Source organism: Diplocloster agilis (assembly GCF_019042275.1).
Taxonomy (GTDB): Bacteria; Bacillota; Clostridia; order Lachnospirales; family Lachnospiraceae; genus Diplocloster; species Diplocloster agilis.
The window spans coordinates 1-49,220 of record NZ_JAHQCW010000042.1 but is presented as its reverse complement, the minus strand read 5'-3'; the positions used below and the strand labels follow the sequence as shown (position 1 = coordinate 49,220).

General features: G+C 51.1%; 41 protein-coding genes, 1 pseudogene and 1 riboswitch. Of the genes and pseudogenes, 6 read left to right on the top strand and 36 right to left on the bottom strand.

Going from position 1 to position 49,220, the window contains the following annotated elements:
* Positions 1-272 precede the first annotated feature (272 nt).
* The 5 genes from phoU to KTH89_RS19920 form a co-directional block, all read right to left on the bottom strand.
* Positions 273-923, bottom strand: a complete 651-nt coding sequence (gene phoU / locus KTH89_RS19940; protein ID WP_238722862.1) for a phosphate signaling complex protein PhoU — start codon at positions 921-923, stop codon at positions 273-275.
* 15 nt (positions 924-938) lie between these two features.
* A complete protein-coding gene (gene pstB, locus KTH89_RS19935; protein ID WP_158347291.1) occupies positions 939-1,697 on the bottom strand; it encodes a phosphate ABC transporter ATP-binding protein PstB in 759 nt (252 codons plus the stop codon).
* A gap of 148 nt (positions 1,698-1,845) precedes the next feature.
* Positions 1,846-2,718: a phosphate ABC transporter permease PstA gene (pstA, locus tag KTH89_RS19930; protein ID WP_158347290.1), complete on the bottom strand. Its 873-nt coding sequence runs from the start codon at positions 2,716-2,718 to the stop codon at positions 1,846-1,848.
* Positions 2,705-3,649 carry a phosphate ABC transporter permease subunit PstC gene (pstC, locus tag KTH89_RS19925; RefSeq protein ID WP_158347289.1) on the bottom strand — a complete coding sequence of 315 codons (945 nt, stop codon included), beginning with the start codon at positions 3,647-3,649 and terminating at the stop codon, positions 2,705-2,707. Before pstC ends, pstA begins: the two co-directional genes overlap by 14 nt.
* Before the next feature lie 94 nt (positions 3,650-3,743).
* Positions 3,744-4,676 carry a phosphate ABC transporter substrate-binding protein gene (locus KTH89_RS19920; protein WP_238722861.1) on the bottom strand — a complete coding sequence of 311 codons (933 nt, stop codon included), beginning with the start codon at positions 4,674-4,676 and terminating at the stop codon, positions 3,744-3,746.
* A 287-nt stretch (positions 4,677-4,963) separates the two neighbouring features.
* On the opposite strand from KTH89_RS19920, the gene KTH89_RS19915 reads away from it, so the two are divergent.
* From KTH89_RS19915 to KTH89_RS19905, 3 genes are all read left to right on the top strand, one after another.
* Positions 4,964-5,386 (top strand): Hsp20/alpha crystallin family protein, encoded by a 423-nt coding sequence (locus KTH89_RS19915; RefSeq protein WP_238722860.1) that lies wholly within the window; start codon positions 4,964-4,966, stop codon positions 5,384-5,386.
* A gap of 168 nt (positions 5,387-5,554) precedes the next feature.
* The gene (locus KTH89_RS19910) at positions 5,555-7,006 is read left to right on the top strand and encodes an extracellular solute-binding protein (protein ID WP_238722859.1); all 1,452 of its coding nucleotides are present in this window, start codon (positions 5,555-5,557) and stop codon (positions 7,004-7,006) included.
* A gap of 38 nt (positions 7,007-7,044) precedes the next feature.
* Complete coding sequence (locus KTH89_RS19905) at positions 7,045-10,053, top strand: EAL domain-containing protein (protein WP_238722858.1); 3,009 nt, start codon at positions 7,045-7,047, stop codon at positions 10,051-10,053.
* Here KTH89_RS19905 and KTH89_RS19900 read toward each other — a convergent pair.
* The 3 genes from KTH89_RS19900 to cls all read right to left on the bottom strand — a co-directional run bounded on the left by KTH89_RS19900 (position 10,047) and on the right by cls (position 14,074).
* On the bottom strand, positions 10,047-11,780 hold the full coding sequence (locus tag KTH89_RS19900; RefSeq protein WP_238722857.1) for an ATP-binding protein: 1,734 nt from the start codon (positions 11,778-11,780) through the stop codon (positions 10,047-10,049). The genes KTH89_RS19905 and KTH89_RS19900 overlap by 7 nt on opposite strands.
* Positions 11,777-12,484: a winged helix-turn-helix domain-containing protein gene (locus KTH89_RS19895; RefSeq protein ID WP_158347283.1), complete on the bottom strand. Its 708-nt coding sequence runs from the start codon at positions 12,482-12,484 to the stop codon at positions 11,777-11,779. Before KTH89_RS19895 ends, KTH89_RS19900 begins: the two co-directional genes overlap by 4 nt.
* Positions 12,485-12,595: 111 nt before the next feature.
* On the bottom strand, positions 12,596-14,074 hold the full coding sequence (gene cls / locus KTH89_RS19890) for a cardiolipin synthase (RefSeq protein ID WP_158347282.1): 1,479 nt from the start codon (positions 14,072-14,074) through the stop codon (positions 12,596-12,598).
* A gap of 205 nt (positions 14,075-14,279) precedes the next feature.
* Here cls and KTH89_RS19885 point away from each other — a divergent pair, with 205 nt between their 5' ends.
* On the top strand, positions 14,280-14,750 hold the full coding sequence (locus tag KTH89_RS19885; protein WP_158347281.1) for a hypothetical protein: 471 nt from the start codon (positions 14,280-14,282) through the stop codon (positions 14,748-14,750).
* Between the two features lie 138 nt (positions 14,751-14,888).
* On the opposite strand, the gene KTH89_RS19880 is transcribed toward KTH89_RS19885, so the two are convergent.
* From KTH89_RS19880 to KTH89_RS19870, 3 genes are all read right to left on the bottom strand, one after another.
* Positions 14,889-15,338, bottom strand: a complete 450-nt coding sequence (locus KTH89_RS19880; RefSeq protein ID WP_158347280.1) for a DUF1934 domain-containing protein — start codon at positions 15,336-15,338, stop codon at positions 14,889-14,891.
* A 9-nt stretch (positions 15,339-15,347) separates the two neighbouring features.
* On the bottom strand, positions 15,348-16,187 hold the full coding sequence (gene murI, locus KTH89_RS19875; RefSeq protein ID WP_158347279.1) for a glutamate racemase: 840 nt from the start codon (positions 16,185-16,187) through the stop codon (positions 15,348-15,350).
* Positions 16,188-17,247: 1,060 nt separating this feature from the next.
* Positions 17,248-17,991 (bottom strand): YwmB family TATA-box binding protein, encoded by a 744-nt coding sequence (locus KTH89_RS19870; RefSeq protein ID WP_238722856.1) that lies wholly within the window; start codon positions 17,989-17,991, stop codon positions 17,248-17,250.
* Positions 17,992-18,073: 82 nt separating this feature from the next.
* On the opposite strand from KTH89_RS19870, the pseudogene KTH89_RS25145 reads away from it, so the two are divergent.
* Both KTH89_RS25145 and KTH89_RS19860 read left to right on the top strand, forming a co-directional pair.
* Positions 18,074-18,172 (top strand): annotated as a pseudogene (locus KTH89_RS25145) (TIGR04076 family protein); the annotation flags it as partial.
* A 211-nt stretch (positions 18,173-18,383) separates the two neighbouring features.
* Positions 18,384-20,570: a GGDEF domain-containing protein gene (locus tag KTH89_RS19860; protein WP_238722855.1), complete on the top strand. Its 2,187-nt coding sequence runs from the start codon at positions 18,384-18,386 to the stop codon at positions 20,568-20,570.
* Positions 20,571-20,795: 225 nt separating this feature from the next.
* Here KTH89_RS19860 and atpC read toward each other — a convergent pair whose 3' ends face one another.
* The 25 genes from atpC to KTH89_RS19735 form a co-directional block, all read right to left on the bottom strand.
* Positions 20,796-21,212, bottom strand: coding sequence for an ATP synthase F1 subunit epsilon (gene atpC / locus KTH89_RS19855; protein ID WP_158347276.1), 417 nt, complete (start codon positions 21,210-21,212; stop codon positions 20,796-20,798).
* Between the two features lie 4 nt (positions 21,213-21,216).
* Positions 21,217-22,623: a F0F1 ATP synthase subunit beta gene (gene atpD, locus KTH89_RS19850; RefSeq protein WP_158347275.1), complete on the bottom strand. Its 1,407-nt coding sequence runs from the start codon at positions 22,621-22,623 to the stop codon at positions 21,217-21,219.
* A 30-nt stretch (positions 22,624-22,653) separates the two neighbouring features.
* Positions 22,654-23,511: an ATP synthase F1 subunit gamma gene (gene atpG, locus KTH89_RS19845; RefSeq protein WP_238722854.1), complete on the bottom strand. Its 858-nt coding sequence runs from the start codon at positions 23,509-23,511 to the stop codon at positions 22,654-22,656.
* 15 nt (positions 23,512-23,526) lie between these two features.
* A complete protein-coding gene (gene atpA, locus KTH89_RS19840) occupies positions 23,527-25,035 on the bottom strand; it encodes a F0F1 ATP synthase subunit alpha (protein ID WP_158347273.1) in 1,509 nt (502 codons plus the stop codon).
* A gap of 50 nt (positions 25,036-25,085) precedes the next feature.
* Entirely contained in the window at positions 25,086-25,634 is a 549-nt protein-coding gene (atpH, locus tag KTH89_RS19835; RefSeq protein WP_238722853.1) for an ATP synthase F1 subunit delta, read from the bottom strand.
* Positions 25,622-26,137 (bottom strand): F0F1 ATP synthase subunit B, encoded by a 516-nt coding sequence (atpF, locus tag KTH89_RS19830; RefSeq protein WP_158347271.1) that lies wholly within the window; start codon positions 26,135-26,137, stop codon positions 25,622-25,624. Before atpF ends, atpH begins: the two co-directional genes overlap by 13 nt.
* A 105-nt stretch (positions 26,138-26,242) precedes the next feature.
* A complete protein-coding gene (atpE, locus tag KTH89_RS19825) occupies positions 26,243-26,497 on the bottom strand; it encodes an ATP synthase F0 subunit C (protein ID WP_158347270.1) in 255 nt (84 codons plus the stop codon).
* Between the two features lie 27 nt (positions 26,498-26,524).
* The gene (atpB, locus tag KTH89_RS19820; protein ID WP_238722852.1) at positions 26,525-27,265 is read right to left on the bottom strand and encodes a F0F1 ATP synthase subunit A; all 741 of its coding nucleotides are present in this window, start codon (positions 27,263-27,265) and stop codon (positions 26,525-26,527) included.
* Positions 27,266-27,709: a hypothetical protein gene (locus tag KTH89_RS19815; RefSeq protein WP_238722851.1), complete on the bottom strand. Its 444-nt coding sequence runs from the start codon at positions 27,707-27,709 to the stop codon at positions 27,266-27,268. It abuts the gene before it with no gap.
* A complete protein-coding gene (locus KTH89_RS19810) occupies positions 27,706-27,939 on the bottom strand; it encodes an AtpZ/AtpI family protein (protein WP_238722850.1) in 234 nt (77 codons plus the stop codon). Before KTH89_RS19810 ends, KTH89_RS19815 begins: the two co-directional genes overlap by 4 nt.
* Before the next feature lie 247 nt (positions 27,940-28,186).
* Positions 28,187-29,239: a type IV pilus twitching motility protein PilT gene (locus KTH89_RS19805; RefSeq protein ID WP_158347268.1), complete on the bottom strand. Its 1,053-nt coding sequence runs from the start codon at positions 29,237-29,239 to the stop codon at positions 28,187-28,189.
* A gap of 102 nt (positions 29,240-29,341) precedes the next feature.
* Complete coding sequence (locus tag KTH89_RS19800; RefSeq protein ID WP_158347267.1) at positions 29,342-31,003, bottom strand: GspE/PulE family protein; 1,662 nt, start codon at positions 31,001-31,003, stop codon at positions 29,342-29,344.
* A gap of 22 nt (positions 31,004-31,025) precedes the next feature.
* Positions 31,026-31,787, bottom strand: coding sequence for a type II secretion system protein GspM (locus KTH89_RS19795; RefSeq protein WP_238722849.1), 762 nt, complete (start codon positions 31,785-31,787; stop codon positions 31,026-31,028).
* Between the two features lie 10 nt (positions 31,788-31,797).
* Entirely contained in the window at positions 31,798-32,361 is a 564-nt protein-coding gene (locus KTH89_RS19790; RefSeq protein ID WP_238722848.1) for a hypothetical protein, read from the bottom strand.
* A 30-nt stretch (positions 32,362-32,391) separates the two neighbouring features.
* Complete coding sequence (gene pilM / locus KTH89_RS19785; protein ID WP_238722847.1) at positions 32,392-33,321, bottom strand: type IV pilus biogenesis protein PilM; 930 nt, start codon at positions 33,319-33,321, stop codon at positions 32,392-32,394.
* Positions 33,322-33,337: 16 nt separating this feature from the next.
* Positions 33,338-34,540, bottom strand: coding sequence for a type II secretion system F family protein (locus KTH89_RS19780; protein ID WP_158347263.1), 1,203 nt, complete (start codon positions 34,538-34,540; stop codon positions 33,338-33,340).
* Between the two features lie 30 nt (positions 34,541-34,570).
* Complete coding sequence (locus tag KTH89_RS19775; protein WP_238722846.1) at positions 34,571-35,359, bottom strand: prepilin peptidase; 789 nt, start codon at positions 35,357-35,359, stop codon at positions 34,571-34,573.
* A gap of 41 nt (positions 35,360-35,400) precedes the next feature.
* The gene (locus KTH89_RS19770) at positions 35,401-35,874 is read right to left on the bottom strand and encodes a prepilin-type N-terminal cleavage/methylation domain-containing protein (protein WP_238722845.1); all 474 of its coding nucleotides are present in this window, start codon (positions 35,872-35,874) and stop codon (positions 35,401-35,403) included.
* Between the two features lie 164 nt (positions 35,875-36,038).
* A complete protein-coding gene (locus KTH89_RS19765; protein ID WP_238722844.1) occupies positions 36,039-36,500 on the bottom strand; it encodes a type II secretion system protein in 462 nt (153 codons plus the stop codon).
* Positions 36,501-36,554: 54 nt separating this feature from the next.
* Positions 36,555-37,010 carry a prepilin-type N-terminal cleavage/methylation domain-containing protein gene (locus KTH89_RS19760; protein ID WP_238722843.1) on the bottom strand — a complete coding sequence of 152 codons (456 nt, stop codon included), beginning with the start codon at positions 37,008-37,010 and terminating at the stop codon, positions 36,555-36,557.
* Between the two features lie 20 nt (positions 37,011-37,030).
* Positions 37,031-37,519 carry a prepilin-type N-terminal cleavage/methylation domain-containing protein gene (locus tag KTH89_RS19755; RefSeq protein ID WP_238722842.1) on the bottom strand — a complete coding sequence of 163 codons (489 nt, stop codon included), beginning with the start codon at positions 37,517-37,519 and terminating at the stop codon, positions 37,031-37,033.
* A 169-nt stretch (positions 37,520-37,688) separates the two neighbouring features.
* Complete coding sequence (locus KTH89_RS19750; RefSeq protein ID WP_158347257.1) at positions 37,689-38,276, bottom strand: pilus assembly FimT family protein; 588 nt, start codon at positions 38,274-38,276, stop codon at positions 37,689-37,691.
* Positions 38,277-38,322: 46 nt separating this feature from the next.
* On the bottom strand, positions 38,323-38,619 hold the full coding sequence (locus KTH89_RS19745; RefSeq protein ID WP_238722841.1) for a prepilin-type N-terminal cleavage/methylation domain-containing protein: 297 nt from the start codon (positions 38,617-38,619) through the stop codon (positions 38,323-38,325).
* 2 nt (positions 38,620-38,621) lie between these two features.
* Positions 38,622-39,227 carry a hypothetical protein gene (locus tag KTH89_RS19740; protein ID WP_238722840.1) on the bottom strand — a complete coding sequence of 202 codons (606 nt, stop codon included), beginning with the start codon at positions 39,225-39,227 and terminating at the stop codon, positions 38,622-38,624.
* A complete protein-coding gene (locus tag KTH89_RS19735; RefSeq protein WP_238722839.1) occupies positions 39,220-48,246 on the bottom strand; it encodes a type II secretion system protein in 9,027 nt (3,008 codons plus the stop codon). Before KTH89_RS19735 ends, KTH89_RS19740 begins: the two co-directional genes overlap by 8 nt.
* Before the next feature lie 180 nt (positions 48,247-48,426).
* A riboswitch (cyclic di-GMP riboswitch) is annotated at positions 48,427-48,513 on the bottom strand.
* Between the last annotated feature and the right edge of the window lie 707 nt (positions 48,514-49,220).

The following is a 49,220-nucleotide window of genomic DNA, read 5'->3' as shown; positions in this document are numbered from 1 at the left end:
GGATGCACGGCGGACTTCACGTCCGACGGGCAAGAGCCTCTGAACCGGGAACACCTCATGTGTTCCTGGTGAATAGGCTCGGTTCCTGAATCCGGCTTTCCGATTTCACTTAGCGTATTCCAGCGCAAGCCCTTCGCGCCCCCGGGGAGATACAAAAGAACCCGGCCGCCCGGGGAGACACAAAGGCGCCCCCGGACGCAGACATCCGGCCGTCCGTTGAGCCGGGACTCCCACAGGCCGCCCTTACGACTGCCCGCTCCGGCCCCCTTCACTCAAATATCTAGGTCTCCGGTAACGATAAATCCGGTCCATTTCGCTACGTTGGTGGAGTGGTCGGCCATACGCTCTACGTATTTGATAATCATCAGAAAATCCGCGTACTGGCGGATCTGGTTGGGGTTGTGCTTCATGGCGGTGCACAGTTCTTCTTTTATTTTTTCGAAGTATTCATCGACTACATCGTCATGCTCCACTACTTCCAGGGCTTTTTGTTCGTCTTCTTCGATGAAGCTGTCGATGGTCTGTTTTACCATGTGCTTCATTTCCATAATCATCTCTTCGATGTGGTCGGGCAGGGGGATGTCGGGGCCGGCGGCGATGCTCAAGATGTATTCCGAGATATCGCTGCAGTGATCGGCAATCCGCTCCAGGTCGGAGATGATTCGCATGAAGGAGGTGATTCTGCGCAGGTCGGTGGCAACCGGCTGCTGTTTTGCCACGATGTGGATGCACTGCTGCTCGATGCTTCGCTCCAGGTCGTCGGCAAAGTCGTCTTTTTCGATGATTTCTTGGGCCAGGTCTTTGTCCATGTTCTGGAGGGCGGTTACCATGTCGTCGATGGAATTTTCCAGAAATGCCCCCATCTTGATGACGTCATTGTTTAAATCTTTTAATTCTTCTAAATATACAACTCTGGTGGTCATGTCTGTTCTCTCCTATCAACCGAAACGTCCGGTAATATAGTTTTCTGTTTCTTTTTCCCGGGGATTGTTGAAGATCTGCCGGGTTTCGCCGTACTCGATGACGTCTCCCAACAGGAAAAACGCCGTCATGTCGGAGACACGGCTGGCCTGCTGCATGTTGTGGGTTACTACGGCTACCGTGTATTTTTCTTTTAGTTCTACCATCAGGTCTTCGATCTTTAACGTGGATATAGGGTCCAGGGCTGAGGTGGGCTCATCCATGAGCAGGACCTCCGGCTCCACGGCCAGGGCTCTTGCGATACACAGACGCTGCTGCTGGCCTCCTGAGAGTCCTAATGCTGATTTTTTTAGCCGGTCTTTGACTTCGTCAAATATGGCTGCACCGCGCAGGCTTCTTTCCACTATTTCGTCCAGATCCGCCTTGGACTTGATCCCATGAATCCGGGGACCGTACGCGATATTGTCGTAGATGCTCATGGGAAATGGATTCGGCTGCTGGAATACCATTCCTACCTTTTTTCTCAGAAGCGTGGTGTCGACTTTGCCGTCATAGATATTTTCACCGTCCAGAAGGACTTCCCCTTCTATCTTTACGCCGTCCACCAGATCGTTCATCCGGTTTAAAGTTTTTAAAAATGTGGATTTGCCGCATCCGCTTGGCCCGATAAATGCAGTGATGGCGTTGGACTTGATGTCCATATCAATATCTTTCAGGGCATGATTCTGCCCGTAATATAAATTTAATTTGTGTATACTGATTTTCGTGTTCTCCATACTTTCCTCCAGGTGTTGACCATTTCCTCCAGTGTCGCACTTGCTGCGACTTTATCCAGGTATGGTGTTGACCATTTCCTTCAGTGTCGCACTTGCTGCGACTTTATCCAGGTATGGTGTTGACCATTTCCTCCGGTGTCGCACTTTCTTACCGGCTATTTACATCGAAACGTTTTGACAGATATTTTGTCAGTATATTGATGCCCAGTACGATAATAAGAAGTACCAGCGCGATTCCGAAGGCCTCCCCATACTGCGCATTGTTCATACACAGATACAGTTGGATGGTCAGTGTCCCCCCGGATTCTGTGATCTTTCCCAGCCACTCTCCGGCCTTGGGCAGCAGGAAACTGCTTCCGGCGGTGAATAATAACGCGGCGGACTCGCCTACGATTCTTCCGATCGCCAGAATAATTCCGGTTACGATCCCGGGCATGGAGGAAGGAAGGAGTATGGTCCGAATCATATACCATTTTGTGGCGCCGATTCCCAGGGAACCGCTCCGGTAGGATTCCGGCACAGTCTTTAAGGCCTCCTGGGTATTTCTGGTAATCAGCGGCAATACCATAATGGTCAGGGTCAGGGCCCCGGTCAGGATGGAGTAGCCTAGTTTCAGGGTGGTGCCGAAAAATACCATGCCAAAGAGTCCGAATATAATGGAAGGAATTCCGGATAAGGTCTCCGTCGTGAATTCGATCAGCCTTACGATCCGGCCGGGTTTCGCGTATTCATTCAGATATACCGCCGAACCCACTCCGATGGGGGTGGCGATCAGCAGCGTGATAACGATAATATACAGCGTGTTCACAATATTTCCCGCGATACCGAAGGTTCCCTTGGTGGGACTTTGTACCGTGGTCAGGAATTTCCAGTTAATCTGGCCGATACCTTTGACAAATACATATCCTACGATCCCGACCAGCAGAAGAATGGACACGGAAGCGCACATATAGATGATTCCGGTCAGGATATAGTCTGACACGCGTACACGTTTTCTGCAGATGCTGTTACTCACGTTCACACGCCCCCTTCTTCAATATTCTGGTCAGAGCGATATTAATCAGCATAATAAAGGCAAACAGTACCAGACCGATGGTAAACAATACTTGCCGGTGTTCCCCGGCGGCATAGCCCATCTCCGCCACGATAGCCGTAGTAAGAAACCGTACGGAGTTAAAGGGCAGAGGAAAATTCACGGAGCTGCCGGATACCAGCGTGATCGCCATGGCTTCCCCGATCGCTCTGCCGACGCCCAGTACGACGGCCGTTATGATACCTGATTTCGCAGTGGGCAGAATTACTTTAAAGATCGTTTGTATCTTGGACGCTCCCATGGCCAGGGAAGCTGCCTTTAAGTGGTCCGGCACGGACCGCAGCGCGGATTCGCTTATATTGATCACCGTGGGCAGGATCATGATTGCCAGTACCAGCACGGCTGATAACAGATTCGCGCCTCCGGTAAACTGATGGGTCTCGGAACCCTTGAAAACAGCCAGTTCCCATTTATACATCAACGGATTCAGAATCAGAATCCCCAGCAGTCCATAGATCACGGAAGGGATTCCGGCCAGCAGTTCCACCGCAGGCTTTACAATGGCGGCCAGTCTCTTCGGCGCTACTTCCGCCAGAAACACCGCTGTCATTACACCGATGGGAACTCCCAGCAGGATCGCCATGGCCGTTCCCAGGATCGAGGTCAGGATAATATAGAGAATCCCGAATTTGGGATCAGACGCCGTAGGTGCCCACTCGGAACCGAATAGGATATCGGTGAGCCCGATCTTATGCAGCGCCGGCGTACCATTCATAATCATATATAAAGTGATGGAAAAAACGGCCAGTACAGCGAAGAATGCGCAGATGGTAAATACCACCTGTGCAATCTTTTCTATCGTTTTTTTTGTTTTATAGCTTCCGATAATAGAAAAGCTACCCGTTTTTTGTTCTGTCATATTTCCTCCAGAGCCGCATTTACTGCGGCTCAATTCAGGTATGCGCTTCGCGCGTTCCTCCAGAGCCGCATTTACTGCGGCTCGATTTCAGATCTTAGTCAACGGAAATCAGTCCAACAGATTCAACTAACGCTTTTCCTTCCTCTGATTTCAGGTATTCGAACAGGGACTGTACCAGCGGGCTTTGATCGGCGATTGCGCCCTTGGTAGCCATTACGAAAGGTCTGCTCAGGAAATAGCTGCCGTCCTTGATCGTCTCGACCGTAGGTTCTACCCCTTCCAGGGCCACTGCTTTTACCTTGTCATCCAGTACGTCCAGGGAGATATAGCCGATCGCGCCCGGGGTGGAGGCTACTTTGGCCACTACCGCGCCTGTGCTGTCCAGCTCGTTGGAGTACGCACATTTTTCTTCAATTCCGAGAATTTCTTCAAAGGCGCCTCTGGTGCCGGACCCGGCTTCTCTGCCCACTACTACGATCGGCTGGTCAGCGCCGCCCACGTCTTTCCAGTTCTTGACTGTTCCGGTGTACACATCGCTCAGCTGCTGTTTGGTCAGCCCGGTGACCGCATTGGCCGGATCCACAACCACAGCGATTCCGTCGATCGCTACGATGTTCTCTTCCGCGCCTGAGGTTTTTTCCTCATCCTTCAGATTTCTGGATGAATTGCCGATGTCTACGGTGCCGGCCAGAACTGCCTCGATACCGGCGGAAGATCCTGTGAATTCAGGAGTAATGGTTACGTTGGGATGGGCCTGATTAAAGGCCTCCGCCAGGGCGTTTGCAAATTTTTCCATAGAAGTGGAACCTGACATGGTGATCGTTCCGGACAGTTCGTCCGCAGCGTCTCCCGACTGTGTGGCGTTGGCATCCGCAGGTGTGGTCTCTGCAGTGGCTGCCGGAGCCTTTGTTGCCGCGTCCGGTGTGGCAGCTGCCTGTCCGGCGTCATTTGCTGCCGGTTCCGATCCGCAGGCTGTCAGGCCTAACATCATGATTCCTGTCAATAAAGCCGCAATTGTCTTTTTCATTACACATATCCTCCTCAAGATATTGTTTGTCTGATTTGTTTTATTTTTGTTCTCTACGGTATCTAAATTTAACCGCTCCCCATTAAATCTGTATTTTCCTTTTGTAAAATCTGTGTAAAATCACGTTTTGTTAGCACTCTAGTTTAATGAGTGCTAAATTTCACACTTTTATCACAATTGTGTCACAATTTAAACACAATTCAGAGATACTATATAATCGTAAAGAAAAAACAGTTATGTAAACTCTTTAGCAAGCAGTTTACACCATCATAAAAGGAGGAATTCATATGTTAAACTTAATGCCCTTTAGTCACAGAGAAGATAACTTATTCAACTATCTGGACAATCTGGAGAAGAATTTCTTCGGAGATATGGACCAGAACCTTTCCCAGTTCCGTACGGATATTCTCGATGACGGCGATCACTATACAATGAAAGCGGATCTTCCGGGATTTGCAAAAGAGGATATTCACATTGACTTAAACGACAACACCCTGACGATCCATGCGGAACACAACGAGGAAAATGAGACGAAACAAGATAACTATGTAAGACGGGAGCGCAGATACGGCTCCTTCTCCAGAAGCTTTGATGTAACCAATATTAACACTTCCGACATCGACGCTTCCTATACCAACGGTGTTCTGGAACTGAAGCTGCCCAAGCTGGAAGTTACCGTACCTGAACCCCGCAAGATCGAAGTTAAATAACTCTTTTTCCTGATCAGCCTGGCCGGAACTAAACCGGTCAGGCTTATTTTATTCATAGAAAAGTGTGTCCCTTCCTATTAAAATGAATTCCTATGAAAATGAATTGAAAAAATATCCGCACCTGATATAATAGAACTAACATCTAAAAACAGGATAAGGGGATTCTCAATGAAAATACGTAAAATAACGGCTGTTTTACTGGCAGGCCTGGTCATGGCGCTGGGTTTAAGCTCATGCGGCAGCAACTCCAAATCGGAAACACCTACCAGCGTTATCGTCTGGCATTATTATAATGGAGCGCAGCAGCAGATTTTTGATGAACTGGTACAGGAATTTAATGAAACGGTCGGCGCGGAACAGAATATCGTGGTGGATTCCCAGAATCAGGGGACCATATCCGAATTGACAGATAAAGTATTAAAAGCGATCCACGGAGAAATCGGCGCGGACGAAGTGCCCGATGTGTTTGCAGCGTATGCGGATACCGCCTATGAGATTGACCAGCTGGATATGGCGGCGGATCTTTCTTCATATCTGTCTCAGGAAGAGATGGATCAATATGTGGCATCCTATCTGGAAGAAGGCCGGTTCAGCGACGACGGGGATCTCAAAATCTTTCCTGTGGCCAAATCCACAGAACTTCTCATGTTAAACAATACCGCATGGCAGGAATTCAGCAGCGCGACCGGAATCGATGCCTCCTCCCTCAGCACCTGGGAAGGCATTGCCAAAGCCGCGGAGGAATATTATAACTGGACGGACGCCCAGACCCCGGATGTGCCGGATGACGGAAAAGTTTTCTTCGGCCGTGATGCGTTCGCCAATTACATCATCATTGGCAGCAAGCAGCTGGGAACGGAACTGTTCCAGGTCTCCGGCGGCAAAGTGAACCTTCAGGTAAATGCGGAAGTGATGCGGAAACTGTGGGACAATTTTTATGTTCCTTATATTAACGGCTATTACGGCGCTTACGGACGATTCCGCAGCGATGATATGAAGACCGGGGATCTGGTGGCTATGGTATGCGCATCCAGCGGCGCCACCTATTTTCCGGCCGAAGTCACTTCCGAAGACGGCACCTCTTATCCGATCGAGGGCAGCGTTTATCCTCTGCCTAATTTCGAAGGAACCGATAACGCTATGGCGGTTCAACAGGGAGCCGGCATGGTGGTGACCAAATCCAATGAGATAAAAGAAAAAGCCGCCGTCACATTCTTAAAATGGTTTACCGCTCCGGAACAGAATGTCCGGTTCGCCATGAGTTCCGGTTACCTGCCGGTTACTTACGAAGGCAACAGCCAGTCCGCCATCGATCAGGCGATCAAGGAAAGCGGACAGCCGGTCTCCGACATTGTCCGTTCCAGTCTGGATATCGGAGTCACCATGACACAGGATTACACCTTCTATACCAGCAAGGCGTTTAAAAATGGCTTTGACGCCAGGAATATCGTGGAGTATTCCATGATGGATCAGGCCAATGCGGACTTAGAACAGATACAGAACCTGATGAGCCAGGGCTCCTCCCGCGCGGACGCCGTAGCCCGATACAACACAGATGAAAACTTTGAAAACTGGCTTAATTCCTTTGAAACCGCCCTCAATCAGGCTATCGACAAATAAGTCACACTTTAAATTCAACAGCAAAGGGGGATGCCTGAATGAAGCAAAACACTCACAAAAAACAGGGTCATACGATTTTCACTCAGCTGATCCTCCTGTTAGTGGCTGTGCTGTTGATTCAATTGGGAATATATTTTGTGGTTTTTCTGGGTGGAAACATACTGGGAGAAACCAGGGCCAACGCATTTGATATTTTAAACGAGAAGACTTCCGGACGGAAAGTATATCTGGAGAATGAAATGATCCAGCGCTGGTCCAAGACAGAAGCCTGCGCCGGTGAAGTAGGTAAAATTATTCGCGGCCAGGCCCAGCAGTACGGCATTACCGAAGAGGCGGTTTTAAAAGATTCCGAACGGTGCCAGACTGTTCTGGCCCAGTCCGCTTCGAACATGATCAGTATGCTTCGCAGCAACTCGGTAACGGGAGCATTTCTGATTCTGAACGCTCCCACAGAGGACGGGACGTCCGCCTCCTATCCCGGTTTCTATGTCCGGGACTATGATCCGGCCACTTATTCGCCTTCCAATGCCGATCTGTTATTGGAAAGAGGCCTGCCTTCCATAGCCCAGTCGATGAATATCCCTATGGACAGCTTCTGGAGTTCGTCTTTCACTTTTCAAGATCCCTCGGATGACAGCGCCCGTTTCTTTTACGCCCCGCTGGAAGCGGCTGAGGACGTACCCGCCGAAAACCGGGACAGCCGTTATTTTGCCTACTGGAGCAGCGCGTTTCACATGTCGGATATGGACCGGAACATTATCACCTATTCCATACCGCTTCTCTCCGAACAGGGTGAAGTATTGGCGGTTCTGGGCGTGGATATCACATTGGATTATCTGGCCAGCCAGCTAAAATACGATGAACTGGCCTCCGGCAAAGCCGGGGCTTATCTGCTTGGCATTACCCGCGATGGGGGCCTGACCTATGAGCCTGTGGTTTCCAGCGGTCCCGTCTATCAGGCATACTTTAGCAATGCCTCCGTTATAACGACCGTGCCCTATGATTATAACAATATCGTGAAGCTGGACGCCAAATCCAAGACGGATCTGACTATCTATGCCTCCGCACAGCCTTTAAAGCTCTACGATGTCAATACGCCGTTTGTCCAAAACCAATGGGTTCTGATCGGTATCCTGGATGACAGCAACCTGCTGTCCTTCTCCTACCGGGTTCAGGGGCTTTTCCTGGCAGCCCTGCTGCTGGCGTCTGCCATCGGTATCGTGATGATCTTCATCGCCGCCAAGGCCACCACCTCACCGATCACCAACCTGATCGAGGATCTCCGGCAGAGCGATCCCACAAAACCCATACGTCTAAATCGCGTAAAGTTAAACGAGATCGATACCCTCACCACAGTCATAGAGGATCTGAGCAGCCGCGCGGCGGAAGCCGCTGCCCGGACTTCCAAGATTATCAACATGGCCAATCTTCCTGTGGGCGTCTATGAGTATTATGAAAAAGAAGAGCTGGTGTTCTGCAGCCGCACGTTATTTTTGGTGCTGGGCTGGGAGGATGTTCCTGAAAATGATACTTACATCCTGCTGTCCGAGTTCCGCAAGCGCATGGAAAATACTCTGGCCAAACCCTACGACGCCGATAAGGATATTTACCATCTGCAGAAACAGGATTCGGATGTCTATGTGCGCTTGTTCTACAAGACCGAAGGAGAATTGTTCTTAGGGGCTTTTATGGACGTTACCCGGAATATCAAGGCTCAGCAGCAGCTGGCCTATGAGCGCGACTATGATATACTGACGAACATCTATAACCGCCGTGCTCTGGACGGGCGCATTGAGGCGCTGTTCCGGGATCACAAAGACGAGCTAAAAGTTGCCGCTCTCATTATGTTTGATCTGGATAACTTAAAATTTGTCAATGACTCCTACGGACATGATTCAGGCGACCGGTACATTAAGACGTTTGCCGACCGGTTAAACTGTTTCAGCAAATACAAAAATACCTTAATCGGCCGCCGTTCCGGCGATGAGTTCAATGTTTTTCTCTATGGCTATGAGACCAGGGAAGAAATCAAAGCCTGTATCGACGAGGCCTGGTCCGAGTTATCTGAGACTTATATCGATATGCCCGACGGCGTAACCTTACGGGTCCGCGCTTCCGGAGGAATGGCGTGGTATCCCGATGACTCCGACAATTATTCGGAACTGCTGCGTCTGTCTGATTTCGCCATGTATCACATCAAACATACGGTGAAAGGCATGATCTATGAATTCGAAGCGGAATCCTACAAAGAAAAATCCATTCTGATCTGGGGACAGGATGACTTGAACCGTTTCCTGGAGAACCGGCTGGTGCGCTATGCTTTCCAGCCGATCATTTCCGCCGTCACCGGAGAGGTGTACGGCTATGAGATGCTGATGCGCCCGCTGATCGAGCCGCTGGCAAACCTGGAGACCTTATTCCGGCTGGCAAAATCGCAGTCCAAACTATATCAGATGGAACAGCTCACATGGTTCGAAGCTCTGGAAGCCTTCACCCACCAGATCCGGATCGGAAATATCGGCAGTGAGGAACATATTTTCATCAATTCCATCGGCAATCAGATTCTTACGCAGACAGATCTGGAATATCTCACCGCCCAGTATAAAAATCTGCTGCCGCGGATTATTATGGAGCTGACGGAGAGCGAAGAGTTTGGCTCCGAAATTATCCACGCGAAGCAAAAGATCGTCAGCCAATGGGGCGCGCAGATTGCCATCGATGATTTTGGAACAGGATTTAACAGTGAAACCGTGCTCATCCACGTGAATCCCGACCTGGTGAAGGTGGATATCTCCATCATCCACGACATCGATCACGACGATGACCGCCATGCCCTTCTGACGAATCTGATCTCTTACGCCAAAGACCGGAATATTAAAGTATTGGCAGAGGGCGTGGAGACGAAGGCAGAGCTTCTGACACTTATTGAATGTGGCGTGGATTATCTGCAGGGCTTCTATATTGCGAAGGCAGATTTTGATATTCCACGGATTCCCGAGCAAGTAATCCGGGAGATCCGGGAGAAAAATAAACCTGTTAGTCAATAAGGCAGCGTCACCGTAAATATGGTCCCTTCGTTGGGCCTGCTGACCACCTGAATGTTTCCGTTATACATTTCCACGATATGCTTTACGATCGAAAGTCCAAGGCCGGTGCCGCCCTGTTTGCGGGAACGGCCTTTATCTATGCGGTAAAAGCGTTCAAAAATCCTGGGAAGCGCCTCCTCCTTAATACCGATCCCGGTGTCGGAGACCTCCAGATGCAGTTCCTTGTCACTGCTGTAACAGCTGATCTGAACCTGGCCTACCTCCGTATTTTTGATGGCGTTATCCACCAGATTGATCAACAGCTGTTTGATCCGGTTCCGGTTACAGGGATAAGGCTTTACGTAAGCCTGCGGGTGGAAGACCAGCTGGGTATGCTCGCTTTTCTTAGGTTCCAGCAATTCGATTACTTCTCCGATCACCTGATTGACCTCGCAGAATTCGATTTGATAATCCTTTTTTGATTCAATCTCCGAGAGCAGCAGGATGTCCTGGATCAGAAGGTAGAGACGCTCGGATTCGATGTCAATGATATCCAGGAATTTCATGGCGATCTTTTCGTTATGAATGGCGCCGTTTTTTAAGGTGTCCACAAAACCGCGGATGGAAGTCAGCGGCGTTTTCAGCTCATGAGTCACATTGGAGACAAAGTCGCTGCGCATGTTCTCCAGCTTTTTGATCTCCGTGATGTCCTCAAGAATCAGCAGGACCCCTAGGTTCTTATCCTCCAGCTCGTGCAGCGGCGTTCCCATCACACGGATATACCGTTCCTGCCCGTTGTTGATCCTTCCCTCCTGCACAAAGCTGTCCCCTCTCTTGCGCACGCCGTCCACCACATCAAAAACCAGCGAATTCCGAATAACGCTGTAAAGGGCCTGCCCTGTCAGGTTTCTCGTACCGGTCCCCGTAAGCTTCACCAGGCCGTCGTTATAGAACAGGATTGTATTCAGATCATCGATGGCGGCCACCGCGCTGTCCATACTGCACAGCATGGCTTCCAGCTCCCGGTTCCGGCGTTCCAGACGGTCCACATGTATCCGAAGTGTCTGGGACATCTCATTGAACGTATAGGCCAGGCGGCCGATCTCCCCGTTCTGCTGGGTGTGGATCTTCCCCCCGTAATTACCGCCGGCGATTTCTTCCGCCGCTTTTGTCACCTCATCCAGCGGGCGGATCAGATACCGGCTGAAGCAGTCCGCCATAAGCAGGGCCATGATACAGATAAATACCAGCGCAGCCAGCACAGTCCGAAGCAGTTCCGCCGTCAGGCTGTTCAGCTCGGCCATAGGCACGGATACCCGCAAAACTCCCTGGAAGTCCGGCGTATGAACGGGCACGGCGGTGTAGAAAGTCTGCGCCCGCATGGTTTCGGAATAACGCCTGGCGCTGGCGGTCACCCCTTTTAGCGCCTCCTGCACCTCTTCCCGGTTATCATGGTTCTCGAGGCTCCCCAAGGCTTCGGAGTCCGCGGCTACCGTACCGTCCTGCTGAATCAGTGTAATCCGTACCCCGTATTCCCCGCCATAGGCGTCTGCGAATTCCTGGTAATCCATATGCTCATATTTTTCCTGAACGGAAAAGATCTCCGCCAGCATTCGAGCCTGGCTCTCGTACTGCACAGCACTCTGGTCCTCGATAAAATGATATCCCTTCAACCAAAACACCCCGACAGCAGCGGTCAGGGTTACAAGGATCAGGATCAGATATGTGATCAATATTTTTCGTCTCATACGCTCCCCCGGGCGAATTTGTATCCGACGCCCCGCACGGTTATAATATATTGCGGATGATTGTCATCCTTTTCAATCTTCTTTCTCAGATTCCGGATGTGGACATCCACCGTCCGGGTCTCGCCCAGATAGTCATATCCCCATATTTTTTCCAGAAGCATATCTCTTGAAAGCACCCGCCCACGGTTTCTGACCAACAGATACAAAAGCTCGAACTCTTTCAGCGACAGCTCCACAGGCTTCCCGTCAACGGAAACCACGCGGCTGCTCTTATTGATCACGATTTGATCCACCACCAGCACTTCTTCCTCCTGGGAAGACCGGGTAAGCTCTCCGCCGCTTCTTCTTAAAACAGCCTTAATTCGCGCCAGCAGCTCATGGACGCCGAAGGGTTTTCCCAGATAATCGTCCGCTCCAAGTTCCAGGCCGATCACCTTGCTGATCTCATCGCTCTTGGCCGTCAGCATGATCACCGGCAGCCGGCGCTTCACCGGATCGCTTCGGATCTGCTTCAGCACTTCGATTCCATCGATTCCAGGCAGCATCAGATCCAGCAATACCAGATCCACCTGTTCCCTGTTCAGCACTTCCAGCGCCTCTTCCCCGGTTTCAGCCTTTCGCACTTCATATCCGCCGGCTTCCAGGTTGTATGCGATTAGTTCCAGGATATGTTCTTCGTCATCGACTGCCAGGATCGTTTTCATCGTCCCACCTGCCCCCGTTCTTTATCACTGCCATACTTTTATATACCATATCATCCGGTTGTAAAATTTTCATAGTCCTTATGTTAAATCTATGTTAAGTCCCGGACTTTCTTACAACAGCGGGGATAACAGCCTGCTGAACTGCTCTTTGATACGGATCAGCAGGGAACGGCTGGCATACACATAAGGAGTGACATGCGTACACCGCTTTAGATCGTTCAGGAAAATCTGCTCCAGCTTATAGGTCGTATCCTGGTTGTAGATCGTAGCGTTCACCTCAAAGTTCAGCTTAAAGCTTCGGATATCCATATTAGCCGTACCCACGCAGCTGACCAGCCCGTCCACCGTCAGGGTTTTGGCATGCAGAAAACCGTCGTCGTACGTATAGCATTTCGCGCCTGCCTCCAGCAGATCTTCTATATAGGAATACGTACACCAGTATACAAATGGATGATCCGGTTTGCAGGGGATCATAACCCGCACGTCCACCCCGGATGAGGCGGCGATCTTCAAAGCGTCCAGCACCGATTCATCCGGTATAAAATAAGGCGTCTGGATATAGATATGATTCTGGGCCATATGGATCAGCCTCAGGTAATTATCCCTGACATTCGGCACCTTTGAATCCGGCCCGCTGGATATGATCTGAATCGCGTTTCTACCCTTTACCATATCCTCCGGTTCCACAAAATATTTATCCTGGACAAACAAATTTTGTTTGGTGGCGTAATTCCAGTCCAGAATAAAACGGATATGGAGGGAGAGCACCGCCGAGCCGCTGATTTTCAAATGAGTATCCCGCCAATAGCCGAATTTTTTCTTGTTCAGGCCCAGATACTCCCGGCCGATATTAAATCCTCCTACGAACGCGGTCTTTCCGTCTATAATAATAATCTTCCTGTGATTCCGGTAATTCATACGCAGCTGAAAATTCTTCAGAATGGCGGGAAAGAACTCTCCCGTCATGATCCCCTTCGACCGGATCCGCTTCCAGTCCGAAGACTTCATCGTCCTGCATCCCATACTGTCGTAGAGGATCCGCACCTCGACCCCTTCTTTTACCTTCTGCTCCAGCAGCTCTTCGATCGGCTTCCACATCTCATCATTCTTAATAATATAATACTGAAGATGCACGTAATGCCGGGCCTTCCGAATCTCCTCCAGCACCGCCTGTAATTTGTCATTTCCGTCCGTGTAAATAGAAACCTCATTATCCGTGGTATATACCGCGTGGGATGCCTCCAGATTATACAGGATCAGGTTGGAAAAGCGGCTCATTTCCTCATTTTCCGGTTCAAACTCATTTTTATAAATGGTTTCTTCCTGCTTACGGATGGCATAGTTCATCTCGTCTTCGATTTCTTTCATCTTGAACATATGCTTTTTATGCAAATCCTGCCCCAGAACCAGATAAAGCAGAAATCCCAGTATCGGTATAAAATATAGCACCAGCAGCCATGCCCAGACCGTCATCGGTTCACGCCGCTGGAAAAACACAATCAATATGGCCAGGATAATGTTAATGTAAATCAGATTGCTCATAATCCAATCCCAGCCGGTAACCACATAACCCCACGCTGTCTCTAGCATAGTGGAATCCTCCTTTTCGTATATGATACCACAAACATCCTATTTTGTAGATGTTTTTTTCTGTTTTTCACCGGGGAGGGCCGGCCCCATTATTTTTTTCATTTTGCGGTTGGGAATGCTTGCGTACGGCGCAAATCAATGCTACAATATTACTTGCGCGGGAAGACAAGCGATATGAAATTGTCAGGAAAGTAGGAGGTATACCGTGAATACGTTAACGATTGTTTTGTTAGTGATACTTGGAGTGCTGATTGTCGCAGTTGTTGCACTATATTTCTTTGGCAAAAGAGCCCAGAAAAAACAGGCGGCCCAAAAAGAACAGATGGACGCCATGGCTCAGAATGTCAGCATGTTGATTATTGATAAGAAACGAATGCGGATGAAGGAATCCGGGCTGCCCCAGATGGTGATTGACCAGACGCCAAAGTGGCTGCGCCGTTCCAAACTTCCGATTGTTAAAGCGAAGGTGGGGCCTAAGGTCATGTCCCTGGTCTGTGAGGAATCCATCTTTGAACTGGTTCCTGTAAAGAAGGAAGTAAAAGCTGTTGTCAGCGGTATCTACATAACCAGTGTGCGTGGAATCCGCGGCCCGCTGGAAGCGCCGAAGAAAAAACAGGGCTTCTTTAAACGGATGAGAAACAAAGCCAAGAATTATGTGGATAAGAATACAAAATAAGAATTAAAAAAATATATACCGGATATCAGCAGCGGCAGGCCCTATCGCTGATATCCGGTATTTTTTTACTACTGTATTTTATACCGCCGTATTTTACAGCCGTATTTAACCGCCGTTTTCATTTTAGGCGCAGACAACTTACTGCTGGAGCGAGAAATCTCCGGCTTCTTTGCTTTTAATATTCATGGTAATGGTGCAGTCTGCCAGAAACTCGTAGTTCACTTCCAGCTGGTATGCGACCTGAATGTTAATATCTTTATCGTTCTCATTGACATCCACACTGGTAGCCATCAGGCCGATCAGGAGATTGCCGAAGGGAGTCGTATAATATGTCACATTTTTCTTGTTTTCTTCAAAAACCATATGTACATTGGCCAGCCCTTTTTTAGTGACTTCCAGTACATGTCCTTTTACCTTGATAATATTCTTGATCTTTCCCTCGATGCCTTCCAGCACCTCATCGTAAATCAGATAGTGGCTGTTTTCTTTCCTATAATAATCCGCAACCGTAACCACCTCTACCGGTTCTACCCCTTCATCTTCCATAAACTGCAGGCCGGATATACTTAATAATACTTGGTCCGTCATATATTTCTCCTAATAGTTTTCAATGGGAATCTGCCTGATCCGGCTGATCTCACAGGCCAGTATCGAATTGGCAAAATCTTTGAATTTGTCCGCCAGATCACTTACAAAAAACCGGTGTTCCGGCCACGCCTCTTGCGTGGAGTCCGGCGCGCTCTCTGCCGCGATTCCTTCTCTTTGCAACAGTTCCTTTAGTTCCAGCGCTGTCTCATAGGCGGGATTCACAAGCGTCACCTGCGCGCCCATAACCTTTCCGACCGTAGAACGCAGCAGCGGGTAATGGGTGCACCCCAGAATCAAAGTGTCCACATCCGCTTGTTTCATATCTTCCAGGTACCTGCGGGCCACTTCTTCGGTCACAGGATCCTTAAGCCACCCCTCTTCCACCAGCGGAACAAAGAGCGGACAAGCCTTCCCGATCACCCGGATATCCGGGTTCAGGTCATGGATAAAATCCGTATACAACTGGCTGTTCACGGTGCTTTCCGTGCCGATCACCCCGATGCGCCCATTCCTGGTAGTGCCGGCCGCCGCCTTAGCTCCGGGTTTGATCACGCCTATAATCGGAAGATCCAGCTCAGGACGGATCTCCTCCAGCGCGCAGGCGCTGGCCGTGTTACAGGCTACCACGATCGCCTTAACATTCTGGGTCCTCAAAAACCGGATAATCTGCCTGGAATATCGGATGATGTTATCCTTAGACTTATTACCATAGGGAACTCTGGCCGTATCCCCGAAGTATACGATCCGCTCCTGGGGGATCTGGCGCATGATCTCCCGGACAACCGTCAGACCGCCCACCCCGGAATCAAACACCCCGATCGGGGCCTGATGAATATCTATATCTTTCATGGTTCTATTACCTCATGCTCTTACTCTAAATCATTCTGCTCTATCCATAAGCCGATACAACAGTATATGTTACATAATAACCTTTCTTGCAGAATTATTCAAGTATTGTCATCAGCGATTTTATTCGTGGTGCCGGCCATGGGGGGGATAAGGGCCGGTGAGGCTGGGGCGGGGTGCGGAACCGGCGGAGGGGGCAAACGTATCGGGGGCCTAATCGCATCGGACAGATCTAAGAACGGGTAACTCCGATGGCGGGAGAACCTCTTATTAGCAGGGCCCGGAACAAACTCGCTGAAAAGCGCTCGGACAGTGTTCCGGGCCCTGCGAGGTTCTCCCGCCATCTGCGTAACCCGTTCTAAGATCTGCCCTCAAGCGATTAGGCCCCCGATACGTTTGCCCCCTCCGCCGGTTCCGCACCCCGCCCCAGCTCACCTACACTGGTATTATCTTAGTTTCATGTACTTTAGGGTTCAGATACTTTGATGCGTTGGAGTGTTTGAGATGTTGCTTCCGAATGGCTGCGCCGAAAGAGGAGAGGGAACTTGCCCGACCAGAGGCTCCAGGGCAAATCCTGCTAAGAACAGACCGGGCAGGGTTCTTGGGTTCTTCTCCGGGTCTGGGTATGCCCGTTGCTTTGGGCCGGGGCCGGGGATGGTATTCGGGGATGTTTCCGGAGGCCGGGTTCTTTGGTGTCACCCGGGGAGCGCATAGGGCGGCTGAGCAACCGCTTGGGGGAATCGAAAAGCCGGGTTCAGGATGCACGGCGGACTTCACGTCCGACGGGCAAGAGCCTCTGAACCGGGAACACATCATGTGTTCCTGGTGAATAGGCTCGGTTCCTGAACCCGGCTTTTTGATTCCCCCTAGCGGTTGCCAGCGCAAGCCCTCCGCGCTCCCCGGGTGACACCAAAGAACCCGGCCTCCGGAAACATCCCCGAATACCATCCCCGGCCCCGGCCCAAAGCAACGGGCATACCCAGACCCGGAGAAGAACTCGGCATAGAAATTCTGGCCCCGCTCTGTCCTTAGGCGGGTTTGCCCCGGCATATAGGGGAGCATTTTAATAGTCTTCCCTGATGATGGGGGTGGAGAGGTATACGTTTGTTAGATTCTGGGATTCGTCGTAGTTGAATGCTATATTGATGTTTACCGGTTCTCCGCTTCGCATGTCGTAATCTTTGATTAGTTTAGCGTAGATGGTAAATAGCTCTTCATCCCGGTGTTCCGATACTACTTTGCCCTCGATCTGCTCCAGAAGCAGGTCTGCCATATTGTTCCGCTCGCTCAGGGTCATCCGGCCGGGGCGGGTTCCGATCAGATTCAGGGATACTTCGGTCTCGATACGGTAGTCCTCGTATATTTTATCCAGTATTTCTTTGTAGCCCAGGGCGCTGTCCAGATCGTATAGGGTGATCTCGGTCAGGAGATATTGTTTGGTGTCAATGATATTTGCATCTCTTTTTTGTTCCCTGGTAATGATCTGAATGGTAGTTTCGGCCTGTTTGGCTTTTACGTGAAGAACAGTTTTTGCCTGTCCGTCTTCGTAAGTCTCCGTCAGCGTGTAGTTTTCATGAATCCCAAGGATATTGGCTATGTCCTGAACCATTGTTTTTCTTCCGCTCAGGCTCAGATAGGCGGTATTCAGACGGCCGCTGCCTTCCACAACACTTTTTGTATTCATAAAGTCGGAGCTGTGGAAAGCTTCTACGATTTTTCCCTGATCCCGCACACCGTACAGATTCCATAACTGGATACCGGCCAGGACCCATAGAATCAATACAAGTCCAACTAATACTTTCTTCATGGTAAAGACCTCCTAAGTGGTACTCTTTTTCTTAGTTTAGACATTTTCAGAAGGCCTTATTCATTTTCTGCGTTCGGAGGATGGTCTTGCCAATGATCTTTTTTATTACGGCGACCGGATTCGTAAGCCTGGCGTGGCTATCTGCAGCTGTAACGGCGGGCTGCGGCTTGTGATCTTTTAGCCGGAGGCTACGGATGAGGAGGCTTCGATGAATTTGTACCGGTCCGCTGATATTCCTTTAATTCCCTGATTTGGCGCTTTACTAAGGATTGCTATCTGCAATTTATTTTGATATACTAACTTTATATTGGTACATGAACAAGGACGCTGCTATTTTAGCCGGAAGTCCGGGTTGAAAATGCGGCGCGAAAATATAAAGAAGGTATAACAACATGGGAAAACAGCACAGCCGTGAATATGAAACATTATTGAATAATATTCCCGGAGGAGTTCAACAGTGTCTCAATGACCGTTTTTTTACCTTGGTGGAAGTCAATCAGGGCTTTTTGGATCTGTTCGGTTTTAGTCGGGATGAGATTACGGAACAATTTCACGACCGCTTTATCGATATGATTCATCCTGCCGACCGCCGCGGCGTTTTGGCAAAAACTGAGGAACAGTTCTGCAAGGACAGGAAATTCACATTTAATTACCGGGTTCTCTGTAAGAACGGCAGTTTTAAGTGGGTGATGGACAACGCGCAGATCATTCATAATGAAGAGGGTGAGGAGCGGATCTTCTGTATCTTACTGGATGTCACAGAATCCAGGAAGGATCGGGAAGAACTGCGTCTGTCTCTGGAGCGGCATCGGATTATCCTGAATCAGACCACCGATATTATTTTTGAATGGGATATAGAGAAGGATTCTATCTTCTATTCCGCAAACTGGCAGAAAAAATTTGGTTATGATCCGAATTGCCATATAACAAACCGGGATCTGTCTTTCGCCAGGCATGTGCATCCTGACGATATCTCCGTTCTGAAGCGGCTTATGTCCAATGCAAAAGCCGGTATGTCGGTTTCCGATGCCGAGATCCGCATTCAGAATGCGGATGGAATCTATATCTGGTGCAGAATCCGCTATACCGACCAGTATGACAGTACCGGGAAACCAATCAAAGCCGTAGGGGTGATCACGGATATCGATGACGATAAGAAGATGATAGACGATCTTCGTGCGCGGGCGGAACGGGATGCCCTGACCGGTCTTTTTAACCGCGAGGAAAGCGAACGGAAGATCCGAAATTACCTGCGGGATAATCCGGGAGATCTCTGCGCCCTGTTCATGATCGATACCGATAATTTCAAACAGGTCAATGATTCGCAGGGACATCTGTTTGGGGACGCCGTTCTTTCGGAGCTGGCGGCGGGGATGAAAAAACTGACCCGTCAAACGGATGTGGTAGGCAGAATCGGCGGGGATGAATTTATGATCTTCTTACAAAACATCCCTTCCAGAGAAATGGCGGCTGAAAAGGCAGCCCGCCTGCTGGAGCTCTTCCAGGGTCTGTTTAAACAGGGCAAACATCCCATCGAAGTCACCTGCAGCGCGGGTATCGCTATTTCACCGGATGACGGAAAAGATTTCCAGTCCCTGTATCACAGCGCCGATCTGGCTTTGTATCAGGCGAAAAGCCAGGGTAAGAATCAATATGTCATGTTCGATCAAAAACACAGCGCCGTAAGCGAGACCGGTTATTCTTCCCTGGGCGCCGCTATCGATTCGGATCTGAATACGTCGGAAGCGCCCAAAGATCTGGTCAACTATGTATTCCAGGTATTGTACGATACCAGTGATATCGATCATGTGATCCAGCTCATTCTGGAAATCGTGGGGAAACGCTTTGACGTGAGCCGGGCTTATATTTTCGAGGACACGGAGGACGGCAAGTATTGCGACAATACTTATGAGTGGTGTAATGAAGGGATTCTCCCGCAAAAAGAGAAGCTGCAGCATTTTCCGTATACGGACGTGGAGGGTTACCGGGAATTATTCAAAAACAATTCTGTTTTCTACTGCCGGGATATCCACGCTCTTACCCCGGTGCAGACCGCGCTGTTTGAGGACCAGGGTATTTGTTCCACACTTCAATGCGCAATATTAGAGGGCGAGACTTTCCATGGTTTTGTTGGTTTTGATAAGTGTACCGGCATGCGGTTATGGAATAAAGAAGAAATTGCAACGCTGACCCTGATTTCCCAGCTTCTGACGACCTTTTTGCTCAAGAAGCGTACGTCCGCCCATGACAGCGAGCTGGCCATACGGCTCAACACGATACTGGATACCCAGGATGCCTATATATATGCCATCGAACGGGATACCTACGAACTGCTATATCTCAATCTTAAAACCAGGGAGCTGGCTCCCCATATAAAACCCGGCGCGGCCTGCTACGAAGCGTTTTTTGACAGGGAGGTTCCCTGTAATACCTGCCCGCTGGCCGGAGGGGTGGGGGAAATCTATAACCCGCTGTATGGAGTCTGGACCCGGGCAAAGGGTTCTCCCATGAAATGGGGGGAATTGGACGCCTATCTGCTGACCTGCTTTGATATTACGGAATATAAGAAAATGCAGTAACCCCCAGATAAACGTTTGCTTTGCAATGGTACCGCAGCGGATTCTAAAGCGCAGAATACGCAAAACCCTGGCCGGGATGGTTCTGATCAGGGGACATGTCCAAACCGTTTGGACATGTCCCCCTGATCATTCTTTCCCGGCCAGGGTTTATTTTTTTGTCACTCATCTTATTTTCTGCAGCAGGACCTCTCATTTCACACTGCTTTTTTCGGTTCTGCCGCTTTTTTATTTCTGCTTTCCTTCCGCCAGCTCGATCCGCACCAGCGCCTTTCGAAGCGCCATATTCGCCCGGATCATGTTCATGCTGGAATCCCCTGTCTCCAACCGGCGCTGCGCCCGCACACGGGCTTCCTCCGCACGGTTTAAGTCGATCTCGTCGGGCCATTCGGCCAGCTCCGCCAGGATCGTCACCTTATCCGGGAGCACTTCGATAAATCCGGAATGCAGCGCCGCCCTTTTCTGGCCCTCTTCCTCGGTAATCGTAACGATACCCGGGACAACGATCATCGTCATGGGGATATGATTCTTATAGATACCCACGTCCCCCTCGCTGGTGGTCAGCTCTACCATCGCCACATCGCCCTGATAGAACACCCGGTCGGGGGAAATGATCTCTAATCGAAATAATCTGTCGTCTGCCATATGGTCACCCCTGTTTCACCTTGGCTAAAACGTCGTCGATGCTTCCGCAGTTCAGGAAATAACTCTCGGGAATGTCGTCGTGCTTGCCCTCCAGAATCTCCTTGAATCCCTGGATCGTCTCCGCTATGGGAACATAACGTCCTTCCAAGCCGGTAAACTGTACGGCCACATGGAACGGCTGAGACAGGAATCTTTGAACCTTTCTGGCCCTGGATACGACCAGCTTCTCCTCTTCCGACAGCTCATCCATACCCAGGATCGCGATGATATCCTGTAATTCCTTATAGCGCTGCAGGATCTCCTGCACGCCGCGGGCCACCTGATAGTGCTCCTCCCCCACAATTCTGGGGTCCAGGATACGGGAGGTGGACTCAAGCGGATCTACCGCCGGATAGATTCCCAGCTCCACGATGGACCGGGACAGTACCGTGGTCGCGTCCAGATGGGCAAAAGTAGTGGCCGGAGCCGGGTCCGTCAGGTCATCGGCCGGCACATAGACTGCCTGCACGGAAGTGATGGAGCCGTTCTTCGTGGATGTGATCCGCTCCTGCAACGCGCCCATCTCCGTCTGCAGGGTGGGCTGATAGCCTACCGCGGAGGGCATACGCCCTAACAGCGCGGATACCTCGGAACCCGCCTGGGTGAAACGGAAAATATTATCGATAAACAGCAGGACGTCCTTTCCGCCCTGATCACGGAAATACTCCGCCATCGTAAGGCCGGTAAGTCCCACCCGCATTCTGGCGCCCGGCGGCTCGTTCATCTGGCCGAACACCATGGTGGTTTTATTGATTACGCCGGATTCCTGCATTTCATAATACAGGTCATTTCCCTCTCTGGTACGCTCGCCTACGCCGGTGAATACGGAATAGCCGCCGTGCTCGGTAGCCACGTTACGGATCAGCTCCTGGATCAGCACGGTCTTACCTACGCCGGCGCCCCCGAACAATCCCGTCTTACCGCCCTTCTGGTAAGGGCAGAGAAGATCCACGACTTTAATTCCGGTCTCCAGCATCTCCGTGGAGGTAGCCTGCTCTTCAAAGTCCGGCGCCGGTCTGTGGATCGGTAAGTATTCCACGTCCTCGGGAGCCGGCTTCTCATCGATCGGCTCGCCCAGCACATTGAACAGCCGTCCAAGCGTCCGCTCTCCGACCGGTACCATAATAGGGGAGCCGGTAGCCGCCGCGTCCATCCCACGGACCAGTCCGTCTGTGGGGCCCATGGAGATGCAGCGCACCGTATCATCACCCAGATGCTGAGATACTTCCACGACCAGCTTCTCGCCGTTCGTATTGACAATATTGATTGCCTCATTAATTTCAGGAAGCTGTCCCTCACTGAACTTAATGTCAAGTACCGCACCGATGATCTGAGTGATTTTTCCGATATTTCCTCTATTGTTAACTGCCATCTTCTTTCACTCCTTTCACGGTTGCCGGCATCAGCTGATAGCCTCCGCACCCGCGATTATTTCGGTTATTTCCTGTGTAATGGAACCCTGACGGGCACGGTTATACAACAAGGATAAATGTTCTATCATTTCTTCAGCATTGCTCGTAGCGGCGTCCATGGCCTGCATTCTGGCCCCGTTTTCACTGGCCAGCGCTTCCAGCAGCGCGCCGTACAAAAGACTGGTCACATATTTCGGTATGATCATATTCAGAGCGGTCTCTTCTTCCGGCTCATAGTTCATGGGAGCCGCCGATCCGGTATCCTCTTCCTTCGCGTCCTCGATCTCGATGGGAAGAAGCTTCATCAGCCTGGGCTCATGGACCACCGTGTTTTTAAACCAGGTGTAGGCCAGGTAAATCTCCCCGACCTCCCCGGCCGCGAAGGAGTCCAGCACCTTTTTCCCGATATCCATGGCATCCCGGTAGATGGGTTCGTTGATCACATCGGAGTAGTCCTCCCGGACCAGGTATCCCTTGCCGGCCAGATATTCCCGGCCTTTGTTTCCGATGGTATAGAGCTCCACATCTTCTTTTGGGAAATCCGCCCCGGTCACCAGCTTAGCGACGTTCATATTATACCCGCCGGCCAGGCCGCGGTTGGAAGTGATCACAATTACCGCTTTTTTTGAAGATTCCCCTCCCTTCAGGTAGGGATGGTCAATGTTCCCCGAGCGGGCCAGCATGGAAGTCACCGTCCGGTACATACTCTCGAAATATGCTTTGGTATTCTCCGCCTTGCTCCTGGCTTTCTGCAGCTTGACGGTGGATACCAGCTTCATGGCTTTGGTAATCTGCTGAGTACTCTGTATACTGCCTTTCCGGCGTTTGATATCCCTCATAGAGGCCATCTGTTTTCACCTCGCTTATTTACCAAAGTTCGCTTTAAACTCCTGAATCGCTTTTTCCAGCAGCTGCTGGGTCTCTTCCGACATCTGCTTATCCGTCCGGATCTGCTCCGGGATTTCCGGATATTTCGTATCCACAAATTCAAATAATCCCTTCTCGAATTCCTGAATGCTGTCGACCGGAATGTCCAGCAGATATTTATGAACCGCCGCGAAGATTATCATGACCTGGTATTCCACGGCCATGGGCTTATACTGCGGCTGTTTTAAGATTTCTTTTAACCGTTCGCCCTGGGCTAACTTCTCCCTGGTATCATCATCCAGCTCGGAGCCGAACTGGGAGAATGCCGCCAGCTCGCGGTACTGGGCCAGATCCACACGGATCGGCGCCGCGATCTTTTTCATTGCCTTGATCTGGGCCGCGCCGCCTACACGGGATACGGACAGACCGGCGTTGACTGCAGGCCTGAAACCGGCGTTGAACATCTCGGTTTCCAGATAAATCTGACCGTCCGTAATCGAGATTACATTGGTCGGAATATAAGCGGATACGTCCCCCGCCTGTGTCTCGATGATCGGAAGCGCGGTCAGGGAGCCGCCGCCCAGCTCATCGGACAGCTTCGCCGCACGCTCCAGAAGCCTGGAATGCAGATAGAATACGTCTCCGGGATACGCCTCACGTCCCGGCGGACGCCGAAGCAGCAGGGAAAGGGTACGGTATGCGGTGGCATGCTTGGACAGATCGTCGTAAACGATCAGCACATCCTCTCCGTTTTCCATCCACTCTTCCCCGATCGCACAACCGGAATATGGTGCAATATATTGAAGCGGCGCCAGCTCGCTGGCCGTAGAAGCAACCACGGTCGTGTAATCCATGGCCCCGTACTCTTCCAGTGTTTTCACAATCGTAGCCACCGTCGATGCCTTCTGCCCGATGGCTACATAGATGCATTTTACTCCCTGCCCCTTTTGATTGATAATCGTATCGATCGCGATGGCCGTCTTACCTGTCTGGCGGTCGCCGATGATGAGCTCACGCTGGCCTCTTCCGATCGGCACCATGGAGTCGATGGCCTTGATTCCGGTCTGAAGCGGCGTGTCCACGGATTTTCTGGAGATGACACCCGATGCCACCCGCTCAATCCTGCGGTATTTGTCCGTCTGGACCGGTCCCTTTCCATCGATGGGATGACCCAGGGAATTCACAACCCGGCCGATCATGGCGTCGCCTACCGGCACCTCTACCACCCGGCCGGTGGTTTTCACGGTATCACCCTCGCTGATATTGCTCGTATCACCCAGTAATACGACTCCGACATTATCTTCTTCCAGGTTCAACACCATACCGTACACGTCCCCCGGGAATTCCAGTAATTCCCCCTGCATGGCGCTCTCCAGGCCATGGACACGGGCGATTCCGTCTGCTACCTGTATGACGGTTCCCACATTGGAGACGTCCAGCTGTGTGGAATATCTTTTGATTTCTTCCTTTATAACCGAACTTATTTCCTCTGGTTTAAGATTCATGGAGTGTTTTCACCCTCTTTACTTGTTATTTGTATACCAATAGCTGTTGTTCAGGCCAGCTGCAGCTTCATCAGGTCCCTTGACAGATCCATGAGTTTGGAGCGGACGCTGCTGTCCACTACCCGGTCCCCTACACGGATTATCATGCCTCCGATCAAAGCTGCGTCTACCGAAAAGTGCATCTCAAAAGTCAGATAACCGGTCGTGGCAAGCAGTTTTGCCTCCACCGCTTTCTTCTGGGCCTGGCTTAATTCTACCGCCGTAGTGACGTATGCGATTCCGATTTTCTTATATTCCTTCACTTGGGCCAAAAAATATTCCATCGTTGGAATCGCTTCCCCATAATGATCTTTTTTCAGCAGAAGAAGCAGGAAGCCTACCATGTCATCGCTGACCCGCCCTTTGAATATGCTCTCTAATATTTTATTTTTCTCTTCCTTGACGATCTTGGGGTGGTCCATCAGTTTCGAAAGCTCCGTCTCTGACTTTAAGACCTGAAGCACCGCTTCCGCCTCCTCATTCAGCTGATCCACTTTCGATTCCTCCACGGCCAGCTCAAAGAGCGCATTCCCATAGGTCGTCGCCGCTAGCTTAGCCATGTCTCATCACCCATCTCATTTAACGTTTCCTCAATCAGAAGATTCTGCGCCTTCTCATCGATGGAAGCCGCCACCACTTTTCCAGCCATGAGGGTGGCGATCTGAATCATTTCCTTCTTCATTTCATCCCGCGCGCGCTTCTTCTCCAACTCGATCTCGCCGTTGGCCCGCGCTATGATTCTGGCCGCTTCTTCTTTGGCCTCATCTATAATCTTTGACTCGTTTTGCAAAGCTTTCTTTCTGGCCGCGCTTAAGATCTCCTCCACTTCCTTATCCGCATCGCGCAGTTTCGACTCGTACTCCGCCTTATAGCAAAGCGCGTCGGATTTTTCTTTGGAAGCGGTGTCCAGATCGCTCTTGATCCGGTCCTGGCGCTTTTTCAGCACATCCCGGACGGTATCGAAGAACAGGTAGGACGCCAGTGTAAACAATACAAACACGGAGATAGCTGTCAGCAGGGTATCCGCGATCAGCTGCATATCAAGCCCAAATAATCGTTCCAAGGTTCGACCTCCTTTCCTTTATTTGTCCGTTTCTAAGGACATACAGGTATACCCGAAGGGTGTTTCCTTTATTTGTCCGTTTCTCAGGACATTTTTGTCCGTTTCTCAGGTCAAAGGCTGTACGAACAATAACAGGAAGGCGATCAGCAATCCATAAAGACCGGTAGTCTCGGCTACGGCCTGTCCCAAAAGCATGGTAGAGGTGATATCCCCTTTCGCACCCGGGTTTCTTCCAACTGCAGCTGCCGCCGCGCCGGCTGCATAACCCTGGCCTACGCCAGGCCCGATACCTGCGATAACTGCAAGACCGGCACCGATTGCGGAACAAGCTAAAATTAAATCATGACCTGTAATATTCATAGTAAATTCCTCCTTAATCTTCTTTTCTTATTCGTCTGATAATTTGTCATTGATATAAACCATGGTCAGCATACAGAATACGTATGTCTGAATTGCGCCTGCGAATAAATCAAAATAAATATGCAGGAATGCGGGGATACCTATTTTCACAAAAATGGGCAGTAACCCGTAGACCAACGCCATCATAACGGTCCCGGACAGGATGTTGCTGAACAGACGCAGGGACATGGAGATCGGCACCGCCACTTCCCCGATCAGGTTGATCGGCAGAAACAACGGAATCGGTTCCAGCAGGCTGGTAAAAGCTCCGCTCCGGTTGTGCTTGATATCATTATAATGAATCATCACAAATGTAATTAACGCCAGAGGAAGCGTAACCCCGTAATCCGCCGTGGGCGGCCGGATACCGAATAGTCCCGAAATGTTGCTGATCAGGATAAAGATAAATATGGTCCCGATATAATTGGCAAACTTCTTTGCATTCTTGCCCATGTTGGCGCTGACCAGTCCATCCACCATCTCCACAATCAGCTCGACCACATTCTGGAATCCGCCCGGTACTTCATTCGGATCCTTTTTCTTCATCTTCCTGTGCACCACGATAAAGAAAATAATCAGCAGCAACATGACAATCAGAATACTGACATGAGTGGTGGTAATCCACAGATCCTGTCCGAACAGCCGGTATTTCAGCAAGCCGTGGACCATGAAATCCACATTCTCCGAGGACGTCGCCAACAGATGGCTGACCGCCATCATATGTGCCATCTACTCACCTTCTTTCATTATTAATTTATTACCCCTTTCGCTCTGATCCCCTTCAGAGCCAGCCTCTTTCAAAAAAGGCAGTTTATCAACAAACGGCTGTAAATAAGCCGCTGCTTTCAAACCCATCACCCCCAGGAAACAGGACCACACGCTTCCCAGGTGAAAATATACCGTCAAGCCGAAAATCACCACAACCGCCGCCGTACGGATCATATAGGTCTTACGTATGTGATTCTGCGCCCCGGCTTCTCCCAGATCCAGCGCCTTCTTTAACGCCTTCTCCATATGGAAAGCCATGGCCCCGGCCGTCAGAAGCCCGATCAGCAGCCCAAAGGCGTACTGCGGCTTATCTTTGGCAATCAGCAGGCCGATCCCCATCACCACAATCCCATATGCCAGTATCCCGATAAAAAGTTCTTTCAAAACAAGGCTTAAACGCTTCATTTCTTCTTAGCCCCTTTGTCGTCTTCATACACACTCTTCGCCATGATATAGACGTTCCGGAAACCAGCCAGCGCTCCCAGGAAAAAGAGCGGGATTTCCGCCGGAATTCCGAAGGTACGGTGAATCCATATTCCTAAAAAGCCGCATAAAAAAATAGGGACAAGCATGTTGATGGTAAACTGCGTAATCATGGCAAATGCTTTCCATACGCTCCGTTTGCTCTTCTTCACATGCTTACTCCTTTCCTCATTTGACAAAATAGACATTCTGTACATAATTATAACATCTTTTCCAGTTTTGTCTATATTGTTAAAAAATAGATTTTCTAGGATTCTAAATTTCGTTAAAATTGCGTAATCTTTTCGTAAAATTTGGAAAGAAAAAGGACCCCCTTCTCTTCACAAGAAGTTTGTCCTTATGTCTGGAATATTATTCCTAATGGGCCATACTTGTTACCGCGGGATTTATAAACGAAGTTTATCCGAAATATTGGTTCAGGTCCTTTCGGTCGTTGGAATACTGCACCGCCACATCCCGGCGTATTTTGCCCAGGTTCACAAGCCGCACCAGGTCGCCGTTGAGCGTATGCATTCCCATTGCCGCTCCGGACTGCATCACCGAGCTCATCTGATGGCCTTTTCCCTCGCGGATCAGGTTCAGCGCCGCGTCGGTGCCGACCAGGATCTCCGTAGCCGCGCATCTTCCCTGGCCGTCGGCCGTGGGAAGCAGGCACTGGGTAACCACTCCCTGCAGGATGCTGGCCAGCTGGGTCCGGATCTGGTTCTGTCCTTCCGGCGGGCAGACATCGATAATACGGTCGATGGTCTGGGCCGCTCCTGTGGTGTGCAGGGTGGACATAACCAGATGGCCTGTCTCAGCGGCAGTGACGGCGGCGGATATGGTCTCATAGTCCCGCATCTCGCCGACCAGAATCACGTCGGGGTCCTCACGAAGGGCGGAACGCAGCGCCGAGGCGAAGCTTCCGGTATCCCTGCCCACCTCCCGCTGATGGATCACGGACAGGTTCTGTTTATAGACATACTCAATCGGGTCCTCAATGGTCAGGATGTGATCGGACCGGCTGTTGTTGATATAGTTGATCATAGCGGCCAGCGTCGTGGATTTACCGCTTCCGGTAGGGCCTGTCACCAGAATAAGCCCTCTGGGCTGGGATGCCATGTCGCGCAGCACCGGAGGCAGCCCCAGTTCTTCCAGGGTGGGAATCGTGCTGTTCAGAAGACGGATCGTGGCGGCCAATTTCCCCTGCTGGCGGAACACATTGATACGCTGCCGGTGGCCGTCCGATGTCTGGACCGCGAAATCCAGATCCTCCCCCGCGTCCAGCTGCGGCCTCATGGAATCGGGAATCATGGAGAGGATGGCTTCCCTGGTCTCTTCTTCTGTTAACTGGAAGGGCGCCTGCTGAAGCCTTCCATGGATTCTGACCGCCATGGGAAGCCCTTCCGATATATGCACGTCTGAACACTTCAGATCCCGTGCCGTCATAATAATCTGCTCTATCGCCGGCATTTCAATTCCTCCTGCTCATGTATCTGATCTAACTGAGTCTATTTGATCTAACTGAATCTATTTGATCTAACTGAGTGTATTTAATCTAATTGATTTGAATCTCTAGGAATAATACGCAACCTTGAGAAGTTCATCCACGGTGGTAATCCCCAGTTTTACGCGCTCTACGGCGCTTTCCTTGAGTGTGCGCATTCCCTGTTCCCGCACCGCGTAATCCGTTATTTCTTCCATGGATACCCGGTTGGTAATCATTTTCCTTATCTCATCGTCGATCAGCACCATTTCGTGAATGGCGGTCCGGCCCCGGTATCCTGTGTTATTGCACATATTACATCCCTTCGCCCGGCGGACTCTTGGCACGGAAGGCCCCAATAATCCGGCTTCTTCCGCAGTCGGCTCTTCCTCCGTGGAACAATACGGACACACCTTACGCATCAGACGCTGGGCGACCACGCCCATCAGGGAACTGGATATCATATAGGGTTCCAGCCCCATATCCAGCAGACGCACGATGGAGGACACCGCGTTGTTGGTGTGGAGGGTGGAGAGTACCAGATGGCCTGTGATGGCCGCCCGGATGGAGATATTCGCCGTCTCGGAATCACGGGTCTCACCGACCATGATAATATCCGGGTCCTGACGAAGCAATGCCCGCAGACCCACATCGAAGGTCAGGCCGGCCGTGTTGTTTACCTGCATCTGATTGACTTTCGCCAGATTCTTTTCCACCGGATCTTCTATGGTGGACAGGTTCACCTGTCTTCTGGACAGATACTCAAGGATCATGTACAGCGTAGTCGTTTTACCGGACCCGGTAGGACCGGTCAGATAGATGATTCCATTGGGGGAGCGCAGCAGCCGCTGGAATTTCTTATAGTTCGCCTCATCCATACCGAACTGGTCGGAGTAGTCGATCGACGCATTATTGGACAGCAGACGAAGCACCGCTTTCTCCCCGAATACGGTGGGGATGACGGATACACGGATGTTGATATATTCCTCATTTACCTTCGTCCGAAAATGGCCGTCCTGGGGCACGCGTTTTTCCGCAATATCCATATCCGCCAGGATCTTTATACGGGCGATCAGGGAGGGATGCAGGGATCTTTGCAGCGTAACATAATCGATGATCGTCCCGTCTATTCTCATCCGGACCAGGGTCTTATCCTCAAAGGGCTCTATATGGATATCGCTGGCGTTCGTGTTGTACGCTCTTTGAAGCAGGCTGCTGAGCAGCTGTATGATCGGCGCGTCGTCATCCTCCTGCGCCACCTCCAGCTCCTCGATCTGAGGCTCGCTGCTCTGGTTCGCATTCTGGGCCGCTAATCTGGCGTCCACCTCGGAGTAATAATAATCAATGGCTTTATTCAGCGGAGCCAGCTCGCAGAGCAGGACCTCCACATTCTTACCGGTCAGCTGGCGGATGTCTTCCAGTCCATAGTAGTTGAGCGGGTCATTGGTAACCAGATACAGCGTCTGCCCTTCGGTCTTTACCGCCAGCATATGGTACTTCATGGCCAGAGGGCGGGGGACCAGAGCGACCGCGTCGGCTTCCACCGGGTATTCGGATATATTGACGTTCTTTAAGTTCAGCCGTTTTCCCAGGGCCTCCAAGGTCTGACGCTCCGTAACGAAGCCTAACTCCAACAGGACCTCTCCCAGACGCCCCCGGTGCTCCTTTTGGTAGGCCAGAGCCTGCTGAAGCTGTTCTTCTGTGATATAACCAGATTCTTTTAATACTTCACCAATCGGAATATTTTTCACGATGTTTTCCCTCTTACCTTCTCTATTTGTAGCACATGTATAATTCCATAGTTATGGTCAATGTAGACATTCCCGCATTCTCCGCGGTTTCAAAAGCACCCGCTTCGCTTGCGAAGTTATATCCGGTGATGCGGATCGAAGGCTCCTCATTTACGATATAGTCCAGCAGGCTCTGCAGCCGCTCCCTAGAACCCACCGCTTTCACGGATACATCGGAGGTGTAGATCTCCATAACGGTTCCGGTGTTAGAAGAAGCTGAACTGCCGTCTGAGACTGTTCCATCTGCGGAAGCCCCGTCCCCGGACGCCGTCCCGTCCAATTCACTTTCCGCGCTGGACGAAGTCCCCTGGCTGATGATCTCTTCCGCCTGTCCCTGGGCGGTAGTCATGGCCTTAAGCCCCATAGACGACAGGCTGTAAGGCGCGATCTGGCGCATCTGGGGATCTACGGATATGATAAAATCTTTGGCGTCCAGGCCGTAGTCCAGGATCAGGTTCGTAATCATCTTATCCACCGCCTGGTTCTCCATCACCGGATAAATATCAGCGATCAGCTGATCCCTCTGGTTTTGTTTTTCTTCCAGTTCGGTGGTATATTGAGGGATCATCGCGATGGAGGTATCCATCCTGTCCCTTGTGCTCTGTGCTTCTTCCAGATTCGCGCTCAGTTCATCCGCCCGGTTCCAGGAGGGGATGATCAAAAGTGCGGTAAACCCGGTTATAATAAGAAATATGGCCAGAAAATACAGCAATATTTTATCGCGTTTCGTTAACTTCGTTGTCATATTCTTCCCCTCACTTTCCGGCCATTTCATTCAGATAGCAGCTCACATTGATGAGGTAGTTCTGGGTCTCGTTGACGAAGACATAACCGGAATACTCGACTCTTGCGAACAATTCCGACTCTTCCAGTTTGTCTATGAAGTGATTGATCGTGGTCACGTCGACCGCTTCCGCCGTAAAATTAAAACTGCCGGTGGGAGCCTGATAGCTCTGTATATCGATGGTTACCTGCCCTTCTCCGCACTCCTTGATCGCGTCCGTCACCGAGCTGTTCGGAAGCGGATAGGACTCGATGGCCTGAAGCGCGTATTCGTCCTGGGACACATAACTGCTGAGCACCGAGATCTGCCCGGCCAGGTCCTGAGACTGGGTATAAGCCTCGACTACGGAAGGGTCGGTGATATAATCGTTCACCTCATCTAACTGAGACTGCAGGCCTATATTTCTGACTATCAGAACTGTGCTGGCCACGATGCACACGATCAGCGTGACTGCGGCCGGGATCGCTTTCAGCCAGAGCTTTTTCCCGCTGCCCGCGGTCTTTGGCTTCTTTTTATATTGTACGTAAAAGTTCATATCTTTTCCTGCTGCGCTCATCGTTCCACCTCACCTCACCACAAAATTTCCGGCCGCGTAGATACAGTCACGCAGCGCCGGTCCGCTGATCTGCCCGTCCGGTTCCGCAGGCACGTGGGCAACAGAGGGCATGGCCACAGCCGGGGTGTCCGGGAACAGCGCTGCCTGGAGATTGGTATTCAGAGAACGGATACTGTCCACACACAGCTTTTCATTTTCCTTGGAAAATCCGCCTAAGAATACATCGGTAATCGCGTACTCACTGCGTTCGGAAGCGTGGAACTGGAGAATACCGCTTACATTCCTGGCGATATCCAGCGCAAATCCTTCGGTCCCGTGTTCCTGGAACAGCCTGGAACGGCTGGAGTATTTATATTCCCCGTTTACGATCAATGTATTAACCAGATTATCCCCGTCCAGAAGCTCCAGGATACAGGTTCTTCCACGAAGCGCCGGATGAATGTCCAGAATCTTTAATTCCGCAGCCAGAGCCACATTGACACCGGATACGCTGATTTTTAACTTTTCAAACAGCTGCACATAGCTGCCGATAAAGTCCCTCTCCGCGGCAGCGGCCAGTATCTTGAGCATCTTGCCGTGAGAATCTTTTTTCAGGATCATATAGTCGAACAAGAGCTTCTCCCGGTCTCCCAGGTCAGAAAATTCCCGTTTTACCAGCTCCTGCAGTTTATTCCCCTTCACAGCCGGCAGGGTTAAGATCTTGGTAACGAACTTGGTGCTGTCGATTACCAGCCCCACGTTGGTTCTTGGAAGCATATATTGGCTCCAGAGCCGTCCCAGGCATTCCGCAAGTTCCGGCTCGCTGGTTATGACTCCGTTGATCAGGCTGCCTTCCGGCGCCCTGGCCTGAACCATATTTTTCACGGATACCTTTGAGCGGCCGCCGGAGCCGGTCAGGATCTGTATATTTTGATTTGATAAATAGATGGACGTATTCACGTTAAATTTCCTCCTATCAGGCTCCGTAAGTTTCGATTGCGTTGTAGGACTGGAAGATGGGCATCAGCACCGCGATCATGACGAATCCGATGACCAGGCCCATAATGATGATCAGGACCGGTTCCATCATGGTAACCATCTTGCTCAGTGCCTGATCCGAGTCGAATTCCAGCGACTCCGCGATGGAGTTCAGCATATTTTCCAGGCTTCCTGTCTCTTCGCCGACCAGAATCGTAGAGGACAGTTTAAGTTCCAGCCCGTCTACATCCCGCAGCGCCTTCGAAAGGGGTTCGCCCCGGCGCACCTGGTCGATGACCGCATCGAACTGGGCCTCGATGTATTTATTGCCAACTGTCCTGCGTCCGATCTGAAGGGACAGCAGCATAGGAATCCCGCTGCCGTACAGGGAGCTTAACGTTCTGGCGAAACGGGCGGTATAGATTACCCGCAGCAGTTTGCCGACCTTCGGCAGCTTTAGCTTTAACGCATCCCAGCCGTACCGCACCTTCGGCAGCCGAAGAAGCAGATGAACCGCGAATACGAGAATCACGATCACAGCCAGAATCACAGCCCAGCGGTTGATAAACGCGTCGCTGCAGGCCAGCACGATTCTGGTGATAAACGGTACTTCATCCAGCATATCAAAGATCGGCTTAAACTGGGGAATAATGTATACCATGACGAAGACCATCACCACCAGAAGCAGGAACAAAAGGATAGCCGGATAAATCATAGCGTTCTTGACTTTTCCGTTCATCCGGTGCTCTTTGTCATAATGATCGGCCATCCGAAGCGCGGTCTGATCGATACTTCCGCTCTCTTCCGCGGAACGCATCATATGTACCAGCAGGTCGGGAAATACGTTTCCCTGGGCCTCCATGGCTTCCGATAAGGGAATACCCTGGCGGATCTGCCGCAGGATCTCGTTATAGACCTTCTTCGTCTTGGGATTCAGTCCTTCCTCCTGGGCGATAATATTTAACGTCCGCACAAGCGTAACGCCGGCGTTCAGAAGCGTACCCAGCTGCCGGCAGAAGTCCGCCAGCACATCCGCTTTCAATCTCCGCTCGTTATGTTCCCTGGTTACCTCATCACAGGAAACCAGGTATTTATTTCCTTCCCGCAGCTGTTCGTACAGCTCGTCTTCCCCGGGCGCCTCGGCCTCTCCCCGGATCGTTTTGCCGTCCAGGTCCTTGGCCGTATACTTATACCTCGGCATGTCCTCACCTATTTTCTATTTGGATTCTTATTATAAAAACTGTAAATACCAGTCTATCAGCATCTGGCCGCAGAACATGGCAAATACGACTCCTGCGCACAGAAACGGCCCGAACGCAAAGTGGTCTTTCCTGCCCTTTTTCCTGGATAAAAGCAGATACGCTCCGTAAATGCCGCCCGTCAGAACCGCCGCCACAAAGGCCGTCAGGCAGAGCTTCCAGCCCAGATACAGGCCGCAGGCGGCCATAAGCTTTATATCACCGCCGCCGAAAGCGCCGGGCACCAACAGGGTAATGAGAAGCAACGGCACACTGACCGCGAAGACGCCGATCAGCCGCTCCAGCCAGCCGGTTTCCGGAAATGCAAAAAAAGAAACCAGACCGCAGACAGCGGCAGCCAGGACGAATCCGTTGGGAATCTCCATCGTGTCCCAGTCCACAAACGCCACGACGGTCAGAACCGCCAGTAAGGCAAACGCCGTCAGGAACCGAAGGAACCCCTTCCACAGATCGCCCTCCCAGTCAATATATACCGCCATGCACAACAGGGAGGAAAGCCCTCCCAGGATCTCCACCAGAGGATACCGGAGGGAAATATGGGCCTTACAGTACCTGCATTTTCCCCGCAGGAACAGGTAACTGAGCACCGGGAACATGTCCGGAGCGCCCAGCGTGTGTCTGCAGTCCGGACAGAAGCTGCGTCCGCCCACAAAGGAGATCTTACGCGGCACCCGGTAGATCACCACGTTCAGGAAGGAAAACAGCGACGCTCCGAAGAGAAATATTAAAATGGCAATGATCGTCTGTAGTAGTTGTATCATAGGTCCTCTTTCGCAGTTCTGAGATTGGAGTATGTTATATTTTACCAGATATATTCCCCATTCTTAATGGTCCACCCCTCATTCTCTCCCTCAGGGGCGTGGCCCGGGGCATAGTAGAACGCAGCCTTCTCGCCGGATTGGAAGATCAGGCTCTCAATCCGGTTCTTCTCGATCTCCAGCTCCGCCAGGGAGCCTGTTCTCATTTCCGCCAGAGATGCGATCTCTTTCGCCAGCTCCGTATCCTTTAGCGGATCGTTGATCCGGAATTTGGAAATGGAGACGTCCTGTTCTTTTCCATAGTGCTCTGCCAGCACGGTTCTGGCTGCTGTCAGGACTCTTTGGCCTTCCGCCATAACACTTTTATCTTTTGCCTTGTCGATGTAGCCCGTTAAGGTCGGAACCAGGAGGGCGATCAGGATCACAATGATGACCAAAACTACGATCATCTCGGTCAGGGTAAAGCCCTTCCGGGAACGGAAGGCAAAAGCTTTTGTTTTTATCTTGTAGCCGGGCATGGATGATAACTCCCTTCAAATCTTGCAGTTGTATGTTAACTTCCGTTAACGGTATACATACTGGACCTGGCTGCCGGATTTTATGCATATATCGTAATTCTATGGATAATATTCAGTTTTTGAATTATCCCCAGAAATTATTTTCTGTTTTAATGAGTGCGGCATCAGCTGCCGTTGATGAGATGATTGAGTTTCGAAACATCCCACTGGTTTTCATTGTTTACCTTTTGATAGGTAACCAAATAGCCTTTTTCTATGTAGATAAACTGCTCGGGCTGACAGGTGTCGGCGTCCCATTTCAGCAGGTAGATCTCGCCCTGGCAGTCGGCGGTGGTTTGCACTTCGTTCAGAATGCCGGGGGCAAATCCGTAGCTTCCGTTCCCATCCTGGAACGGGGTGTTGGTGGCGCGGCAGTCCAGCCCTACGGAGTACATGGACAGTTTTACATTTTTGGCTTCCGCCAGGATGGACCTGGCGGAGGCCTTGTTGGTGTAGTGCAGGGTTATTGGGACCAGCACTGCAATTAGAACCAGGGTTACCATGAGAATGATTAACAATTCTACCAGGGTGAAGCCTTGGGTTGTGGTTTTATTTTGTTTTTTTGGATTCTTTGGTTTCATTCTCATAGGATCACCATTTTAACCTTGGATTAATTCATAATCTCATAAATACCGGCTCCATTAGGGAGTAGTAGTCGTCGTCTTGCCAACGGTCCAGCCTGCAGAAGTATAGTTAGCTGTTTTTCCACCATTAGAGTATTCAATACTGATTACTTTATAATCTTTAATCTCTAATTTAACAATTTTACCGTTTGCCGGCATTTCCGCTAATTTGGCAATTGCTCCCTGATCATTTTCTGTAGTCGCATTGGTTATATCTGCATATGTAACTGTTCCGGGAGTCGTCGCATTGGCACTCTCTAATTTTTTACTCTCCCCGTATCTCTCAGAAACAACCGTTTGAGCCGCAGTCAGCACCATCTTACCTTCAGCCATCACGCTCTTCTCTTTCGCCTTATCAATATACCCCACTAATGTAGGTACCAGTAAAGCGATCAAAATAACGATAATAACCAGTACAACAATCATTTCTGTTAATGTGAAACCTTTTTTTGATTTTTTGATTTTGTTCAACATTATTAAATTCCTCCTTTAAACTATTCAACTGTCCAGCCTTCTGTATCTGTAGAATCTGTTGCCAATGACCCTGGCGCATTATATATCGCTTTTTTACCTCCAGAGGTATATTCAATCTTGGTCACTTTATAATCAACAACATTGATGGTTGCACTACCGTCCTTCGTCATCTCTGCCAGCTTAGCAATTTCTCCTTTATTATCAGTTCCATTTTCATCCGCTTTCGCAACCGTATATGTACAAGTTCCCGGATTAGTGGCTGTCGCACCTGTTCCATCTAATATTGCACTTTCTCCATATTTCTCCGACACCACCGTCTGCGCCGCAGTCAACACCATCTTCCCTTCTGCCATGACGCTCTTCTCTTTCGCCTTATCAATATACCCCACTAACGTAGGTACCAGCAAAGCGATCAGAATAACAATAATAACAAGTACAACAATCATTTCCGTCAATGTAAACCCTTTTTTGTCTTTTCTTGCATTTCGCAATTTTTGCATTAATTTCATCTCTAAATCCTCCTTAATCCTTTTTGTAATTTAATATATTGTAAAAGTGATTACTTTTTGTTACCTAAACCGATGAAGATTCCATACACACCGTAACTCCCATTCTCATCTTTACCCTTCACAAAACGCAACCACTGAACATCCTCAAATCTGTTCATTCCGCCCGGCGTTATCCTCCGGCCTCCGCTTGAGCCGTAATCTTATCCGCCGTCAGATCCAGACATTCCAGATACCCGGTCACAGTCCGGGAGTAATAAGGGCTTTCAACAGTTAAAGTATACTTTATTTTGTTGTCATTGTCTGCCCACTTTTCAAATTTAAGCTCTTTTACTTCATTCTTCTTATAGAACCCTTTCCCATAATACCAGGTCGTGGGCTCATACAGGTAATCCTCCGAGTTAGGATATTTGATCCCCTCATAATCGATGATCAGCCCCTTCTCTTGATCCGCCCGAAGCGTAGCCGGATTTCCGTTCTTATCACTGTACTTAATCTGCGAAAATCCCTCCAGATCCGGATCTTCCAAAATATACAGCCCTCCGGTATCATAACCGGTGGCGTAAGTCAGCTCATTCACGATCGTTTCCGACACGATTCTGACTTCATCCTCCACCCGGTTCATGGCGTTCAGCCGCAGATAGATCTTTGTGTAAGGCGAGATCAGCGCGGTGGCGGCAGCCATGAAGATCGCCGACAGCGCAAAGGCCACGATGACTTCCACCATGGTAACGCCTCTGTTATTCTGCTTTTTCTTCAATCTGCCACCTCCTTCGACCGGCCGGCCTTCTCTTACCGTGGACTTGCTATTCCTCTATATAATAGATCTGTCTGTCCGCGGGCTGATCCGTTTTGGTCACACCCGTATCGGCTTCTCCCATGTCCTCTCCGAACATGCTGATGTGAACCCTCTGATGCTCCCCGTCCTGCCCTGTATAATAGGCATTGGAAGCCGCCTCCGTCTTTTTCCAGATCTCCTCGGCCTTTTGCGAGAGATTCCCAGAGAATACCACCGACTGCCACATCATGGCCATACAGAGCATCAGTATGGAGAAGGACACCAGGACCTCCACCAAAGTAGATCCCTCCTGATTTTTCCTCATGGTCATTCCCTCCCCGACGGGCTCCAGGTTCCAAGCCAGTCATCCTTTGTGACCGCCTGGCCCTGTTCCACGGCCCGGTACGTCTTCTCATATCTGCCGGTGATGCTGTACTGCTGGTCATCCACTTCGCACTTTACGACTATAACCAGTTCACAGTGCAGTTTATCCGGATCGTTCCGGTCGGAAGTCTCCCAGTAAACCTGCGTGGATATATGCCCGAACTTTTCGTTTGCCGGGAAAGCGGGATCATCCGGCTGTAACACCGCGTCCGTTTTCTTGATCGTTTCCGACGCTCCATGTCCTACCGTACCCGGGTCATAATCCATCCAGGACGGATCTTCCAGCTGTTCATTTATCTTCGCGCAGAAAGCGCTTTCTCCCGGGTCCGTACCCAGCTGCCCCTTCAGCCATTCGCTGAAGGTAATCGCCGAGATCCGGCTCTGTTCCTGGGCAAAGGACTGGTTCGCCCTGCTGACGATCAGGGTGGCGGACAGCAGGATCGAAAGGGACAGGGCCACGAACAGGCACATCAGACACATGACCACGATCATGGTATACCCTTTTTGAGCGTCCGCCCTCTCTTTTCTCTTCTTCCACCCATTAACCATTCGCATCACCTCCGGTTTCCGCAGATCTGCCCGAAGGGACCGGCTCATTTATAATATCATAGCCGCTGTCTGTTTGGATCCAGGCACTTTTTTCCATTACTTCATACCTGCCTGTATCATCCGGAACCGCCTGAATGACTGCCTTCCTGGTGGGCGCATAGGGCTTGGTATTCTCGTGGATACCGCCTTTTTCATTTCCTGAAGCATCCACCTCGCTGCCGTCCGGCAGCTGTAACTGATAGCTGATATTTCCGGTACTGTCCGTAGTGACGGAGAGCACCGCCTGTAATTTCAATGTATACTGGTAGGTTCCCTGCACCGCCGTATCCGTCCCGGTCAATGTATTCTCATACAGGGTAAACACCTGGGTCTGAGGCGCGTCAGGCCTGGATGCTCCGGTCAGCCCGGCCCCCAGGGAACCGTCCGCATTCAGCACATTCACGGCAGGCGCGCCACCGCTGTCCACCCCGATCCGGAACCGGTATGTCTCTTCCTGAGACGGGCCGCCGCTTCCGTCGCCTGCTTCTTTTTGCTGGATCAGCTCCAGATCATACTGCTTCGCAAACCGGACCGGCCGGAACGACAGCACCGGATGATTGACCCGGATCTTTTCCACACTGCTTGCGCCGTCCAAGCCCAGTACTCTGGTCTCGCTGTGTTCCACCGTCTGCTCCGCATATGTCCATGAAGGAACATCCAGAAGCCCCTTCGGCAGCTGATAGATCTGCCATCCGGTCCAATTGGAACTCACCTGCCCGTCAGATGCGCTGCGCACCCGCAGCCAGAGATATTTTCCTGCATTTTCCGGGCCCAAAGCAGCCCGGTCCGCGCCGGCGGACAGATTTCCGAAGGTAAGCTCCGATGACGACAGCGTACCTCTCATCACTGCGGATTCCGTATCTGTGCCTCCCGGCTCATAATCGGATGTCTTCCCATCCCGGACCGCATACTCGCATTTATAATATCCGTCTCCGGCCGCGCCGGTAACGCGGAATTTGAAGCCCGGATTTTCGAATTCATCCAGCGGCAGATTTGGATAGCTGCCTGCTTCCTGATCCGTTCCTGAACTATTCTGGTGATACATGCCAAAACCACTCACCGCCGGAGGTTCCATCCTGGCCGGTACGATCACCGTAACCGCGTCGCTGGCATAAGAATTCTGATACCCCGAGTTGGGTTTTGCCACCGCCGTCACACTGACCAGTATCGTATCGCCGGCCTTGAACGCGGACAGCTCCCCGCTCTCAATCTGAACCTCTTTCTGCGTCACCGCGGCTCCTACGGAGACGGAAGCCTTGACAGAGGTATCCCCCTGTTTTGTAAAGATCAGCGTATATCCGGCCAGGGCGGACGTATCGGTTAATCCGCTCCAGGATATCCGGTATTTTAATTCATCCACGTCTGTCAGAGAAGCCGTAGGCCTTGTCACCGACGGCAGCCGCAGCGTCAGCGGATACACCGCGCTTCCGGTACTGGACACAGACACGCCTTCCTGTCCGTTACGAGTTACGCTTAGTTCCACTCTGCTGTAATTCCAGTTGGTACCGTCTATCTGCAGCAGATTGGTATTCAATTTCTGCCTGGGATAGAGAACCGTCTGTATCTCCGCTCCGGCCGCGCCGCTGTAGCCTGTGAGCATCACCTCATACCCGTTGGGATTCAGATTGCCCTGATCCCATTGGAAGCGGTAGACCGCCCGGCCTGTGGATTCATCCACCGTGTAATTCGGATCGATCTGCGGTGCCGGTTCCCGGCGGGCCGGAAGGCCTTTCGCCGCATACTCGCCGTAAGAACTGTAGTCATTTAAATGCTCCAGCACGGTACTCTGCATCTGTCCGTTTTTCGGGTAATAATATTTGGCAATGCCGCTCTCCCAGGGATAATACCGTATGATAACCTCTTCCCCGGCCCCCCGGTTCATCAGCGCGTCGATCTGCTCTTCGGAAGTAAGCTCAAGCTCTACATCGGCCAGCGCCCCGTTCCTCTGCAGCGAGGCGATACTGCTGGCTATGACACGGCCGCTGTCCTTACCAGCCGTCTGATCCCGGATAATCATATCCACCCGGTAGACGATACTCCGGTGCGAGCCGGTATCCTGCATCCTCATCTGCATCTGGTACTTAAAGTCCTCCGAGGACGTGCCGCGGAATGTTCCCTGATTCGTCACTGCCGCTTTCAGAACGCTGTTTGGCGACATGATATACTGCATGGAAGAGAACTGGGAACTATTATAACCGTCCGCACTGGCCACCGCCCGGAACGTGTAATCCGCCGTACTGCCCTGGGTATATATGTGGTCATTATTCTGATTGATTGATTTCTGTCCGGTCTTACTGTCTGTCAGCGGCGTCGTACTATTGCCGCTGTATACCTCAATCTTCCATCCCGGAATGTCCGCATAATCTTCCTGATTTTCGATCATCAGGTTTCCTTCTATCCTGCCCGCAGACTGATAGCCTAAGTACAATACCAGTTCCGGCGCCGGAAGTGTCTTTCTGGCCTTCTGATCCTTCAGGGTAATGACATCCGATGCCGCGTATCTGCCATCATCGCAGACCGCCCGGATGGAAATATCAAATGTATCACATTCTTCGCCCAGGCGGAATTCCATTAGGTCCTGCATTCCACTTGCATATATGGTCTTCGTAAATACAGGCGCCCCGTCCCCGTCCTTTTTCCCGGTAATAACAATCTCATACCGGTCCGTGTATAATTGAGTCGCAGTGTCCGGCTTCCAGGATAATGTGTAAAAATCATCCGTTCCGGGTGTCACCTGCGCCGTCCACGGCATATTCAGCTGCTTCAGAGCTCCTGCCGGATCGGAATACACCAAACGGTAAATATCAAAATCACCGTTAAAGTCCCTGTGTACCGTACTGCTCTGGGAGAAGTCCTGTTTTATCTGTGACGCGTCATATCCATATTCGTCAGGCAGATACAACTTTTGAAACTGAAGTTTTGCCCAGTCTTTACTGTCGGTTTTCAGGGTCAGCTGAGCCTGCGGCTCATTTGCAGAACAATTCGTATCATTCCAGAAATTCTTTTTGCCGGAATTATTATAGTAGGACAACTGGTAAGGCGGTCCGGAGTTATTCTGTCCCTTATCGTATCCGATGTAATAGTTGTTTTTCCCGTTAAGACCGGATGCCATTGTAGTTTTTGACGTATTCAGGCAATAATTCATGTCAAATGTACTGCCGGAAATATCTCCGATTCCGTAGAAAGACTTGCCCGTATCACTTCCCAAACCGTAATTTACACACCGGTATAGCTTTATGTTCAGGTTCGCTTTCTTGCCTGCCCCTGCGGTGATGCCGGATGCCCGTTCTCCTTTGCTGTTGCCGATCAGGCCTGCATTATAACAGTCCGCTATAAACAGGTTCAACTTGTTCTGATTCGTATTAAACGCTCCGCAGATACCAGCCACCGACATATTTCCCGTGTTTTTGCCGTGGATGCTGCCTTCATTCCCGCAGCGTATCACATTGATCTTAATGCCATTCTGATTTATCCATCCGGAACCGATGATTCCGCCAACCGATAACAGGGATTTGCCGGCGTCGCTGTCATTCCCGTTGGTACTGATCTCTCCATAGTTAACGCACTCGGATACCGTACCGCCCAGATCACGCCAGTGTCCCACGATACCGCCGCTGTCGCTGTACGTCGTATTCACGCTTCCCCGGTTCGTACATTTGGATATCAGGGTGCCGCTGTTTAACCGGTTGACCTGGCCTCCGACGATTCCGCCGGCTCCCCAGCCGCCGTAGACAACGGCCCTGTTCTCACATTCCAGGATTTCATACCCGGACTGGTTCACTCCCGCGATTCCTCCGGCATAGTCTCCTTCGGTTTTGCTGTAGTTATTGACGATATTCCAGTCGCTTCCGGTGGAACACCCGGTCAGACGGCCCGTAGGCCCGTTGATTCCGGTGATCCCACCCAGGATTCCGCGTCCGTTTTTGTTATCGGCAGCACGGTCGCCCAGCCACACCGGGAAACTGCTGTCCTCATAGCCGGATGCCCCGCTGTCCGTGATGATTCCATAATTATCCCCTGTGATACCGCCGGAGTAACCGTTGGCTACCATCAGGCTCACCTCGGAATTGGCGGTACTTTTTAGGCCTGAACCACGGATCGTACCCATCTTTTTATTTTGGCCAGCGATTCCGCCGGCAAACACCGCGTCCTGTCCTCTTTCCAGGAATCCCCCGGATAATTTGTTGTCAAAGGTACTGCTGGTTTTGCCGATTACCGTTCCGTCCAGATAGCAGTTTTCAATAACCGCCTCCTGCGTATCGCTGCCGTTGATTCCCGCGATACCGCCGATTCCATAGGCAGTTCCGCCCGTGTAGGTGCTGACCGTTCCGGCATAGGAATAATCGGAAATGTTACCCAGATTGGCGCCGGTAATCCCTCCGATATTTCCCTTTAACGACTGGGCTCCCAGCTCCACCGAAGGGTCCATAACCCTGATTTGTCCGTCGGAACTGCGAATCTGAGCGCCCGGACCGTTATAGCCGGCCACTCCGCCTATTGATGATCCGTTTACATTGGACACGATCACGGCGTCTGTCACTTGTTTTACATTACCGGTCCGGCCCGCATCCTCGATGACCGCCTGATTGTATCCTGCGATTCCGCCGATATAGTTTTCCGCTTTGGCGGTTAAGCTGTTCGATACATTTATCGCGGAGTCCAGCCAGCATCCCTTTATCATACCGTTGTTCCAGCCTGCGATTCCGCCTACATAGCCGGCTCCCTGCACCTGTACGGTTTCCACGAAGCTCTTACAGCGGCTAGATTCGATCCGCGCATTTTCATTATTGCGGGCTGTAATGCCCCCTACGTCACCGCTTGCCCTAACGATACCGGCATACGTGCAGTTGAGAATCCGGCCGCCATTTTCCGCTGAGATCCCTCCGGCCAGACCGCTGTCTGACTGGACCGTACCGGAAGTGATCCACCCGGATATCTGTCCGGTCTGATCCTGATACCCGGCGATTCCTCCGGCTCTGCCGGATGTGGCCTGCACATCATAACTGAGCAGCATCTGATCATCCGAATCCCGGACCCCTCTTAGGTTCCCCTGATTATAACCGGCCAAGCCTCCTACATTATCCGCTCCGGCCACCACAGGCTTATCGTCCGCATAAGCCGCAGTCTGATAAATGCGGCCTTCCGGCAGATTCAGTCCTGTGATTCCCCCTATGTTTTCTCCGGTTCCGGATACGCCGACAGAGCTGCGGATGAAGCAGGCCGTGATCGTCCCCCGGTTCTGCGCGGCGACACCGCCCACATTTTTCCCGGTACCGCGAACTGCGCTGTCCTGGCCCTTATAGCTCACTCCGCTGTCCAGAATCAGTCCTTCTTCGTCATTGTAAGCTACCAGGCCTCCCACGTCGCTGCCTCCGGTCACCTGCCCGGTCAGCGTACATTTCTGCACCGTTCCTTTATTCAGACCGGCTACGGAACCGATGTGATCCGAGCCGCTCAGCGATCCGATATTTCCACAGTTCCGGATCGTTCCCAGGTTGACTTCCGCCAGACCTCCGGTATAGTAACCTTTGGCCAGTACCTTGCCGTTCTCCACATTGCGGCAGTTGTCGATGACCATCTTCTGCGTAACGATTCCCGCGATTCCGCCGGCATAGGAAAACGTAACGTCTTCCCTGCTGTCCAGCGCGGGATCCGCAACCGCCCTCTGGGCCTGAACGATGGCGCTATTCTGGATATTCCTGATCTCCATCCTGGTGTAGGGCACGTTATAGCCCACGACTCCGCCCGCATAGAGGGGCGCTGTGACACCTTTTAACCGGTTATTATACTCATCGGTTCTTCCTTCGAAAACCAGCCTGCCGTCCGTGTGGCTTCCCGCCAAGTCCTCCGCCAGGATATCCTCCACCGACCCGGGGGCGCTCAGCCGACGGACCATATCACCGATCCGTGCTGTCGCCGACCGGTCGTTGAGCGTCAAGCAGGTATAGCCTGCATAGCCGCCGGCGCAGGCCCCTTTCTCCGGCTGCTCCGTATCCTGGGATACCACATCGCCCAGGAAATTATTCACCGAACAATCTATCACGATCTCCTGGTCCGCATCCGCCGCCATGATAAGTCCGCCAAAGGCTCCGCCCACATAGTAGCTGCCTTCCACCAGATTCGGGTTTGATTGTATCCGGTTCTGTTTTCCAGCTATGTCCGTGAATAATGCCGAAGTCGTATTCAGGCCGATATATCCGCCTGTGAAATTCTCACCGCGTATGTACCCGCCGCCCAGCACGTATCCGGTAATCCGGCCGCTGTAAGCGCTGTCGCTTCCGGACGCGGTATCCTCCGCCTGCGCATTCGCTCCCACGACCCCGCCTACATAATTCCTGCCGCCGACAATGCTGCGCACGATCAGCTCGCTTTCCCCGCTGTCGATGTAACCACAGTTGTACCCTGCGATTCCTCCGGCATAGTCCCCGGTTCCTCCCAGAATGTAGGCCTCATCCACCAGGTCCTTTCCGTTATTGGCGGAGTTCACCTTGCTGTAACAGCCCTCAAGGATTCCGGCGTTAAAGCCCGCGATTCCTCCGGCGTATCCCGGCCTCTCCACATCAGAAGCCATCGGATCCGTTACCGTGTCATCTTCCACATATCCACAGGCCGTTATAATACCCTCGTTGACCCAGCCCTTTACGACTACCTCCTTTGAAAAACGGTTGAGAGGGCGGATCGCCTTCACCTGTTCCTCAAAGTCCGGCGCGGCCTGATCCGGTTTGAAATCATCCGGAATATCCAGTTCGCCGTTAACGCCGATGATGCCGCCCACATATTCCGTTCCCACTACGCCGGCCTGGTTCTTTCTGCTCCCCGCTATCATGTATTCGCCGCCGTCCGCCTCGGCTTTTCCCGCATTGTATCCGGCGATCCCGCCGACAAATCGGTTTCCTATCACATAGGCGGCCGCATTTTTTTCATTTTCATCCCGGTTAACCGTGCCGCAGTTCTCGATATAACCATGGTCATTATATCCCACGATTCCACCCACAAACATACCCGTCAGTTTGGCGGAATCCAGACGGCCTTCCTCATCATAGGGATTACCGGCAGGCGCGCTGATACATTCTTTTATCGTACCGCCCTTGTTATAGCCGGCGATTCCGCCGATGTAAAAGCTGTCCGCTTCCCGGCCTTTCACGGCCGCATAGCTCTCACACTTCTCCGCCCTGGCTCCCGCGCCGGTTCCGGCAACAGCCGGCGGCTCCATGTAACCTGCGATACCGCCTACATAATTTCCACCGCTTACATTTCCCGCCACGTTGATTCCAGCCAGATTCCCGGCGTTCCATCCGCAGACGATTCCCACATAGTCTTCCCCCGCAGCGACGGCAGTCCGAAAAGTCAGATTCTCCACCGTCCCGGAATTGATCCGGAACAGGCCCAGATAACCGGCCGGTTCAGCCGTCAGCGAAGGAGCCTCATATAATAGGAGACCGTTAATCTTATATTTTTTCCGTAGCAGGCCCGTTTCCACCTTAACCGCAGAGTTCCTCTTTAATTCCGGGATTGGCACAAAGGCCGCGGCGGCTCCCTCCGGGAATTCAGGGCTTATAGCGATCCCTTCCGGCTTCTGTCCGTTCTCGTATACGTATCCGCGTTCCAGGATTCCCTTCTCGCCGGCCCAGATCAGATCCTGGGCTTGTATGTAGGTGATTTTCTCCGCGGCTGTCTCCTTCGCCTCTTCCGTATACCTTATGTTATTCAAATGCCTGAAATTCTTAACGGTATAGGTGACCGCTCCGGGCTCTTTCTCATCGGTTTTTTTGTCCGCAAAAAGCGCGTTTTCCGGCCCGCTCTGCTTCCATGCGCTGGTTTTATATGGTTTACCGGAAGCCTGAACCCTAGCGTAAATATTTTCAGCCTGAAGGCCCAGCCTGGTAATACTGAAAGTTTCTTTTTCCGTATTGGTATCCTGATCTACCTCATCAGGTGCAGGCGCTTTTAAAGCCGCCAGGTCCAGCGCGTCCAGCACGATAGTCAGGGAGTTGTCCTCTTCCCCGTAAGCATAAAACGGTACGCTTGGGATCACCTTCTGGACGTCATTCCCCACCGCATCATAGGAATGCCAGGTGACATCGCAGTAAATACGGTTCCTGGTATCCGTTATCCCCGGCAGGCTGTCCTCATCCGGTTCATAGGCTTTGATCCAGTTATCCTTTTCCGGCTGTCCGGATACATCGGAGTTTACAGCCAGGGAAAGCAGCGGCTTCTTGGCATCGCTGTCATAGATATCGATAGAGTAGCTTAAAAAAGAGCTCAGATGTTCAAATTCTTTGCTCATGGCCCAGTTCAGGGTCAAACGCTCATCGTTGACCAGCTGCACCCGGCTGACGGAGGTCTTCCCCTTGCTGCCCGGCGCGGCGTTTGACATATCCACATTGTAGAAACCGATGGACTTGTCTTTCCTGAACTCTTCGGAACGGTCGGAAATGCCGGTCTCGCTGTCGGAGGATTCCCCATAGGTAAAAGCCTTCTGCCTGTCGCTGTAAATCGCCGAATAGACAGTGCCGTCATAAGGATCAAACTCCAGACAGATGGAAGCGTCCAGAATGGAGCTGTCATAAATATAATCCGACAAAAGATCCAAAAGCGCCTGGGACGCCTCATCCTTTCTGGTACTATCCTTCGATATCATAAGGTAATAGAGGCGGTTTTCATATTGGTCACCCGCTATCTCAGGGTTCTTTATGCGGCTGATGTCCACCATACCCTTGTTGGCCCCATTTTTACTTTCGTCGTCCATCAGGACCTGAAGATCCTTCAGCTGGCCGTTGGCCTTATAGTGGGTTAAAGACGTCTGAGCAGCATAAAAAATCGTCTCCGCGTAATTATTATTTCTAATATAATTCGCGTGACGAATATAAGCCGTGAGCCCCAGGCCCGCGACCGATAATAATATAACCAGAATAATCAGAGTTACAATGGTTTCCACCAAGGTAAATCCGCGATTGTCTTTTTTCATAAATCTCTTCATAAAATCCCTGCTTGCTATCCTATTCTTGCGAAATCTGAAAAAGAATTTCATATAAAATACTTTCCACTGAATAAAAAAACAGTCCGGCCCAGACTACTTTCTCTGCACCGTCCTGTTTCTCGCAAAATTACAGTCAAGCGCAGCGCAAGAAAACAGTCCCCCTTTAAACGGAAGCTGGAAAGTTGCAACTGGCCGTCATATCCTTTAAAAGACTTAGACCCTATAGCTTTGCGTCACTATCTTTCGACAGTTTTGCCTTTATAAATTTTTGTTCAGTTTTGTCTTATTATACACATATTGTAAAGATAAATCAACCATTTTACACATTCCCAATTTACATAATATTAAATTGATAACCTATGTTATTTTTTTACATAATTTACAATTATCCAAGGACTTATGCCGCCCTACAAATTCTCCGTTTATAAAATCCCAAGGTAATTCATAGAATTATGTAAACTTTTTAGGACGGTTTAAAAACTTACATGTTTCCGTAATACCATATAAAGTACATCATTTGTACATCAAAGCGGAAAATCAGCATTTCTCAGGAACAAAAAACCCCTCTCAATTAAATATTCCTCCAAGGTTCTTCCTCAGGTTTGGGTATGCCCGCTGCTTAAGCCAGGGGACAGAGACGTCATCCGGGGAGCTTCCCGGCCAACAGGGTCTTTTTGTCTCCCCAAAAGCGCGGAGGGGTTGCGCCGGCAGCTGCTAAGCGAAATCGGAAAGCCGGGTTCAGGATGACCGGCGGACTTCACGTCTGACGGGCAAGAGCCTATTCACCGGGAGCTGTCACACTCACTTAGCGTTCTTTCACGGGGCTTCGCGTGCCCGCTCCTTAGAACTTGAAACCGTGAACGGTATCCGGGGATGCTCCGGGCGGCCGGGTTCTTTTGTATCTCCCTGGGAGCGCATAGGGCGGCTGCGAATACGCTTAGTGAAATCGGAAAGCCGGGTTCAGGATGCACGGC

Coding starts and splice junctions, on each gene's coding strand:
- atpA (WP_158347273.1), bottom strand. CDS start 25,035: ATGAATCTTAAACCAGAGGAAATAAGTTCGGTTATAAAGGAAGAAATC.
- KTH89_RS19745 (WP_238722841.1), bottom strand. CDS start 38,619: ATGAGGAAAAATCAGGAGGGATCTACTTTGGTGGAGGTCCTGGTGTCC.
- KTH89_RS19795 (WP_238722849.1), bottom strand. CDS start 31,787: ATGACAACGAAGTTAACGAAACGCGATAAAATATTGCTGTATTTTCTG.
- atpB (WP_238722852.1), bottom strand. CDS start 27,265: ATGGCACATATGATGGCGGTCAGCCATCTGTTGGCGACGTCCTCGGAG.
- KTH89_RS19860 (WP_238722855.1), top strand. CDS start 18,384: ATGGGAAAACAGCACAGCCGTGAATATGAAACATTATTGAATAATATT.
- pstB (WP_158347291.1), bottom strand. CDS start 1,697: ATGGAGAACACGAAAATCAGTATACACAAATTAAATTTATATTACGGG.
- phoU (WP_238722862.1), bottom strand. CDS start 923: ATGACCACCAGAGTTGTATATTTAGAAGAATTAAAAGATTTAAACAAT.
- atpD (WP_158347275.1), bottom strand. CDS start 22,623: ATGGCAGTTAACAATAGAGGAAATATCGGAAAAATCACTCAGATCATC.
- KTH89_RS19775 (WP_238722846.1), bottom strand. CDS start 35,359: ATGATACAACTACTACAGACGATCATTGCCATTTTAATATTTCTCTTC.
- KTH89_RS19815 (WP_238722851.1), bottom strand. CDS start 27,709: ATGAAGCGTTTAAGCCTTGTTTTGAAAGAACTTTTTATCGGGATACTG.
- KTH89_RS19740 (WP_238722840.1), bottom strand. CDS start 39,227: ATGGTTAATGGGTGGAAGAAGAGAAAAGAGAGGGCGGACGCTCAAAAA.
- KTH89_RS19770 (WP_238722845.1), bottom strand. CDS start 35,874: ATGCCCGGCTACAAGATAAAAACAAAAGCTTTTGCCTTCCGTTCCCGG.
- KTH89_RS19755 (WP_238722842.1), bottom strand. CDS start 37,519: ATGAAATTAATGCAAAAATTGCGAAATGCAAGAAAAGACAAAAAAGGG.
- atpC (WP_158347276.1), bottom strand. CDS start 21,212: ATGGCAGACGACAGATTATTTCGATTAGAGATCATTTCCCCCGACCGG.
- KTH89_RS19765 (WP_238722844.1), bottom strand. CDS start 36,500: ATGAGAATGAAACCAAAGAATCCAAAAAAACAAAATAAAACCACAACC.
- KTH89_RS19780 (WP_158347263.1), bottom strand. CDS start 34,540: ATGCCGAGGTATAAGTATACGGCCAAGGACCTGGACGGCAAAACGATC.
- atpE (WP_158347270.1), bottom strand. CDS start 26,497: ATGAATATTACAGGTCATGATTTAATTTTAGCTTGTTCCGCAATCGGT.
- KTH89_RS19760 (WP_238722843.1), bottom strand. CDS start 37,010: ATGTTGAACAAAATCAAAAAATCAAAAAAAGGTTTCACATTAACAGAA.
- murI (WP_158347279.1), bottom strand. CDS start 16,187: ATGAAAGATATAGATATTCATCAGGCCCCGATCGGGGTGTTTGATTCC.
- KTH89_RS19870 (WP_238722856.1), bottom strand. CDS start 17,991: ATGAAGAAAGTATTAGTTGGACTTGTATTGATTCTATGGGTCCTGGCC.
- KTH89_RS19790 (WP_238722848.1), bottom strand. CDS start 32,361: ATGAACTTTTACGTACAATATAAAAAGAAGCCAAAGACCGCGGGCAGC.
- KTH89_RS19910 (WP_238722859.1), top strand. CDS start 5,555: ATGAAAATACGTAAAATAACGGCTGTTTTACTGGCAGGCCTGGTCATG.
- atpG (WP_238722854.1), bottom strand. CDS start 23,511: ATGGCCTCTATGAGGGATATCAAACGCCGGAAAGGCAGTATACAGAGT.
- KTH89_RS19905 (WP_238722858.1), top strand. CDS start 7,045: ATGAAGCAAAACACTCACAAAAAACAGGGTCATACGATTTTCACTCAG.
- KTH89_RS19900 (WP_238722857.1), bottom strand. CDS start 11,780: ATGAGACGAAAAATATTGATCACATATCTGATCCTGATCCTTGTAACC.
- atpH (WP_238722853.1), bottom strand. CDS start 25,634: ATGGCTAAGCTAGCGGCGACGACCTATGGGAATGCGCTCTTTGAGCTG.
- KTH89_RS19880 (WP_158347280.1), bottom strand. CDS start 15,338: ATGACGGACCAAGTATTATTAAGTATATCCGGCCTGCAGTTTATGGAA.
- KTH89_RS19915 (WP_238722860.1), top strand. CDS start 4,964: ATGTTAAACTTAATGCCCTTTAGTCACAGAGAAGATAACTTATTCAAC.
- cls (WP_158347282.1), bottom strand. CDS start 14,074: ATGCTAGAGACAGCGTGGGGTTATGTGGTTACCGGCTGGGATTGGATT.
- KTH89_RS19920 (WP_238722861.1), bottom strand. CDS start 4,676: ATGAAAAAGACAATTGCGGCTTTATTGACAGGAATCATGATGTTAGGC.
- pstC (WP_158347289.1), bottom strand. CDS start 3,649: ATGACAGAACAAAAAACGGGTAGCTTTTCTATTATCGGAAGCTATAAA.
- KTH89_RS19735 (WP_238722839.1), bottom strand. CDS start 48,246: ATGAAGAGATTTATGAAAAAAGACAATCGCGGATTTACCTTGGTGGAA.
- KTH89_RS19805 (WP_158347268.1), bottom strand. CDS start 29,239: ATGCCGGCGATAGAGCAGATTATTATGACGGCACGGGATCTGAAGTGT.
- KTH89_RS19895 (WP_158347283.1), bottom strand. CDS start 12,484: ATGAAAACGATCCTGGCAGTCGATGACGAAGAACATATCCTGGAACTA.